The following is a 41,639-nucleotide window of genomic DNA, read 5'->3' on the forward strand; positions in this document are numbered from 1 at the left end:
AGCAGACTGTTCTGTCCTGGCGAACCGAGGTCACCGGCGGGCAGCGCGAGGTGAGTTTCGAGGACCACCACAACAACACCGTCGAGCTAATCAGCTTCGAACGAGAGGCAGAGGAGCTTGTCATCGTCAGCGAGGGCGAGGTCGAAGTGCGGGATAATCACGGCATCGTCGGGCCCCATCGCGGGGCGGCGCCGCTTTGGCTGTTCCAGCAGGCGACGCCCCGCACCGAGTCTGGACCGGGTGTGCGGTCGATCCTGCGCGACACTCCGGACGAGGAGCCGCTTCAACACCTGCACGCCCTGGCCGGGGTCATCCGAAACGCGGTCGCCTTCGAGGTGGGCGCTTCCGATCCCGACTGGAGCGCGGAAGAGGCCATCGCCGCTGGCAAAGGCGTGTGTCAGGATCACACGCATATCTTCCTGAGCTGCGCGCGGGCGCTTGGCTATCCCGCGCGTTACGTCTCGGGCTACCTGATGCTCAACCACCGCACTGCGCAGGATGCCATGCATGCCTGGGCCGAGGCCCATGTCGACGGGCTGGGCTGGGTCGGTTTCGACGTGGCGAACGGGATTTCACCTGATACACGCTATGTGCGCGTCGCGACCGGGCTGGATTATGCCGAGGCGGCCCCGGTCATCGGCACGCGCATCGGCGGCATGGGCGAGACGCTCTCCGTCGCGATAGACGTGGTGCAGCAATAGGACGACCCGAATGACATATTGCGTGGGGATGATGCTCGACCGGGGGCTGGTTTTCATGTCCGACACCCGCACGAATGCCGGACTCGACAATATCTCGACCTTTCGGAAAATGGCGATCTGGGAAGACCCCGGCGAGCGCTCGATCACGCTGATGTCTGCCGGCAACCTGGCCACGACTCAAGCGGTTGTCAGCCTTCTGGACGAGCGCAGCAAATCCCCCGAGGACCGAACGCCATCGCTTCTGGGCGTGCCGTCGATGTTCCAGGCCGCGCGCATGGTCGCGGACACCCTGCGCGAGGTGATCGCCCAACATGCCGATACCGGCCAGCGTGCGGACAGCACGTTCAATGCGACCCTGATCCTGGGGGGACAGATCAAGGGCGGTCCGCACAGGCTGTTCCTGATCTATCCCGAGGGCAATTTCATCGAGGCGGCCAAGGACACGCCATTCTTCCAGATCGGCGAAACCAAGTATGGCCGCCCGATCTTGGTCCGCGCCTATGATCCGCAGATGAGCTTCGAAGCAGCGATGAAACTCTTGCTGGTCAGCTTCGATTCGACGCTGAAGGCGAACCTGACCGTCGGCGCGCCGTTTGACTTCCATTGCTATGAAACCGATAGCCTGAAGACCGGCTGGACAGGCCGCGTTGCGAGCGATGATCCCTATTTCCAGTCCGTGTCCGAGCGGTGGGGCGATGCCCTGCGCGACGCGCTGGACATGCTGCCGGATTTCGCGCTGACATCCAAGCCGGACCCGGATGCCCTCTGAGGAACGTTGTCCAAAGGCTTCCAACCGCCGCTTTCCGAGGCGCGGATTCAGTAAGGGAAAAGTGCATCAAGGTCGACTCTGGCCCGTGCTTCCCTCGCGCCCTGTGACAGGGACCGCATCGATCCCTCGCCGAGGGGGCGGCCTGGCGGTGTGCGGCGGCCCTCGGCCTTCGTTCCGCATCATGCACGTCGACCCAATCTCGGCTTCCGTTCCCACCCGGGCTTCGCCCGCCATGCAGGTTTGCTTTTACAGCGCCAGGCGCCTTTGAGCAGCCACATTACCGCGACGGCCGCCACGGTCGAAAGGCGGCGAGTATGATCCATATCCGATTGGCGTCAGTCATAGACGATCCGAAAACCGGTATGGCTTGCCGCTGTATCAGGGGCGCGGCCTGAGCGTGCGGCGATGCGGTATCGCCAGCAATAGCTTGAATGGCACAGGAACGATCCACCCTTCATCACCCTGTCCCCATCTCGCTTGGCCTGTGCGTTGCGCGCCTTGGCCGCGGATTTAAGGGAGTTGATCCGGTAACGATCGGCAGTCCACTCCCACACATTGCCTGAAGTATTGTGAAGCCCTGCCTCGTTTGGTGCGAACGCATCGACAGGGGCCGTCCCATAGTAGCCGTCGGCGCAGGTGTTCGTGTCGGGAAAACGGCCCTGCCAGATGTTGCAGAGGATCGTGTCGTCGTCGGGCTCCTCATCGCCCCAAGGATAGCGCCGATCCTCCAACCCGTTGCGGGCGGCGTGTTCCCATTCGACCTCGCTGGGTAAACGGCCACCGGCCCATTCCGCAAAGGCCTGCGCGTCGTTCCATGAGATTTGGGTGACGGGATGATCCGGTGCGGCCTCGGGCTCACCCTTGCCGGACGGGTATTTCCAAGAAGCCCCCGAAACGGCCCACCACCACCCGGCCTTGTTGTATCCGCCCACGACGTCGGCGCTGTCAGGGCGCGACAGCAGGCCCCGGAATACGTAGGACCATCCGATCCGTTCTGCCTCGGTCAAATACCCGGTCTCCGCCACGAAGTCGGCGAAGCGGGCGACGGAGACGCAGTGGGCTTCGATGGCGAAGGCCCGCAGCGACGCGCGGCGAATGATGCCTTCTCCGTCATCGGGAATGACCGGAGTCCTGGTGCCGGCCCAGGATTTGACGGCGGAAAAACGTGCAACGGGTGGTTTGGTATCGGCCATGCGCTTTACCTTGGTCAGGTGCCGTGTGCCCTGAAGACCGGGATCGACCGGACAAGGTCCCGGGCATGGCGGACAAGCGCCTCGGCAATTGGATGGTCGCCGTTGGCCTTCAGCATGGCGATCCCTGAATCCAGCTGCCAAAGCGGCTCGCTCGTGGCGTGTAACCGGTAACCACGCTCTTGCAGCCAATCGCGCAACAGGGTCGGCACGGACATCACCATGCCTTCAGACTTCAGCAATTCCAGCCCAAGCTGCAATGAGGAGGTTGTCAGTGCGATCCGTGGCGGTGCAAGGCCAAGCTGGTAGAACGTCTTTTCCATGCTTGTCTTGAGCTGCGGCTCGGTCTGGAACAGGACCCAGGACAGATCTTCCAGCGCTTCCATCGGCATCTTCCGATCCTCGGGCAATTCTGGCAGGACGCCGGGCCAATACGCCACGCCATGCTCGATCCGGCAAAGCCGCGTGACCTCGATCAGCGGATCATCGACCTTTTCGATTGCAGCAGTGATGACGAAATCAAGCTCTCCGTCGCGCAGGGCGCGGGCATGATCGTCTGCGGAGCCGGTCAAGACCTGGAACGAGGATTGCGGAAAGTCGTTCCAAAGCCTACGCAGGATGTCCGGCATGAGAAGCAGTTGATAGGTCAGCCCGCAGCCTATGCTGACCGCATCATGATACCCGGTTTTGACGGCGTTCACATCGCGGCAGGCGCGTTGATAAACGGCCTCCATGTCCTTGAGGTGGCGAAAGAGGACCCGGCCTTCTTCCGTCAGTTCCATTCCGCGCGGCTGCCGGAGGAACAGTTTGGCGCCAAAAGATTGTTCCAGCGAGGCGATCGTGCGCGTCAGACTCGGCTGGGCGATGTTAAGGTCATTCGCCGCCGCCGTCACATTTCCCAGTTCGGCAACCTTCAGAAAGACAATGTGCTTTCGGTCCATGATGTGCCCCGGTTCATTCGGCCTGTGCTGAAACCATACGCTCCAGGCATTGATATGCAAGAACGCGATAGCGCTTCACCGACTTCGGGCTAGCCGTTCGTCGGTTCCACGCTCCGTGCTGCAGGGGTCGCGGGTTGGGACAGTATTTGCGGCCCGGCATCGCGCGGTATGGGCAATCCGAGCCGGGCATAGAGCTCTGCCGGGGCATCGTGCCTGCGCATGTGCGTGCGCATGGTCACGGTAAGCTCCAGCTCGATATCCGCGTCGCGAAACGGGCGCTCCTGTTTCGGGTCGGCGGCAAGATCATAGAGCACCGTTTCCGTGTCGAAGAAGACGGGTGGACCGAAATAGGGGTTAAACGGCGACTTCTCCAATGCCGGTGTGCGCAAGAGCCGGGCGCCCTTGGTGAAGTCAAAGGGGGCTACAAGATCGGCCTGCGCCAATTCATCAACCTCGAACAGGAAATTCAGGGTCGTCGGCATGACGGTGTATTGGAACAGCCCCTCGGTTGTCACGTGTTCGGGGTAGAGCATGAAGACATGCCGCCCGTCGCAGATATTCACCGCGCTTCCGAAGGTTCCGAAGATGACCGCATCGCGAATGGGCTGGTCCCTCGCTAGCAAAGGCAGGATCGAGTGCCCGGTGACTTCGGGCGGCACCCCGCAATCGTGGAGCCCGAGGAAGGTCGGCATCAGGTCGGTCGTCTGGGTCAGGGACTGGCGCCGGCTGCCTCCTTGGTCCGCGTAATCGGGATGATAGGCGAAAAGGGGGATATGGGCGATCTCCTCGTAGATGGGCATCCGGTTCTTTGCCCACCAGTCATGTTCTCCCAGCAGGAACCCGTGATCGGTCGAAACGATCAGGGCGGTGTCCTCCCACAGACCGTGTTCATCGAAATAGTCCAGCAGACGACCGAGTTGTTCGTCGCAGAAGGCAAGGTTGGCGCGGTAATGGGCGCTTAGTTCGCTGCATTCGTCCGGGCTTTCCTGCACCCGGCCATAGGGGGGCCAATCAAGGGTCGGCCCGTTGTAATCCGTCGGGAACTCCTCCTTGAACCGTTCCGGCGCGTTGAAGGGTTCGTGCGGATCGAAGGTCTCGATTTGCAGGAACCAATCGTCCGCGGCCCCGTTCTGGTCGAGGAAAGTGATCGCCGAGTCGAAGCATTGGGTCAGCGGATAGTCGCTTTCCTCGTGCAGGTGTTGGCGGTTGATGATGTGATGATACTGATCGACGCCGCGCGTCTCGCTGTATTGCAGCGGGTGATATTGCTGCTTCAGCTTGGGCCAGTCGGGTGCGACTTCGGCCTGCCATGCGTCGCCATGCTGACCGCGCAGGTATTCCCATGTTGTGTAGCGGGTGTGATAGGTGGCCCCGCCGTCGCGGAAATACTGCAAGTGATCGGTGATCAAATGTGAATAGACGCCCGATGCTTCGAGGATCTCGGGGAACGAATTGTCAAAGGGTTCCATCGGCCCCCAGGATCGGTGCATGAAACTCAGTCTGCCGGTCTGCATGTCGCGACGGGCCGGGATGCAGGGCATGGAGCCGACATAGTGATTGTCAAAGGTGACGGAGCGCGCCGCGAGGCGGTCGAAATTCGGTGTCTTGATGGTTTTCGCGCCATAGGGACCAAGCGAAAGGCGGTTCAGCGAGTCGAATAGAACAAATACGGTGCGCATGAGGCCCTTTCCGTTGAGTGCAGAGCCCACGTCCCGGGCCCATGTCGAGCCTAACAAGCAGGGAAATGCTTCGAAAATATTGTTTTTGAATGAGATGATAGCAAAATGTTATACCGACCGTGGTGCGCGGCTTTCCCCATCCCATGCCTAAAAGCTATCAGTTAAGCGCAAAGTGATATTTGAAATAGAAGATTTCGGCTGCCTATAGTCGATCCATCGGGGCCTGCAAGAGGAGATCGGGCCTGCCGAAATCCGCAACAACGCCCGCTAGGGGCGCCCGAATGGGAGGAACATAATGCCTATCTTCAACCTCAAATCGGCTTTGGCAGGTCTTGCGCTTGCCGCTGCCGCCACCACCGCGCAGGCGGAATTCCCCGAGCGGGACATCGAGGTGATTTTCCCGTGGCCGCCCGGTGTCACCATGACTTCCAGCCAGGTCATGGCGGAAGCCATGAGCGAGGAGCTGGGCGTGAATGTGACCGTGATCTCCACACCAGGTGGGACCGGCGTCAAGGCAATGGAAACCGCGATGAACCGGCCCGCCGATGGCTACACGATTTTCGACGGTTGGGTTGCGCCCATGGTCGTGCAGTCTTTGCTTGGCAACATAGATGCCGACCATACCGCTTTCACGCCGCTCTATGCGTTGGGGGCCGTGCCGAATTCGGTGATCGTGCGGGCCGATGACGACCGCTTCCCGGACTTTGAGTCTCTCGTCCAATACATGAAGGATAACCCTGGCGATCTTCGCTACACCTCCGGCGCCTACGGGAACCTGCCCCATGTTGGCCTGGCCAACATGTTCAAGGCGACGGACACCGTGGCGCAGCATGTGCCCTATGCCGGGCTCGAAGAGGCGCTCAAGGATATGCGTGGCGGTATTCTGGACTTCATGGCCGGCAACCCGGGTTTCGTGCGCGCCAATAGCGAGCATGTCCGGGTCCTGACGGCGCTGAGCGACCTGCAGTCGGTTCAGGACATCTTTGGCGGCGTTCCGTTGATCGCCGAGTCCGAGGCGGTGGATTACCCGCTGACCGGCCTCGCACCGATGGGCTGGAGTTGGTATGTTGTGCCCAATGGGACCCCGGAAGAGCATGTGGAGGTTCTGCGTGAAGCCATGGCCGCAGCGCTGGAGCGTCCCGAGGTCAAGGGATACTTCGAAAGCATCGGCCGTCCGCTACTGGGCTATCCGCCCGAGGACTATATCGAGACCGTGGACGCCGTTCGTGAACAGCTCTCTACCGCGACCGATGCGATCGAGTGGGAAGCAGAGAAGCTGGGCTCGATCCAGTAAGCGCGGCCACCTCTCAGCCGCAAGAAACGTGGCCCGGTCGTCCTCTCGCCCGGGCCACGATCCTATCCAGCACCACCAGAGACAGGAGCAGTGTTGCCATGGCCCGTTCGAAGCCCCCGTCCGACGCAACGCAACTGGGAAGTGGTCTGCCGAAGCATCCAATTTGGCGGCACATGCCCGCGGTCTTGCTGACTGTTCCGTGCGGCCTGGTATTCTACGAAGCGGCAACCACGTTGACCGAACAGGGTTATGCCTCGGGAACCCCGATCAGCAACGCGGCCTTATATCCGCGCCTGCTCGCGGGGGTGTTGCTGGCCCTGTTGGCCCTGCAGGTGGTGTCGGATGTTCGGTCAGGTCCCGAGGCTGCGGGGGCTGAACCCGCGGCTGCGCCGGACAGGCCGGGCCAGATGGCATATGCTGCGCTCGGCATGGTCGCCTATGTCTTGCTGTTGCCCGTTCTGGGGTTCCTCCTGGCGACGCCGGTTTTCGTCCTGGCACTATTGCTGACGCTTGGCGACCGTAATCCGGTAACACTGGCCGCTCTGCCACTTGGGGTCACGCTTGGTTGTCTGGCCGTGTTCCAGGGCCTTTTCAATGTCAACCTTCCCCGGGGCCTCCTGGGGATCGCTGTGAATCTCTGAGCCGGAGGTTGCCATGGGCATCGACGCGCTGATCGCAGGATGGGAGCTGTTCGGGACACCGCTCGCCATTGCGATGACCATTTTCGGATGTTTCCTCGGACTCATCATCGGGGTCATGCCCGGGCTGGGGCCACTGATGGGGATCATATTGCTGCTTCCGGCGGTGTTTCACCTGCCGCCCGTCGCCGCGATGGGCGCACTGATTGCGATCTTTGTCGGGGGGTCCTGTGGCGGTGCCGTTTCGGCCATTGTTCTGCGCATCCCGGGCACCCCCATCGCGGCTGCGACCCTGCTGGACGGCTACCCAATGGCACAGAAGGGCCGGGCGGGCGAAGCCATAGGTCTGGCGATCTCCGCATCTGCTGTCGGTGGCATCATCGGCGGCATCATCCTGATCGCATTGGCGCCCGTGCTGGCGGATTTCGCCCTGCGCTTCGGGCCGCCTGAATATTTCGCGCTGACCCTGCTGGGTCTGATCGCCATCGCGGTGGTCGGCCGCGAGGCGCCGCTCAAGGGATTCATCACCGGCGTCTTGGGCCTGTTGATCGCCACCATCGGCACAGACGCGATTTCCAACGCGCAACGGTTCACTTTCGGCCATTTCGAACTGTCGAGCGGCTTTCACATCGTCGCCATCGTCGTTGGCCTTTTCGCCGTATCCGAAGTGCTTTTCCAGGTTCGTGGCGGAGGCTTGCTGGAGGCGCCAAAGGTGCCGCGTGTGCGCATTTCCCTTTTCTCGCTCGTTCTGCTCTTGAAGCACCCGGTCAACCTCGTGCGCTCCAGCGCCATTGGCACGTTCTTCGGGTCGCTGCCGGGCGCGGGCGGGGTGATCAGCGCCTTCAGCTCCTACGCTGTCGCCAAGGCGCAGGCCCGTCCGGAAGACGGCTATGGAGAGGGCGCCGAAGGTGGTGTGGTGGCGACCGAAGCGGCCAATAACGCATCTGCCGGGGGAACGCTGATCCCCACCATGGCGCTGGGCGTTCCAGGCGACGCCTCGGCGGCAGTTCTGATGAGCGCGCTGATCCTGTTCGGTTATTTCCCCGGCCCCGAACTCTTCGAACAGAACCTCGACGTCGCCGGCGGTATGTTCCTCGCCTACATCTTTGCCAATGTCGCGTTGGCGGGTCTCGGTTTTCTCATGACCCCGGTGTTTCTGTCGGTGCTGCGCCTGCGCAAGGTGCACCTGCTGCCCGTTGTCGTGATGCTGAGCGTGATGGGAACCTTTGCGCTGCAATCTTCGGTCTTCGATTTGTGGAGCATGCTGGGCTTCGGCGCGTTGGGGTATTTCCTGCGCCTCCATGGCTATCCGTTGGCGCCCATCGTAATCGGTGTGGTTTTGGGACCGATTTGCGAGTCCAATTTCCGCCGCTCGCTGCTTATCTCTCGCGATGGGCTATCCATCTTTTGGGAGCGTGAGATCACCTTCACCATACTTCTCGTCACGGTTCTTGTTGTTCTTTGGGGCCTGGTCGGAAAGGGTGTGTCCCGTTGGCTGAAGCGGCAGTTCCAGCGCGCAACCTAGATTGCGCCAGCATCCAGTTTGCCGTCGAGAAGTCAGACGTTCGCACAACTGTGACCCTCGTGGTTCGAGAGAGCCCGGGCTGGCACTTGGAACTGGTGATGGCGTCGCCTGAACCGGTGGAACTGACCAGCCCCCATCCGGCCCCCAACCATTGAGAGCTGCCCGCTTGATATAGATGAATTCTTGTCTGATCAGGGTTGGTTAGGCTTTGACCCAGAGGACTATCATCATGACTCGCAGGCTCTGGAAGGCGATCCTGACTTTCCTGTTCGTAGCGGCGACGGCGGTCGTTTCGGCTGAAACTTGCATCCGCTGAGAGGCGCATGAATATCCGTTAGAGGCCGTTGTACGCTACAGCTTGACCCTCACTTGCGCATGAAATACAGACTTCGAGCAGCGAGCGGGTATGGTGAAATGGTATCACACGAGCCTTCCAAGCTCTTGGTGCGGGTTCGATTCCCGCTACCCGCTCCAAGAAGCCCCATTGCACATCCTGCCTGCCGCGACGGCCGTATGTCTCTCTCCTGGTGCGCTGAAGATTAGTGGCTTTCTCTATCGTCGTGTCTGCTGGTCGGACGATGTGGCTCCCTTCGTCACGAGTGCCCCTGCGAGGGCGACACATCGCCAAGAGACGCGGTGAAATGCAGCGTTGGTCGCGCTGCGGCAGGCAGAGACTTGTGCTTTGCCGGGCCTGTGGCTAAGTCAGCCCGGCAACAGGACGACACCGGGGACCCATGGCACGACCACCGCGCAGCAATGACGAGGACCGCGAAAAGTCCAAGCGCGTTGGCGCCCTGGCCGAGCTCTGGCCATTTCTGCGCCCGTATCGGGTGATGATGGCCGCGGCGATCCTGGCGCTGATCCTGACAGCGGTGATTTCGCTTTTGCTACCCATCGCGGTGCGTCGCGTGGTGGACAATTTCGAAACCTCATCGGCGCAGCTGCTGGATCAGTATTTCGGTGTGGCGCTGGCATTCGCGGGTCTTTTGGCGCTGGGGACCGCGGTTCGATATTACCTCGTTACCCGGCTGGGAGAGCGCGTGGTTGCCGATATCCGCACCGCCGTGTTCGACCGGATGATTTCCATGTCTCCGGCCTTCTACGAGAGGATCATGACCGGCGAGGTTCTCAGCCGGATCACCACGGACACGACCCTTATCCTCAGCGTCATCGGCTCGTCGGTCTCGGTCGCCTTGCGCAACGTGCTGATCTTCCTTGGCGGGCTGGTGCTGATGCTGTTCACCTCGGCCAAGCTGACCGGGCTCGTGCTGCTGATCGTGCCGGCGGTGATCGTGCCGATCGTGGTTCTCGGGCGGCGCTTGCGGTCGCTGAGCCGGGAAAACCAGGACTGGATCGCGGCCTCATCGGGCAATGCCTCAGAGGCGCTCTTGTCCGTCCAGACCGTGCAGGCCTTCACCCATGAGGCGCCCAGCCGGGACCAGTTTCATGACGTGACGGAGAAGAGCTTTGTCGCCGCGCGCCGCCGGATCGGCGTCCGCGCCTCGATGACCGCGATCGTGATCTTCCTGATCTTCGCCGGGGTCGTGGGCGTCTTGTGGATCGGTGCGCGGGACGTGCGCGCGGCGGACATGTCCATCGGTGAGCTGGTCCAGTTCGTGATCTATTCCGTCATGGTCGCCGGGGCCGTCGGTGCCCTGACCGAGATCTGGGGTGAATTGCAGCGGGCCGCCGGGGCAACGGAACGTCTGGTCGAGTTGCTCAATTCCGCGGACGCGGTGCACGATCCGGCCGAGCCGCTGCCCGCGCCGGGGACCCGTCAGGGCGAAATCGCCTTCGAGAATGTCACGTTCAGCTACCCGTCGCGGCCGGATCAACAGGCGCTGCACGGCATCGACCTGCATGTGCAGCCCGGCGAGACCGTGGCACTTGTCGGGCCGTCCGGGGCCGGCAAGACGACGATCATCCAGCTTCTTTTGCGGTTCTACGACCCGGCCAGCGGCACCGTCAGGTTCGACGGAGTGGACCTGCGCGACATGGCCCGTGCCGATTTCCGCCGCCATATCGCGCTGGTGCCGCAGGACCCGGTGATCTTTGCCGATACCGCGCGCGAAAACATTCGCTTCGGCCGGCCGGACGCCACCGATGAAGAGGTCGAGGCCGCGGCCCGCGCGGCCGCCGCCGACGATTTTCTGCGCGCGCTGCCTCAAGGCTATGACAGCTATGTGGGCGAACGCGGCGTGATGCTGTCGGGTGGCCAGAAGCAGCGTATTGCCATTGCCCGCGCCATCCTGCGCGACGCCCCGGTGCTGCTGCTGGACGAGGCGACGAGCGCGCTGGATGCGGAAAGCGAACGCGCGGTGCAACATGCGGTCGATACCCTCTCGCAGGACCGCACCACGCTGATCGTGGCGCACCGGCTGGCGACGGTGAAGAAGGCCGACCGTATCGTGGTCTTCGAAGATGGCCGCATCGTCGCTCAGGGCACGCATGACGCGCTGGTGGCCGAGGGCGGGCTCTATGCAAGGCTGGCCCGGCTGCAATTCACCGAAGGGCTGGCCGCCGAATAGTCCGATGCGTGAAGTGACGGCGCGTCGTGTCGGCCGATAACGCTTGTCTTGAGCGGTGCGAATCCGCATCTTTCCCTGCAAGGAGAGGCCCGGCCATGATGGAACGGGCCGCGGGAACAGGGAGGAGACGACCATGAGCTTTGCCTCGATGGCCGATCGCAATGCAATCGAACAGGAAATGCCGTGGGAAGAGCGGGATATGCCCACGACGCTCTTTCAGCTTTTGTCGCAGACCGAGGCAGAACATGGCCGGCGCAATGCGTTCACCTTCCAGATGTTTTCCGATCCCAAGGCCCCGGCCGAAACGCTGACCTGGACGGGCCTCAAGGACAAGGTCAGCCAGGCGGCCAACATGTTCCGCGGACTGGGCATCGGCGAGGAAGACGTCGTCGCCTTCCTGCTGCCCAATTGCACGGAAACCGCGCTGACCTATCTGGGAGGCGCCGTTGCGGGGATCGTCAACCCGATCAATCCGCTGCTGGAGGCCGAACAGATCGCCGGTATCCTGCGAGAGACCAACGCCAAGGTTCTGGTCACGCTCAAGGCCTTTCCCAAGACCGACGTGGCCCAGAAGGCGGCCGAGGCGGTGGCGCTGGCCCCCAACGTGGAAACCGTGATCGAGGTGGACCTTCTGCGCTACCTGACCGGGCTGAAGAAATTCATCGTGCCCATGATCCGGCCGAAAAATCCGGTCAGCCACAAGGCCAAGGTGATCGACTTCAACCAGGAACTGGACCGCCACGCGCCCGTCCTCGCCTTCGAGGACAGCAAGGCCGACCGTGTCGCGGCCTATTTCCATACCGGTGGCACCACGGGCATGCCGAAGGTCGCCCAGCACCGATATTCCGGCATCATCTACAATGCCTGGCTGGGCAAACGGTTGCTGTTCACCGAACAGGACGTGCAGATGACGCCGCTGCCCATGTTCCACGTCTTCGCGACCATCGTGTCGTTGGGGGCCTCTTTGGCCTCGGGGGCGCATATCGTCTTTCCGACGCCGCAGGGCTATCGCGGGGATGGCGTTTTCGACAATCTGTGGAAGCTGATCGAACGCTACAACGCGACTTTCCTGATCGGCGTGCCCACGGCCCTGTCGGCCATGATGCAGCGCAAGGTGAATGCGGACATCTCGTCGTTGCAACTGGTGTTCTGTGGATCGTCGCCGCTTCCGGTCGAGCTATACAAGCGGTTCGAGAAGGCTGCCGACGTGACCATCTGCGAGGGCTACGGCCTGACCGAGGCGACCTGCCTTGTGTCGATCAACCCGCCGGACGGTGAAAAGAAGGTCGGCTCCATCGGTATTCCGTTTCCCTATTCGGATGTCAAGATCCTCGACCACACCGCCGATGGCCCGGCCGAGGCGCCGATCAACCAGATCGGCGAGATCTGCGTCGACAGCCCAGGTGTCTTCGAGGGCAAGACCTATACCCAGACCGAGAAGAATACCGGGCTGTTCCACCACGATCGCTACCTGCGCACCGGCGACCTGGGCCGGATCGACGAAGATGGCTACCTGTGGATCACGGGCCGCGCCAAGGACCTGATCATTCGCGGCGGCCACAATATCGACCCCGCCGAGATCGAAGAGGCGCTTGCCGGTCATGATGCCGTGGCCTTCGCCGCCGCCATCGGCCAGCCCGACGCCCATGCCGGGGAACTGCCCTGCGCCTATGTTGAACTGGTGGATGGCGCCAAGGTGAGCGAGGATGAGCTCATGCTGTTCGCCAACGAACGAATCCACGAGCGCGCAGCCCATATCAAGCACCTCGATATCCTGCCCGAGTTGCCCAAGACGGCGGTGGGCAAGACGCTCAAGAACGAGCTGCGCAAGCTGGCCATCGCCCGTGTCTATGGCGCGGCGCTGTCGGCGGCCGATGTCGCCGCCGAGGTGGCCGAGGTGGAAGAGGACAAAAAGAAGGGTCTGGTCTGCTACCTGCGCAAGACCGGCACCGTGACCGACGCGGACGTGCAAAAGGCGCTGGGCACATTCACCCGCCCCTGGGAGTGGGCTGCGTAGTCCCCGATCCACACCGGGACGTGACGACGGGAAAAGGGCGCCATCCGGCGCTCTTTTTCTTTTCCGACACGGGCAAGGCCCATCGCAGGGGAGGTGCCGGTTCGTTCGCCGCGTCGATACATGTGGGGAAGATGGTGCTGCTGGGGAGGATTGAACTCCCGACCTCACCCTTACCAAGGGTGCGCTCTACCACTGAGCTACAGCAGCGCCGTGAGCCGGGGGATTAGACGTATTCTTGCCGCCTTGCAAGCCCTCTCTGGACGGTTTTTGCGCAGCAATGTAGACGGTGGGTCATGAGCGGAAAAACCGACCCCAAATCGCCGAAGAAGCCGGATCAGGACCGGGATGCGCGGCTGAAGGCGGCGTTGAAGGCGAACCTTCAGCGGCGCAAGCAGCAGGCGCGGGTGCGTGGTGGAGCGGACAAGGGCACGGCCCAAGAGAAAGAGTAGACAGGCATGGATTCCATTATCGTACGCGGCGGCAACCCTCTTTCCGGCGAGATCGAGATCGCCGGGGCCAAGAACGCCGCCCTGACCCTGATGCCGGCGGCGCTGCTGAGCGAAGAGCCCCTGACGCTCACCAACACGCCGCGTCTTTCGGATATCCAGACAATGACGACGCTGCTGCAATCGCTTGGCACCGAGGTGTCGGCCTTGCAGGGCGGCAGGGTGCAGGCCATGGCCTGTCACGGCGAGGTCAATCACGTGGCCGAGTATGACATCGTGCGCAAGATGCGCGCATCGAATCTGGTCCTTGGCCCGCTGCTGGCGCGCGAGGGGCGGGCGGTGGTCTCGTTGCCGGGGGGCTGCGCCATCGGCGCGCGGCCCATGGACATTCACATTCACGGGCTGGAGGCGCTGGGCGCCGAGATCGAATTGAAGGATGGCTACCTGCATGCCACCACGCGCGGTGGTCTCAAAGGAGCGGTGGTCGATTTCCCCTTCGCGTCTGTCGGGGCAACGGAAAACGTGCTGATGGCGGCGACCCTGGCCAAGGGCACCACGGTGATAAAGAACGCCGCGCGCGAGCCGGAGATCGTCGACCTGGCGACCTGCCTGCGCAAGATGGGGGCCCAGATCGAGGGCGCCGGCACGTCGGAGATCACGGTGCAGGGGGTCGATCGCCTGCATGGCGCGACCCATCCGGTCGTGGCCGACCGGATCGAGCTGGGCACCTACATGCTGGCCCCGGTGATCGCAGGGGGCGAAGTGACCTGTATCGGCGGGCGCATGGACCTCGTGTCCGCCTTCGTGGAGAAGCTGGAGGCGGCAGGCGTGCATGTGCACGAAACCGAGCTGGGCCTGCACGTCGCGCGCAAGAACGGTCGCCCCAAGGCCGTGGACGTGACCACCGAGCCGTTCCCGGGGTTTCCGACCGACCTGCAGGCGCAGATGATGGCCATGCTGTGCTTCGCCGAGGGCACGAGCGTGCTGGAGGAAAAGATCTTCGAGAACCGGTTCATGCATGCCCCGGAGCTTATGCGGATGGGCGCCGAGATCGAGGTGCATGGCGGCACCGCCACGGTACACGGGGTCGAGGGCCTGAAGGGGGCGCCGGTCATGGCCACGGATTTGCGGGCCTCGGTATCTCTGATCCTGGCCGGGCTGGCGGCCGAGGGCGAGACGCAGGTGAACCGTGTCTATCACCTCGACCGCGGCTATGAACATGTCGAGGAAAAACTGGGCCGGGTCGGCGCGGATATCGAAAGGGTGCCGGGACAGTGACGGACGACGCCACATTCGAAGAGGGCGCCGAGCGCCCGCTGCGCCTGCGGGCGCTGGATGCCGATGACCTCGCGGTGATCTCGGGCCTTGTTCAGGATGCCGTCTTTCCGGGCACGGAAATGCGTTGGGACCGCAAGGCGCGGCGGTTCGGGCTATTGGTGAATCGATTCCGCTGGGAAGACGCGGATCGCGCCGAGGCGCGGGGCCGACCCTATGAGCGTGTGCAATCGGTGCTGGCCTTCGAAGATGTGCTTGCCGTCCAGAGCCAGGGGGTCACGCCGGGGGATGCCGACACGATCCTCTCAATTCTGTCCGTGGTCTTCGAGCCAGGCGAGGACGGAGAGGGTCAAGTCCTGCTGACCCTTGCCGGCGATGGGGCCATCCGGCTGCGGGTCGAGGCGCTGGAGGCGGTGCTGCGGGACGTGACACGGCCCTATCTCGCGCCCTCAGGTGACAAGCCGCGGCATCCCGAGGGCTGAACCGCCGCCAAAATGCGTGCCTGCGGCACACAGGTTTGGTTTGCAGGGGGCGCTGCCCCCGTCGCGCATGGCGCGACTCCCCCGGGATATTTTCGGTCCAAAGAAGAGCGGGTTCGGATTGCGGGGGCGGGCCGGGCTTTGTATGTCGGCAGGCAAAGGAGAGACCTCATGCCTGCCTTCCTGTCGACGACCGAGGATGATTTCGAAAGCCGTTTCGCCGCGCTGCTGGAGATGAAGCGCGAGGACAGCCCGGATGTGGATGCGGTGGTTGCGGAGATCATCGCCGATGTGTGGGCTCGGGGGGATGCGGCCGTGCTGGAGTTGACGGCGAAGTTCGACCGGCTGGACCTGGCGCCCGATGGCCTGCGAGTAACGGAGGTGGAAATCGACCGTTGCATGGCGGAGGTGCCCGGGGCCGAGCGCGCGGCGCTGGAGCAGGCGGCGGAACGCATCCGGGCCTACCACGAGCGGCAGGTTCCCGAGGATGCCTGGTGGGAGGATGAGACCGGGGCCGGGCTGGGCTGGCGCTGGACTCCTGTTGCGGCGGCGGGGCTTTACGTGCCGGGGGGGCTGGCCAGCTATCCGTCCTCGGTGCTGATGAATGCCATTCCGGCGAAAGTGGCAGGGGTTGGGCGCCTGGCCATGGTGGTGCCGACGCCGGATGGGGTCGTCAATCCCCTCGTGATGCTGGCTGCACGGCTCTCCGGGGTAGACGAGATCTATCGCATCGGCGGCGCGCAGGCCGTGGCCGCGCTGGCCTATGGCACGGAAACCATCGCGCCGGTGGACAAGATCACCGGGCCGGGCAATGCCTTTGTCGCCGCGGCCAAGCGGCGGGTTTTCGGCAAGGTCGGGATCGACATGATCGCGGGGCCGTCGGAGATCCTGGTGATCGCCGATGGCGACAATGATCCGGACTGGATCGCGCTGGATCTGCTGAGCCAGGCGGAGCATGACGAGAGTGCCCAGTCGATCCTGATCACCACGGACGAGGGCTTTGGCCGGGCCGTTGCCGCGGCCGTGGACAAGCGGCTGGAGACGCTGGACCGCCGCGCCATCGCCGGGGCCAGCTGGCGCGATTTCGGGGCGGTGATCGTGGTGCGCGACCTCGACGAGGCGGTGGCGCTGTCCGATCGGATCGCGCCGGAGCACCTGGAATTGTGCGTGGCAGGGGCCGAGGCGCTGGCCGAACGTGTCACCCATGCCGGTGCGGTCTTCATCGGGGGCTGGACGCCGGAGGCGATTGGCGATTACGTGGGAGGACCGAACCATGTTCTGCCTACCGCCCGGTCGGCGCGCTTTTCGTCTGGATTGTCCGTGATGGATTTCGTCAAACGCACCACGCTGTCGCGTATGACCCCCGCCGCGTTGGGTCGGATCGGGCCGGCGGCCGAAATCCTGGCGCAATCCGAAAGTCTGGAGGCGCACGGGCTGTCGGTGCGCGCGCGTCTGAACAAGCTCAACGAGGGCGGGGCATGAGCCGGATCATCGACATTCAGCTGGATGACAGCGGCCTGCCGCCGCCGACGCCCGAGATCGAGCAGGAGCGCAAGGTCGCGATGTTCGACCTGATGGAAGAGAATTCCTTTGCCTTGCCCGAGCGCGAGGGCCGCGATGTGCCGCAGGGGCCCTTCAAGCTGGCCCTTTCCATCCGCGAAAAGCGCCTGGTGTTCGACGTGGCCAGTGAAGACGATACGCAGGTGGCAGAATTCCAGTTGTCGCTGGGGCCGTTCCGGCAGGTGGTGAAGGACTATTTCCAGATTTGTGCCAGCTATTTCGATGCGGTCAAGAACTCCACCCCCGGCCAGATCGAGACCATCGACATGGCCCGCCGTGGCATCCACAACGAAGGCGCCCGGGTTTTGCAGGAGCGGTTGGAAGGCAAGGTTGTGGTGGACAACGACACGGCTCGGCGGCTTTTCACGCTGATTTGCGTGCTGCATTTCGGGGGCTGAGCGATGGACGCAGGAAAACAGCCCCTTCCGCAATCGGTGCTGTTCTGCTGTGATCACAACTCTGTCCGTTCGCCCATGGCCGAGGGCATCATGAAGAAGTTCTATGGCACCGAGACCTATGTGCAATCGGCCGGCGTCAAGGGTGAGCTGGAGGTGGACGGTTTTGCCATCGCCGTCTGCCAGGAGATCGGCGTCGAGCTGTCGCGCCATCGGACCCGGTCCTTCGACCAGATGGAGGAATGGGGCGATGACCTGTCCTCTTTCGACCTCGTGGTGGCGCTCTCGCCGGCCAGCCAGCGCCGGGCGCTGGAACTGACCCGGCATGCGCATCTGGAGATCGAGTATTGGCCCATCCTTGATCCGACAGGGTTGGGCGAAACCCGCGAGGCCAAGCTGGACAGCTACCGGCAGGCCCGCGACCAGATCATCGACAGGCTGCGGGCCCGCTGGGGCCCGGAAAGAGAGGCATGATGGTGGATGCAAAGGCTGTTCTGGGCCGCTATTTCGAGGCGTTCAACGCGGGCGATATAGACGGGATGCTGGCCGAACTGGCCCCGGACGTGGCCCATCACGTCAACGAGGGACAGGTGCGGGTGGGGCGCGATGAATTCCGCGCCTTCTGCGAGCATATGGCGCGCTGCTATGAAGAGACCCTGACAGAGATGGTGATCTTCGCCAACGAGGACGGCACCCGCGCGGCAGCGGAATTCATGGTCAACGGAACCTATCTTGAAACTGACGAAGGGTTGCCCGAGGCGCGCGGCCAGACTTACCGCCTTCCGGCCGGGTCTTTCATGTCGCTGGAGGCGGGCAAGATCACCCGAGTGACCACTTATTATAACCTGGCCGATTGGCTGCATCAGGTCCGATGATCGACGTGCGGCCATTAACCGGGGCCGACCTGGAACGAGCCCTTCCGGATGTGGCGCGGCTGCGCATGGCCGTGTTTCGCGACTGGCCCTACCTGTATGATGGCTCCTTCGACTACGAACACCGCTACCTGCAAAGCTATCGCGACAGCGCCGGGGCGATCCTTGTCGGGGCCTTCGATGGCAACCGGCTGGTTGGCGCGGCCACGGGCACCCCGATGGAAGACCATGCCGAGGATTTCGCCCGTGCCTTCGAGGGGCAGGGCGTGCCCCTGAAAGACATCTTCTATTGTGCGGAGTCGGTGTTGTTGCCCGAGTATCGCGGGCAGGGGATTGGCCATGCCTTCTTCGATGCGCGCGAGGATCATGCGCGTCGCCTTGGGCGGGCCTATAGCGCATTTTGCGGCGTGATCCGCCCCGAGGATCATCCGATGAGGCCTGATGGGTATCGTCCGCTTGACGATTTCTGGCGCAGGCGGGGCTACGAGAAATTGCCGGGTGTTATCGCCCAATTCGACTGGACCGATATCGGCGATGCGGAGCAGACGCCCAAGCCGCTGCAATTCTGGATGCGTGCGCTATGAAGATCGCGGCCTGTGCCTATCATTGCGGGGGCGTGCCGGACCGGGCCGCACTTAGGGCGAAGCTGGATGCGCTTGTGGCCGACTGTGATGCCGACCTTGTGGTTCTGCCTGAATATGCGGCGATGGATGCCGCCTTGGCGGGTGCCCGGATTGATTTCGGCGACATCGGCTGGCGTGACCGGGCGGCGGATCGGGCCGAGGACTGGGTGGACCTCTTCCGTCAGTTGGCGACGCGGCATGATTGCCATATCTTGGCGGGGTCGGGGCCGGCCCGCGCCGAAGGCTGCATCGTCAATCGCAGCTGGCTGGTGGCGCCTTCCGGGGCGGTTGTCCACCAGGACAAGCTGATCCTGACCCCCTATGAGCGGGACACGCTTGCAATGGTGGGGGGTGGCGATTTGCGCCTCTTTGCCACCGCGCTGGGAAAGATCGGGATTCTCGTTTGCTATGACAGCGAATTTCCCATCCTGGCCAGGCGTTTGGCACAGGCCGGGGCGGATATGATCCTGGTGCCATCCTGCACGGATTTTCCCGCCGGACAGACCCGTGTGCGGCAATCGGCGCGGGCGCGGGCGATCGAGAACCAGTGCCTCGTGGTGCAGGCGCCGCTTGTCGGGCGGGTCGAGGGCTGCGGGATCGTCGATGAAAGCACCGGCCGGGCGGGGCTTTTCTGCCCGCCCGATCATGGCCTGCCGTCCGATGGTATCCTGGCCCAGGGCGACACCGACAGCACCCGACCGGTCATCGCCGAGGTCGATCCCGCCGCCATCGCTGCGCCGCGCCAGGCTGGCCAGGTCGGCAATTTCGCCCATTGGGGTGAACAGGAAAGACACGATCGCGACGTCAAAACCATGGTCCTTGCGTGATTAACCCTTGAAAATCGGGCGTCTTGCGCTCATTTAGTGCCGTCCGCGCTGATGCGGAGAACAAATACGGAGTGAACATGGCCAAGGAAGAACTGCTCGAATTCCCCGGTGTCGTGAAGGAACTCCTGCCGAACGCGACATTCCTGGTCGAGCTGGAAAACGGCCATACGATCATCGCGCATACGGCAGGCAAGATGCGCAAGAACCGCATCCGTGTTCTGGCCGGCGACAAGGTGCAGGTCGAAATGACCCCCTATGACCTGACCAAGGGCCGGATCAATTACCGGTTCAAGTAACGCGAAGCCAACGGATTCGCGTCAGTGCGGGTGACCGTTTTGCGCAGCAGAATTAGACCGGCACCCGGCTGCAAGACTGGGCGCTGAAATGATCGACACCCCCAAACTCATCCTCGGCTCGGGCAGCCCGCGCAGGCTCGACCTGCTGGCGCAAATGGGCCTGACCCCGCATGCGGTGCGCGCCCCAGACATCGACGAAACCCCGGCGACGGGTGAAAAGCCGCGCGATTATGTCCGCCGCATGGCCCGTGAAAAGGCCGAGGCCAGCACCTGCGCCGCTGATGAAGTCGTGCTTTGTGCCGATACCACCGTGTGCATGGGCCGCCGTATCCTTGGCAAGCCGGAAGATGCGGGCGAGGCGGCGACCTTCCTGCACGCCCTGTCGGGCCGGAGGCACAAGGTCATCACAGCGATTGCCGTGCGAGCCGGTGACGTGATCCGCGTCAAGGACGTGGTCACGCAGGTCAGGATGAAACAACTCTCGAATATCGAGGTGAACGGCTATCTCGCCACCGGCGATTGGCAAGGGAAGGCGGGCGGCTATGCCATTCAGGGGCCGGCCGGGGCCTTCGTGCCGTGGATTTCCGGCTCTTACAGCGCCGTCATGGGCCTGCCGGTGGCCGAAACCGCCAACCTGCTGCGCTCCGTCGGAATCGAGGTCTGGGCATGAAGGGACGGCGGATCGTTCTCGACACGGTCGGCGGGCGCGAGGCCGCGGCCTTGCTCGTCGATGGCAAGCTCGATGACCTGTTGATCGACGATCCGGATCAGATCCGCCCCGGCGCGATCTTCCGCGCCATCTGCGACCGCCCGTTGAAAGGGCAGGGCGGCATGATCCTGCGCCTGCCCGATGGTGAAACAGCCTTCCTGCGGCAGGCGAGGGGATTGGCCCCGGGACAGCCCTTGCTGGTGCAGGTGACGGGCTATGCCGACGAGGGCAAGGCCGTGCCGGTCACCGCCAAGGTCCTGTTCAAGAGCCGCTATGCCATCGTCACCCCCGATGCGCCGGGCCGGAACGTGTCGCGCCGGATCAAGGATGATGAGGAACGCGAGCGCCTTCTCGAGGTCGCGCACGAGGTCGAGCTGCCAGGGGGGGCCGGCCTGATCCTGCGCTCCTCCTGCGCCGGGGCCGACCCGGAAGAGATCGCCACGGATATCGCCGACATGGCCGCACTGGCCACGGCTGTGATGGGCGACGGGGCTGGCCGTGAGCCCGAAGCGCTGGTCGAGGGTGACGGACCGCATGCGCTGGCCTGGCGCGAATGGACCGAGCCGGCGGATGTCGTCACAAAGCCCGGCAGCTTTATGGACGAAGGCGTCCTGGACCAGGCCGAGGCACTGGCCAGCGGGCGAGTGCCGCTTGGCGGTGGCGCCTTCATGTATGTCGAACCCACCCGCGCGTTGGTCGCGGTGGACGTGAACACTGGTGGCGATACCTCGCCGTCGGCGGGCCTCAAGGCCAACCTCGCGGCCGCCAAGGCCTTGCCCCGCGCGCTGCGCGTGCTGGGGCTGGGCGGGCAGGTGGTGGTGGATTGCGCGCCGATGACCAAGGCCCATCGCAAACAGGTCGACAGCGCCCTGCGCGCCGCCTTTCGCGCCGATCCGCTGGAGACCGCACTGGTGGGGTGGACGCCATTGGGCCATGTCGAATTGCAGCGCAAGAGGGAACGCTTGCCGATCGCGCCGATGCTTGGCAGCGTGCCGTCATGACCTGCCCGATTTGCGCCAAGCCCACCGCACCTGACTACCGTCCGTTTTGCAGCAGGCGCTGCGCTGATCTTGACCTCGCGCGCTGGCTGGGCGGACACTACGCCGTCCCGTCGCAGGACCCCGAGGAGGCGCTTGAGGCGCAAGAGGAAATGGACCGCCTGGAGGCCGGCCAAAAGACGCGCCCACATTGAGGCAAATAGGGTCTGGACACCCCACCAACCATCCCCTAGAACGCGCGCACCCGAACGCAAGACGTTCACCCGTGCCCGGGTAGCTCAGGGGTAGAGCAGTGGATTGAAAATCCTCGTGTCGGTGGTTCGATTCCGCCCCCGGGCACCATTTTACCAATAAAATCAATGACTTAGGCGCCGTTTGATATGCCTCCGCAAGGTGGCGTATACTTACATAGAGTTACGTAGAACACTAGGGGGTTGTTCCATGCCTGAGTCTCGAAGTGCAAACACTGGTTTCAAAGATATCAAGCGTGGTCTGGCAATATTTAAGAATGGGCACTCCCGATACTGGCACTTGCGCCTATGGGACCCTCTTGCCAAGAAATATGTTAGACGCTCCACGAAGGAGACGAACAGACTTGATGCTATCAGCGTAGCAGTCGAGTATGCCCAGAATTTCAAAAGTCCTGTGGACACGATACACGCAACGCAAAAGTCTACGAGTTTTGAATATTTTGCGAAAAAAATGAATGATATCGACCGCATGAGTGGCAAACGTTCTGCGGACGATGAAGCAAAACTACTCAACCGCTCAAAAGATGGGTTGTTACAGTATTTCGGGCCTTGGGATGTTTCAAAGATCAATACTGCGGCAGTTCGAGATTATCTTTACGAACTTGATAAGAACCGTGGAAAGGCGTTGGCAGAGAGCACAAAAGCAAAACATGTGATCATCATTCGCAAAACGCTTAGTCGTGCACTTGAAGAGGGGGTGCTAAGCACACTTCCAGTGATGCCAAAGACAAAGACCGAGGATAAACCTCGTATTGCGTTCACTGATGAGGGATGGAAACGTTTTGATGAGGCAGCAAAGCATGTGATTGATAATCAGGAGGTGGCCAGAGGCGTGAAAGTAACTCGGCGCCATGTCAGCCTGTTTCGATTTATTATTTACACATTTTTACGACCGACAGAAAAGGAATTATTTGGTATTAAGCATAAGGATGTGAAGGTTAAAGGTGATCCTGCGCACCTAGAAATAGTCTTACATAGTAAGACTGGGAAGCGAACCACCGTTACAATGCCAATAGCGGTGCCGATGTATACTGGAACCATAATGCCGGGAACCTCACCCGACCCGGATGAATATGTTTGGATGCCAGAGTATGAGAATAGAACAACAGCAATCAATACTGCGAGACGTATCTTCAACCACATCCTTCATGCTGCCAATATGTATGATGAAAACCAAAAACTGACACCATATTCACTTCGGCATTATGCGCTACAAAAACGGATGATCGAAAGTGGTGGTCAAGTAAACATCTATAACCTTGCGAAAAATGCAGGCACAAGTGTAGATCAGCTCCAGAGATTTTATCTCAAGTCAATGCCACTCACTGGAGAGTTGATCCAAAATCTGCAGTTCGAAAATAAGTAGTTTTGACCCAAGTGTTTATTTCAGACGCCTTCAACGGTCCCAAAGTGAGCTTTTTTGAAAATGCGGTTCAGTGTTGAAATTTTCCACAAAGGTATTGCAAATTTTTTTGCCAAACACGTCAAGATTTTGGGATTCGTCGTATAAATAATAACGTGACGGTGCGCCTCACGTGACAACTAAAATGAGACGATGATTTTTAGTCTAATTTTATGCTTTATAAATCATGGGTGAACGCAGGTTCGGCCCAAATGTTAAATAATGGTATATATATTTATATAAGGAAAGGGTAATGAAAGTTTTAAATGAAAAGAATTTGTTAACAGCAGATGCACATTTCAATATGGCAAGATTAGTTACAGGCAAGAGTTTGAAGAACGATCTAAAAAATCAAGCACTAATTATTACGATACGAGTAACAGATTTCAGACAAGTAGAGCGATTACAGAAAGCAGTTTATAACAAACTATGTAAATTGTTTTATGGAAGAGTTGCTACCAGTTGCGATGATGTTTTTGGATTTTTGATTTCTGCAGATGTTGAGGCATCAAGAACTGGAAGGGTATCTAGTCGCACACTTTCCGCCCCATATGATCCACATTTGCACTGCCTAATGCTGTTTTCAAAAAGTGATTGGTTGAGAGTTGAGGGCAATATAGAGGAATGGTCATCAATGATCAAAAAGGCATTAGATGAACTTGATGAAGTTGAGCGTTCTGGTGTTCACGTTGACCGTTTCGATCCAAGCAAAACGCCGTTAGAGTATCGTGATTGCCCTCTTAATTATTATGCTTCGTATTGTAACAAGTCAAAAAAACATGCTAACCGTTATGGTTTTGACGGTTACGGCGCATCAGTATTTCCTTATGATATTTGTGCAACTGATAAGGAAAAAAGGCAGCAAGTTTATTTAAGAAGGAAATTTGAACAAGGGTTTAAAATATAGGAGATCAAAATGAAATCATATAAACCAATATATATACTGCTTGATCCAAGCCTAGTTAGTGAGATTGATAGTTTTCAGGAGCATGATAAAACCAGATCAACTCTCATCAGAGAGGCGGTTGAAAGACATGTTGACTATTTAAAAGGTAATAGCGGGCGTCCCTCTCGTTGGTCTGTCTAGTGAATTTACTTTTGAAGTAGGTGTTCATTATGAAGTTAATCAATCACAACAGTTCAGAAGTGGTTGCCACGTTTTTCGAACAGTTGTGTAGATTATATGTGAGCACTTGACCTATCTTCAGAATGAGAAAAGGGAGGCGGATCGCCTCCCTTTTTTTATCTGATCAATAAACCTTCAAGATTGCCGCCCTTATCAAGATAATCAATGAGCCAGCGTGGTTTTCGACCCCTTCCACTCCATGTGAGTGCATCATTTTCAGGATGGCGATATTTAGGGATAGCAGGCTTTTTAGATTTCTTTGGATTATCAGTTATAAGTTCTTCAAGCGGATAACCAAGCTGCTGTGAATAAGCCTGCAATTTTTTCATCGCTTCAGCTTTTTGCCGTTTCTCAAAATTTGCTATGGCTTTTTCAACATCTTTTCTGAGCTGCTTGAGATCATCAAGGCTCATATCGTCAAGGTTAATGGTCATGGCGTCATTCTTTCATAGATTGCGTAACAAGTTCAGTTGCCTGTCTAAAACCTGACCGATGGTATATCAGTTCACTGGTTGCAAGGGCAATGTTATTCACATCAATCAGATAGGATGACATTTTCCAAGGTTTTCGTATTGGATACTTGTGGGCACGTAGAAAAATCTTGCCATCCTTCCTTATGATTGCATCAACATTTCCATGTGCGACTTGGTTTCGAAAATCCCATATACCTTTGAAGTCGATCATCCATTGGTCAACATCGATCAAACCATTTTTATCCTCAAGAGACTGCAAAACATCAATGCTTTGGTGAAAGTGTTTTATTAAAGCGATTTTGCCATTGATTGAGGTGGCAGGTTTTTGAGCAAATTTGTGACCATTGTAGTCTGCGGTTTCTAAATGATCTGGAAACAGGTTTGAGGTTGTCCAGAGGAACTTGTCCATAGCAAATTCCGTCTTTGCCATGGAGAGTATGAATTCACCCACAACACGGTGTGCTTTTGCTGTGAAGTCCTCTTGCGCCATTTACTGTGCTCTTGCTGTGCCGTCAGACGTCATAGGGTCACCTGTGACGGCGTTTGTCCACCTTTTGCGGGACATACGCCATCGTGCCGCCTAACATGCCTCTGTGAACGCCTCAGCGCCTCCTATGCTCCGTTACTCCGTTGCGTTCCCCGCCATGATCTTGCATGTTGCTGCTGTATCCATGGGTAGGTGAAGAGCAGATGACAGAAGATCAGAAAAAATCCCTTGAATCAAAACTTTGGGATATCGCCAACACGTTGCGTGGCAAGATGAACGCCGACGAGTTCCGTGACTACGCCTTGGGGTTCATCTTCTACAAATATCTGTCCGAGCGGATGCACATCTATGCCAACAACATCCTGAGCGAGGACGGTATCGAATACCTGTCACTGGATGAAAGCACCTCTGAGGGGCAAGAAATCCTTGAAGCGGTCAAGGTTGAGGCAGTGGAGGCACTTGGTTACTTCCTGAAACCGTCTGAACTGTTCCACCAGATCGCCATGCGTGGTTCCAAGGGTGAATTCATCCTCGAAGAACTCACCAGTGTCTTGAATGCTATTGAACGCTCTACGATGGGCACCGAGTCCGAGGATGATTTTGACAATCTGTTCGAAGACCTCGATCTGACATCAACCAAGTTGGGGCGCACTGAGAACGCCAAGAACGAGATCATTTCAAAGGTTCTGGTTCATCTGGATGCCATCGACTTCAAGTTGGATGATGCCAATGCTGACGTCCTTGGTGACGCATATGAATACTTGATCGGTCAATTCGCATCAGGTGCAGGCAAGAAGGCAGGTGAATTTTACACCCCACAAGAGGTTTCCACGATCCTTGCCCGTATCGTGACCACGGGTAAAACCCGCCTGAAATCTGTCTATGATCCTACCTGTGGTTCTGGTTCCTTGCTTCTGCGAGTTGCCCGTGAAGTCAAAGAAGTTGGTGACTTCTACGGTCAAGAAATGAACCGCACCACCTACAACCTCGCTCGCATGAACATGATCTTGCACGGGGTTCATTATCGCAATTTTGACCTCAAGCAGGACGATACCCTTGAAACCCCCATGCACGAGGGGATGCGATTTGAGGCAATCGTTGCCAATCCACCGTTTTCTGCAAAATGGTCAGCGAAGGATTTGTTTCAGGCAGATGATCGGTTTGCCCCTTATGGTCGCCTCGCACCATCGTCTAAGGCAGATTATGCCTTTGTAACCCACATGCTGCATCATTTGGATGATAACGGTGCCATGGCGGTTGTGTTGCCCCATGGTGCCCTGTTCCGTGGCGGTGCAGAGGGGCATATCCGAGAGTTCATTATCAAGGAAAAGAACTGGTTGGATGCGGTGATCGGGCTGCCTGCCAACATCTTCTATGGCACCAGCATTCCCACTTGCATCATGGTGTTCAAGAAGTGCCGTGAAACCGATGAAGTTCTGTTCATTGATGCGTCCAAGAACTTCGAGAAGGGCAAGAACGAAAACTATCTACGCCCTTCAGATGTCGACAAGATCGTTGAGACCTTCCAGAACCGCACTGAGGAAGACAAGTTCAGTCATCTGGCGCATCTGGATGAGATCGCTGGGAATGACTACAACCTGAACATCCCCCGTTATGTCGACACGTTTGAGAAGGAACCCGATGTCGATTTGGCTGCTGTGACCGCCAATCTGAAACAGATCGAACAGGACATGGTTGAGGTGGATGAAACCATCAAAGCATTCTGTGCAGAACTTGGTTTGGAGGCACCAGTATGAGTGCGGTTCCGAAGTTGAGGTTTCCTGAGTTCGAAGGGGATTGGGACGAAAACTCTTTAGGAGAGATATGCAAGTTTTCCCAAGGCGTCCAAGTAGGAATAGAGCATCAAGGTTTTGTTGATGATGCCAATGCCGTAAGATTCATAAGAATTGTTGATTATATGCGTTCTTCAGAAGTCCCACGCTTTATCAATATTTCTTATGCAAAGAAGGGACGTGTTTCTTTAAGTGATATAGTAATGGTTCGTTATGGTGAGCCAGGCATGTTGTGTCGAGGTATTGAAGGAGTCATTGCGAACAATCTTTTTAAGATCACTCCGAAACCTTCTTTGTTAGATGATTTTTTGTTCCATGGGTTATCGAGGGAGAGGATTAAGAATGAAATTCGTGCTCGCTCAGCAAGCACCTCCATGGCTGCTATTAATTTTTCCTCGTTAAGCTCTCTTCTTTTGATGAATCCCTCCCTCCCCGAGCAACAAAAAATCGCATCATTCCTGTCTTCTGTAGACAAGAAAATCGACTTACTGCGCCAAAAGAAGGATGCACTTGAACTCTATAAAAAGGGTTTGATGCAGAAAATCTTTTCGCAGGAAATCCGCTTCAAGCAAGATGACGGAAGTGATTTTCCTGATTGGGAAGAAGTGGCGTTGGGGGAAGCTTGTTTCATCAAGGCTGGCGATTATTTAGCAAAAAATGATTACAAAAATGGTGAGTTTTCAGTTGAGGGTGCTGGTTCGACAATGGGCCGCCACTCAAAAGGGAATTTCAAGGGTCCAACTACCGTCATTGGTAAGGTTGGGACTGTCGGCAAGCCACGGTTCTTTCCACGTGGATGTTGGGTAAACAACAACGCCGCCGCAGTGCTTCCCAAAGAAGGTTTCAAGGCAGATTTCTTATTTATTGTGTTTACTTTTCTTGATTGGTCTTCTGTTACAGCACAAACAGCTCAACCATTTTTGCTAAATGATGATTTGTTGGGGAAAAAATTTAGATTTCCCGCCGAGCCTGAACAAGAAAGGATCGCTTCTGCGTTCTTGGCTGTAAGTTCAAAATTAGCGTTGCTCCAAAAAACTATTAATACTTTTGAAACCTACAAGAAGGGTCTCCTTCAACAGATGTTTGTGTAAGGCGGTGTGTGATGAGTTCTTACCAGAGTGAAAGTCAGCTTGAAGACGCCCTGATCCAACGACTGCAAGGCAAGGGATGGGAAAAGGTTCATCTGGCATCAGAAGATGCCCTCTGGAAGAACGTGCAGTCGCAACTTGGCAAGCACAACAAGACCACGTTCAGTGACACTGAGTTCAAACGCATCCGCAATCACCTTGAAAAGGGATCACCTTTCGAGAAAGCGCACACATTACGAGATCGGTTCCACCTGACCCGTGATGATGACACGTCGTTCTATGTTGAGTTCTTCGACACCGAACATTGGTGTCGTAACGAATACCAAGTGGCGACACAGATTGGCATCAAGGGCCGTCGAAAGAACCGCTATGACGTCACCTTGCTGGTCAACGGTATCCCCCTCTGCCAAATCGAACTGAAGCGCCGTGGGATCGAACTGAAGGCGGCATTTGACCAGATCAACCGTTACCAGAAGGACAGTTTCACAGCGGCGGGTGGGCTGTTCCAGTATGTGCAGATTTTCGTCATCTCGAACGGTGTGAACACCCGTTACTACGCCAACAACAGGCACCAGAGCTTTGCCCAGACCTTCACTTGGGCAGATGTCGATAACAAGGCCATCAACCGCCTTGACGCCTTCACAGACTTGTTCTTGGAAAAGTGTCATCTATCAAAGATGATAGCCAAATACATCGTTCTGCACCAGAGCGACCGCATTCTGATGGTGCTGCGCAGTTACCAATACTATGCCGCCGAAAAGATCAAAGAACGTGTCCAACTTGGCAGGCAGAATGGATACATCTGGCACGCCACGGGTTCAGGCAAGACGCTGACCAGTTTCAAAGCGGCGCAGAACCTCATGGAAATCCCCAAGGTCAAGAAGACCTTGTTCGTGGTCGACCGGGCGGATTTGGATCACCAGACGGTCAAGGAATACAATCATTTCCAACCGGGTTCCGTTGATGGAACAGATGACACCAAATCACTGGTGAAGCAGTTCACAGACCCCAATGTGAAACTGATCATCACCACGATCCAGAAACTGAACAACGCCATCAGCAGCAGTCGCCATCATGAGGCGATGGATGCCCTGCGCAAGGAACGTGTCGTCTTCATCTTTGACGAATGCCACCGCAGTCAGTTCGGGGATGCCCATAAGAGGATCGTGGACTTCTTCCCCGCCGCTCAGATGTTCGGGTTCACTGGCACCCCGATCTTTGCCGATAACGCCATCAAGCGCAGGACCACCAAAGACCTCTTCAATGAATGCCTGCACAAATACGTGGTGACCGATGCCATCCGTGATGAGAACGTTTTGCGGTTTGCCTTGGAATACGTCCAACACATGGATGAGGAGGCGAAAGAGCACCGCTCAAAGGAGTTTTTCGAACATCCTGACCGCATTGCCACGATCACCGATTGGGTGATCCAGAACCACCACAAGAAGTCCCGTGGCAAGCAATTTGGTGCCATCATGTGCGTGGGGTCTGTGGACGCCTTGCTGCAATACTATGAATGCTTTGATGCCAAGCGCAAAGCGGGTGAACATGATCTGAAAATCGCTTCCATCTTCACCTATGCCGCCAATGAAGACGATCCTGATGCCGACGGTCTGATCCCTGAAACACACTTCCCTTCAGACAGCACGTCAAGCGTATCAACGCCAAAGCGGGATCGTCTGGTTGAGATCGTGAACGACTACAACGCTATGTATGGTGTTCAAGAAAGTGTGTTGGATGGTAAGGGGTTTTACAACTACTACAGAGCGGTTGCGAACCGTGTGAAATCCCGTGACTACAAACCATTCGATCCAGAACAGGGTGTCGACATCTTACTGGTCGTCAACATGTTCTTGACGGGATTTGACGCAAAGACGGTGAACACCCTCTACGTCGACAAGAACCTGAAATACCACGGATTGATCCAAGCGTTTTCCAGAACGAACCGCATCCTGAACCTTGAAAAATCCCAAGGCAACATCGTCTGCTTCCGTGATCTGAAAGAAGCAACAGATGATGCCGTTGCCCTTTTCGCCAATAAGAATGCCCGTGAAGAGATCATCATTGGCAGTTACGATGAACACCTTGCCAAGTTCGAAGCAGCAGCAGCGGACCTCTTTGCCATCGTGCAAACGCCTGATGCCGTGGATGATCTGCCTGATGAGAACGCCCAAGCAGCATTCGTGAAAGCGTTCCGTGATCTGATCCGTATCCGCAATGTGCTGGCAACATTCAGTGAGTTTGACGAAACCACCCTGCCTGTCGACCCACAGGATTTTGAAGACTTCAAGAGCAAGTATGTCGATCTGGCACACCGGTTGTCACAGACTGAGGAAGAAGAGGTTCCACCCGCTTTTGACGGGATCGACTTTGAACTTGAACTGATCCGCCGTGATGACATCAACGTGTCTTACATCATTGCCTTGCTGACTTCGATGAACTTGATGGATGCTGAAGGTGAGGACGGGAAGAAAAAGGCAAAGCAATACAGAAAACGCATCTTCGAACTCTTGCAGTCCGAGGTCTCGTTGCGTGGCAAACGACCCTACATCGAAAAATTCATTGATCAGAAACTGCCGATGCTTGGACCAGAGGATGACATCCGCCAAGCGTTTGCGGATTTTTGGTCAGACGAACGGTCCAATGCATTCAAGACCTTTGAAGATGAACACGGATTGAAAGATCAGGAGTTCCAAGCACTCGTGTCGCAGATGATGTTTTCGGGTAAGCAACCACTGGCAGATGACGTCATGAAAGCACTCAAAGAAAAACCGTCCATCCTGCAACGGCGTAAGAAGGTTGAAACCGTCTTGGAAGGGGTCAATGAGTTGGTCGAAATCTTCGATGAAAACGTGGGTGATTTTGAAGATGCAGGTCAGGAAATTGCATAAACACCGATGCCCGTTAATTCTGCTTTCGCAAGATCAGGGATCGTCACAACCAATGACTGTGAGGACGCCAATGAAGGTGGGTTATAAAGTCTGTGACCACCCATCCCGCTGGCAACACTAGCAACTGATCTTGACTGCCTTTACTGAAGATGAACTCGAAGCACTTGAGGCGGCGCTGGATGCCTTGCCACAAGATGGTCTTCCTATGGGGGTGAGTGAACTAAACGGTTTTCTGACGGGTGTTCTTCTAAACCCAGATCAAATCATGCCATCACAATGGATTCCCGTCATCTGGGGCGACAATCCAAGGCAAGCATTTGCATCGCTGGAAGATGCCGACACGACAATCAACCTAATCATGGACCACTATAACACCATCGCAAAAATGCTGTCTTATGGTCCACAATATGAAGCAGTTCTCGCATTTGAGGTTAACCATCCAGATGAAACGCTGTGGGAACCGTGGGTAGATGGGTTCATGAAAAGTATCGACCTGTCACCGGGATCGTGGGAGGTTTTAACACCTGAAATTGATGAAGAGGCACATGCCTCACTGGACTTCATATTCACGCTTGATGAAGTTGCTCGAAATACATCTGTGTTCCCCGATCGTCAGGTTGATGAGATTGATGAAAGAGCACCAGACCTGATCCCCAACTGCGTTGCTGAACTCAACAGATTTTCAAAACATCTGCGAATGATGTCAGCGCCCATGGCAGAAGATTTAAGTTTGGATGGAACGGATAACGTGATTCCGTTCTTGGGTAAGAAACAAGGGCGGAACGATCTGTGCAAATGCGGATCGGGGCGCAAATATAAGCATTGCTGTGGTTCAAATTGAAAAGTTTGAATAAGGCATTTCTGGTTACAACATTTTTCTTGGTGGGCGTCGGAATTGCCAGCGCCACACCGGAATATGATCGTGATACTTTTGGTGGTTGGTCAGACAGTAACAATGATTGCCTCAACACTCGACATGAATTCCTAGCAGAATTGTCCACTGGTCCAGTTCAATTCAGCGCCAATGGATGCCGTGTTGTCCGTGGGCGATGGTTGGACCCATACACGGATCAAATCTTTACAGAGAGCAGCGATTTAGATGTCGATCATCTGGTCCCCTTGTATTGGGCATGGCAACGTGGCGCATGGGCATGGTCGGATGCAAAGAAACAAGAATTTGGCAACGATCCACGAAACCTTTTTGCAGTCGATAACGGGACAAATCGTTCAAAAAGCGCAAAGGGACCATTGGAATGGTTGCCGCCTAACCAATCTTTCCACTGCCAATATGTATCCCGCTTCTACAGGATCGTGCTGATATACGACTTGGACATTTCACCTGATGAGGCATCCGCACTTAAGCAGCAGCGAGAGCAAATTTGTGGTGAATGATAGATGACCCAACTTGCCAGCATCACAAACAACCATCTGGCATTGAAATGCGAGATGTGCGGGCATCAATCCATGATTGCTGTTCAGCACCTGATTGCTAGGTTGGGGCGTGATATCAGCGTCCATCAGGTTGTTCCAAAACTACGCTGTGCAGGGTGCGGGGCGAAGGGCAAGGCAACCTTTGTGATCACCTATGTAGGAGCGTCAGGAACAGCGATGCTGGGCGCAAGGCAAAGCGGTAGTGGCGACTAAGATGTTCGGACTTGGCAAAAAGGACAAAGATGGAAAGCAGGTCCGCATTGAGCACCGGGGCAGATATACCCGTGCCTCAAGAACTGGTGGGGTCTCTGTTCGTGCTGAAAAGAAGGTTGGTCCCGTCAATGCGACTGGTAACACGTCCAAGGGCCTGCGCCTGTCATCACGTGTCGCCAATGGAACCCGTGTAGCCCTCCAAAACGGCAAATTCCGCTCATAGGGCGCTGGAAGTCAGGTCCGATGGGATTCAATCTGTCAAAGTCAGGTGCCAGTGCATCTGTGAAAAACAAGGCAGGCACGTTCAACTTCATCAAACCGCAGTATTCATCCTTCAAGATCGCTGGGGTTCAGATGAGGGGGAAGAAGGCAGCACAACTTCAACTGATTTATATGGCAATTATGGGCACTGTGTTCGTGATGATCTTTGCCTTCAAACTTCTAGTATTCCTTTTGTGGGTGTTCTGGTTGCCGATTGCCTTACTGTTTGACCTCACCACGGGATTTGTTCGAGGTCTGCTTGGTCAACACGATGCTGAAATGAAAAACATGGAGAACAGATAAGATGCAACTCGGGCGCTTAACTAAGGTTGATCCACGAACAATATGGGTCACCGAAGACATGGATTTCACCCCTTGGCTGGCGCAAGAGCACAATATCAGTTTGCTCAGTGAAACGCTTGGACTGGAACTCGAAGTCGAAGCGCAGGAAAAGCAGGTAGGACCATTTCGTGCGGACATCCTCTGCAAGGATGTTGGAAGTGACTCGTGGGTATTGATTGAAAACCAATTAGAGCGGACAGATCACAGGCACTTAGGGCAACTTTTAACCTATTCTGCCGGATTGAAGGCGGTCACGATTATCTGGATTGCTTCACAATTCAATGACGAGCATCGTGCAACACTGGATTGGTTGAATCAGATCACGGATGAAGATTTTAGATTTTTCGGATTAGAGGTTGAACTTTGGCGCATTGGCGACAGCGAACCTGCACCAAAATTCAATATCATTTCAAAACCCAACTCATGGTCACGGCAGGCAGGGCAAGCAGCAAAGCGACTTGAAACAGAACCAACCACGGATATCAAAAAGCTTCAGTTGGAATTCTGGAACTTATTTGAAGAAAAATTGCGCCCTCATCCAATTCTGCGAACTCAGAAACCAAGACCGCAACACTGGATCAATATTGCTATTGGACGTGCAGGGATACGCCTTGGAGGTCTTATCAACTCCAGAGAATCCACCTTTGGCGTTGAACTGTATATGAACGATGAAAATGCCAAAGCTTATTTTCAGGAACTTCAACAGGACGCTGAACGGATTCACAACGAACTTGGCTTTGAACTTGTATGGCAAGAGCTTCCAGAACGCACATCGTGCAGGATCATGCATTCCCTGAAATCTGCACCATTGTCTCAGAAGGATAGATGGCCTGAATATCTTGAATGGATGACCAATACCGTAACTGCATTCGATACCGTATTCAGGCAGCGGGTGAGGAACCTGTCTGGCACTACAGAACCCTTGGATAACGACCACCCATAGCTTCCCATTCACTTGTTGATGTGTTATACACAACCGCATCAACACACAGGTGAATATGAAAGAGCGGTTCTCGCACGACGGGCGTCAATTTGTGGTGGCGTTTCGACAAAACCAGTTCGTTGTTTATGAATTATTCCACCATGACCCCTTATACTCATGGTGGGACGAAACCTCAGAACCCAAGATAAAGAACCCAACAAAACTGGTTCGCAAAATCTGGAATACTGTTCGACAGTATATTTACCGCAACAAGATTTCATATTTTGAAATTCTTGTATCTGATCCCAAGCGGTCCCGTATCTATGAAAAATTTCTGAAAACCCTGAGCGGATACCAATATTTTGAATATGGGTATTCTTTTGCCGTGGTCAAAATGAAAGGAGACCAATGAATAAAATCCGTGAGAAGATCAAAAATAATTTTGATGCCCTAGAGGATGCAGTCAAAGCTCAATCCCATCTAGAAGAGGATGGCATCATTGAAGTGCTGATGTTGATCGAAGCGTGCTCTAAGTATTGGCGAGTTTTGGATGACGAACACAGGGATTTTCTAAATGCTGTCAGGTTTGCAGTTGAGGAACAAAAACGCTGGGAGTAAATATGCAGATTTCTCACTGTAAAGGATGTCGTTACTTGATTTGGAACCTTGGCCTCGGTCAGGGTATCAGGTGCGGCAATCGAAAAAACTGGTCATGTGATCGTCCGCCACAAATTGGCGAAATTCACGATTGCACCCATTATGAAATCAGTCGGGGGTAAGATGCTTGGGCATCATAAAGCGAACTACATTGAGTTTGATTATGTCGATCGCTTTATTAACAATATCGTTGCGCTTGCGGAGGACAATCAGGATTATACCCGCCATCGCCTGTTAACATAAAGTAAGCTAGTTCTAAAATTGAGATTGGTGCCCAAATAGATGACGAAAGATACGCTATACCAGTCAACAATTTTGCTAGCTTCGGACGACTATCAGTTACGACAGAAAGACCTATGGCGGCATAGAATAACCCAAGCGTGGTTGCCGTGAAGACGAGGTAACTAATTAAGTCTGGAAAAATTAACATTTTTTTTACCTGTGCAGGCATGTCATTGTTCTGGAGATAGGTGATAGACACTAACTGTGATGACAGGGGGTCGCAATCGACTCGGTAACGATAGGGTGATTTATTGGGCAAGTTGTTCCTCTCATCCACCTGCATCGCTGCAACGGTCATGTTTTGCTGCAAGTCTTGACCCCATGGGAGCCCAGTCAACGCTTTCAGGTTCAACGTCCAGCACGATCTGTGTTGCATAAGGTTAAGATGAAACAGGTCTCCCCAAACCGCTTCTGGAAATGTTGCACATGGCTAGATTTTCTTCTTATGCAATGATATAAATGCAACGAATCCTTATGCAACAAAATGGAGCAGAACCATAGCGACGATATTATACGCCCGGGTTTCGACATCTGATCAGACCGTTTCACATCAAAAGACCCAAGCGGAACAGGCAGGGTTTAAACTTGATTGGGTGATAGATGATGAAGGGGTGTCGGGTGTATCCGTGCCCTTGAAAGATCGTCCGGGTGGAAAACGGTTGTTCGACAAGTTGAGGGCGGGCGACACCTTGGTTGTCCGCTGGGTAGACCGTCTTGGTCGCAACTATGAAGACGTCACCGCCAATATTCGAGAATTTATGAATATGGGGGTCACGATCAAAACCGTGATCAACAACATGACCTTTGATGGTGCAACAGATGATCCCATGCAGAAGGCAATACGTGACGCCATGATTGCGTTCATGGCAGCAAATGCACAAGCACAAGCAGAGGCTCAGAAGTTAGCGGCGAAAGCAGGTCATGAACACCGTAAGGCAATGGGAGATGATGCTTATAAAGGGCGGAAACCTTCGTTCACCACTCCACAGATTGATCAGATCGTTGCCAAGGTTGGTGAAGGCGTTGGAGTGAACGAAATCGCCCGTCAGGTTGGTCTAAGCAAGTTCGCTGTGTCTCGGGTCAAGTCAGACACAGCAGGTGCGTATGCGAAAGCACAGCGATGGGGAATCTGACCCCAAACTCCAGATTCAGTCCGGGACGCAACCGCAGCAGGAGAGCCAATAATGACAGAGGACAACAAGGACGCATCAAGGAAGTGGGGTGATCCCACAAGTTCCTATGAGGATGCCATGGCGATCAAGCGATTGGTTGAGAAGTTAAAGGATCAGAAAGCACAGGATCAGAGGGAAGGTGACAAAGAGTCATCGTGACCCCCTTAGGCAGGGGTATCATGCGTTTGCTATGGCAATGGTGCCGAGTTAGGTTCTTGGGGGGCATCAAATAATGTTGAAATATCTGCTGCTACGTCCTAAACCTTTCTAAGGTTTTATGCGCCAAAAGTTACATAGATAGTTGCGTAGTTTGCTTGTAAGTGATTGATTTAAATGGTTTTCATGGGATTGAAAATCCTCGTGTCGGTGGTTCGATTCCGCCCCCGGGCACCACTTTTACCAACAAAAACAAATACTTAAGCATCGCACATTTTTACGATATGTGTTGCACACTCATCGCACAGTTTTTTCATGCGTTGGCGCGGGTGATTTGCTGTGTTGAACACAGTGTTTGCGGTTGCTGTGTTGAACACAGTGTTTGGACACAGTTGTTGTGATATAGTGTTTAACCATAGCTGCGTGAAACAGGTGATTTGCACAACTTGCAGTCAAAGATTTATGTGGTTTGCTGCCCCAGCTTGGTCAGTTGGCAGTCACTTGTTCCCACTGCGCATGACACGGCTATAGATGTTCAAAGCGCGAGCAGGACCATCACCGCCATCACTATCATGGCAATGATCTGGAAAAAGTAGAAGGCGAAGCGAACCAATATGACCCGGTCTGTCTGCGTGAGTGTGATGTGAACCAAGCTTTGAATGACCCTTGCCGCTAGAACAGTGATCGCCAGAGTATTCACAAGGGCATTGTCCAAGCCAACATGGTCTATGGCAAAAACGATTGCGCCGAACACAGGAAGGTTTTCAATGCAGTTCATGTGGGCCCGCATTGCGCGAGGGTAGATGCCCGTTCCCACATCTGGATCAGCGGTCCAATGGCTGATCCGTGTGCGACCAGATAAAATGCGGCTCCAGCGGTAAATCCCGACCGTGCCGAACAGGATCAACAGTGTCCAAAGGGCAAAGCCCAACAGCGTTAAAACGGGAATAGTCATGTTGTGTAGCCTTTGTTTTGGTCAGGTCCTGGTTTTTGAGATTTCTTCGAGACTGATCGCGTGTTTGTCAAGCTGATAGCGGCGTGTTGCAATCGCGTCAGACGTCGCTTTTCAGGCTGACAGCGCCAACACAAAACCGTACTGTGCGATGACGCTTGGGGAAACACAGTATGGTCGCACTCAGCCCAAACACACACGTGCTGCTGGACGGCGCTGTAAAGGTCTACCTGCGCGGCAACAGCAAGCGCTGGCAGGCCACGTTCAAGATTGACCAGCACTGGGTGAGGGTCAGCACGGGCAAGACGGTGTTGGAGGAAGCCAAAACTGTGGCCCGTGACCAATACCTTGAATACAAGTTCCGCGCCAAGCACGAGCTGCCTGTTGTGACCAAACGTTTTGAAGACGTGGCCAAGCTGGCGATTGCGGATATGCAAAAGCAGCTGGACGCGGAGGCGGGGCGCAAGGTCTACAAAGATTACATCAAGGCGCTGAACCTCTATTTCATCCCCTTCTTTGGGAAGACCTTCATCACCAGCATCGACCACCAAAAAATTCAGGACTTTAATGCGTGGCGCAAGCGGGTGATCGGGCGCGATCCCAAAGCCAGCACGCTGAACACGCACAATTCCGCTATGAACCGTGTGTACGACGAGGCTGTGGCACGCGGGTTCATCACGCAAGCCAAGGTGCCCATACTCACAAACAAAGGCGAAGGCGCAAAACGGCGGCCTGATTTCAGCCGGGAAGATTATCGCAAGATGATCCGCAAGCTCCCGCACTGGATCGAACAGGGCAAAGGCGGCAAGTCACGCGATATGCGCCACCTGCTGCGCGACTATGTTTTGATTGTCGCCAACACCGGAATGCGACCCGGCACCGAAGCGGAAAACCTGCGTTGGAAGCACGTGACCGTGTTCGAAGACAACGGCTTGGAATATGTGGAATTCTACCTGCACGGCAAGACCAAGCCGCACGAAGCGATTGGGCGGGCTGGCACGATTGACTATCTCAAGCGCCTGCACTCGCGCACGGAAGCGATCAAGCACATCCCATTTTATGATATGCTCAAGCAGAAACTGGACCTGCCCGTGTTCTGCCTGCCTGATGGAACAGTCACAGATAACCTGCGCCAAACCTTCAAAGCGTTTTTGACCAAGCACGATCTTTTGATCTGTCCCAAGACAGGCGACAATCGCGTGCTGTACAGCCTGCGGCACACCTATGCCACGTTTGCTTTGGTGAATGACGGCATGGATATCCACGCACTGGCTCAGCAGATGGGCACCTCGATTGGCATGATCGAACGCCATTACAGCCACCTTACCCCGCGTATGAAAAAGGATATGTTCACGGGCAAGCGCTACGAGCTGTCAGCGGAAGCGTATGCAGCGCAGAAAGCAGAGGGTGGTGCGGGTGTGGGCGACGAAGAATAGGGGAAAACAGTTGTTCAACCCAGTTTACCAAACACAGTTGGCGCGCCACGCAAACGCAACACAGTTTGGCAAACCTGTGTTGTTCCACAGCGATTGGCTGGAAGGCTGGTGTGCCATGGTGTGGCTTGGCGCGCCTGCGAAGGACGCGGGTGGTGAACTTAGCTAGCCGAGGCTGTTTGCAGCTGTGGGGAGGTTCACGCATGAGCAGGCTAAGAATGGAAGCGCTGTGTCGGACGAAAAATACTTGCACAGCAAGTTTGGTCGGGTAGCTTGTCCGCCAAGCGGCGCTCTACTGGGCGGTGTCGAGTGCAAAATATCCGATAAGAATTGGGTTGCAGGGGACGTAATATGGAAGATCAAACAGCCCAGATAATTGGTGCTATTGTAGTTATTGCAATTATTATTGGGCTTATAAAAGGAGCTATAAAAACATTTCAGAGAAATTGGATTGCAGCTCTAATTTTGCTGATATTGCTAACTCCGATATGGGTTATTTGGGCGTTCATTGAATTGTTTACTGGAGAGATTGTTGCGTCTGCGGCACAGCCGAATGCCAACACCCAAAGTGTGAATGTCACACTTGTAAATCAAGCGGATGGTACGACGAGGCAGTTAAAAGACTTGTCGAGTGACCAACTGACCGAGACTGTTGAAGCAAGGCAGATTAAAGAGCCTCCTTTGACTTCTTCTTATGTCTCGGATGCGCAGGTGGAAGATGAAGCAAAAGAGTGCCCTTTTTGTGCCGAAAAAATAAGGAAAAACGCGGTTATTTGTCGGTACTGCAATCGCGATCTATGAGGTCTAGGCATGCAAAGTAAGCTGGAGAGTTTCTTTTTAGGAAAGGTTCAGGCTCTTAAAGATAGCATTCAAAATCGTGATCGTGCAGTTTTTATTGCCGCGCTGCTATCTTTTACGCCTATCTTTCCCGCGTGTATGATTGGCGCCGTTATATCGATTGTAAATCTTTACCTTGTCAAAATCGGAACCTTAAAGCGCTCTGAGCTTAGGCTATCTCTTTTCAGCCTAGCGGCTGGTATGGTGTACACCATTATATGGGTTGTTATTTTATCAAGCCTCAGCGCTACGTTTGGAGCCTTTTTTTCAGGTCTGTTAGATATAATTACAGCCCCAGTCGATTTATTCTTCAGTCCGCCGGGCAGTAATGGCAAGCTAGATGAATACAGCGTGTAATCGCGCTTATACGTCGAAGATGTGCTGCGGTCAGAATGGCGTGCATCGCATTGCGTGGTTTTCCAACCTGTGTGACGCTGCCCTTGCAGCAGACCAGTGGCACGCGAGAGCTTGTGCCAAGGGCTATCAACTTACTGACAGGGTGGTAGCTGGGGCGGCTTGACGCTGATAGGCTATCACAGCAGCTCAACGGCCTCGCTCAGCTGCTCTGCGTTTACGTCAATGTATCTTTGTGTGGTTGAGATGTGGCTGTGCCCCGCCAACTCAGCCAGCAAGCGTACACCCACACCCTTGTTTGCCAATCTGGTGATATAGGTACGTCGACCTGAATGGCTGGATGCGTCTTTCAACCCAACCGCCTTGTATATGTCGAGGAACAGCTGGCACATGGTGTTGGCTGAGAAATGCCCGCCTTTTTGGCTCTCAAACAGGGCACGATTTGGATCGCTCAAGTTCAAGCCAGCAGCATAATCCGCCAATGCCCTGCGCAAGCGCTGGTTCACATATACAGTGCGTGTTTTGCCACCCTTGCTCTGTTCGGGGCTGAGGGTGAATTGTGTGCGTACAGCGCCCGTGTCGTCAAATACGTCCCCACGTGTCAGCGCGGCGATTTCCTTTGCCCGTAGCCCAGCATAGAAGCTGAACAGGATGATGGTTTCGTCGCGTGTTGGATGACGGCGGCTGCGGCAATACTGTATAACCCTGCGCAGTTGAGCTTCGTTCAATGTTTGTGCTTGGCGCATGCTGTAACCCCCAAAAACCTAATCATTTTCTATAAACGACTGTAAAGTCTGAGGTTTTGGTCGGTCGACCGGAAATGGCGGAAGTTTGTCACTCAATGATTTCAACGACTTAGGCGAAAATCTCACAGAATGCTGTTTGTATGAGATTTTCAGCTGTGTCGCGCAGCTTGCTGAAAACCACGCAGCTTGGCCTGTTTTGAGCCGGTTTTTCTGCTTCAGTGATAAATAAACGAGTAAGGCAAAACACGACGAGGCATTTGAACAGGCTACAAACGAGATCAAGGTTGGCACGCCGACGACAATTGTGCTGCAAATCCGTCCTGATGTGAGGGGGTAAGCAAATCCGAACTGCTCGTTGTTCGTCTTCTTCGCACTACCCTGTGCTCAGCGCAGGATGCCTGAAACGCAATCCCACTGGAGAGACATCCTTTTATCCTGAAAGATTGGAAGTGATATGACGTTTGCGAAGTCGTAATGGTTGGTAATCACCCGGTTGGCACCGCCTGCCCATTCCTGACCTGAATGGCTAAGACACGTGCATAGCGACGTCGCTAGGGACGTGTCTGAGACGGAGGGTGTATGCGGGGCGAGGTTCTTGGGGTCGAGCG

At 56.0% G+C, this 41,639-nt stretch carries 44 protein-coding genes and 3 tRNA genes (1 of these 47 only partly in view); 38 read left to right on the top strand and 9 right to left on the bottom strand.

Features of this window, described 5'->3' with window-relative positions; translation table 11 throughout:
- Window positions 1-701, top strand: the 3' portion of a protein-coding gene (locus tag DFK10_RS10330; RefSeq protein ID WP_109388951.1) for a transglutaminase family protein. It extends 97 nt beyond the left edge of the window; 701 of the gene's 798 nt are visible here — the last part of the coding sequence; its start codon lies off the left edge, out of view; it ends in the stop codon at window positions 699-701.
- A gap of 10 nt (window positions 702-711) precedes the next feature.
- A complete protein-coding gene (locus DFK10_RS10335) occupies window positions 712-1,470 on the top strand; it encodes a proteasome-type protease (protein WP_217810127.1) in 759 nt (252 codons plus the stop codon).
- Between the two features lie 335 nt (window positions 1,471-1,805).
- Here the strand turns inward: DFK10_RS10335 and DFK10_RS10340 are convergent, their stop codons facing one another.
- The 3 genes from DFK10_RS10340 to DFK10_RS10350 form a co-directional block, all read right to left on the bottom strand.
- Window positions 1,806-2,663, bottom strand: coding sequence for an SUMF1/EgtB/PvdO family nonheme iron enzyme (locus tag DFK10_RS10340; RefSeq protein WP_109388953.1), 858 nt, complete (start codon window positions 2,661-2,663; stop codon window positions 1,806-1,808).
- 14 nt (window positions 2,664-2,677) lie between these two features.
- Window positions 2,678-3,601 carry a LysR family transcriptional regulator gene (locus DFK10_RS10345; protein WP_109388954.1) on the bottom strand — a complete coding sequence of 308 codons (924 nt, stop codon included), beginning with the start codon at window positions 3,599-3,601 and terminating at the stop codon, window positions 2,678-2,680.
- Between the two features lie 89 nt (window positions 3,602-3,690).
- Window positions 3,691-5,280: a sulfatase gene (locus tag DFK10_RS10350; RefSeq protein ID WP_109388955.1), complete on the bottom strand. Its 1,590-nt coding sequence runs from the start codon at window positions 5,278-5,280 to the stop codon at window positions 3,691-3,693.
- 295 nt (window positions 5,281-5,575) lie between these two features.
- On the opposite strand from DFK10_RS10350, the gene DFK10_RS10355 reads away from it, so the two are divergent.
- From DFK10_RS10355 to DFK10_RS10380, 6 genes are all read left to right on the top strand, one after another.
- Window positions 5,576-6,574 (top strand): tripartite tricarboxylate transporter substrate binding protein, encoded by a 999-nt coding sequence (locus tag DFK10_RS10355; protein WP_109388956.1) that lies wholly within the window; start codon window positions 5,576-5,578, stop codon window positions 6,572-6,574.
- 185 nt (window positions 6,575-6,759) lie between these two features.
- Window positions 6,760-7,215, top strand: coding sequence for a tripartite tricarboxylate transporter TctB family protein (locus tag DFK10_RS10360; protein WP_217810128.1), 456 nt, complete (start codon window positions 6,760-6,762; stop codon window positions 7,213-7,215).
- A 13-nt stretch (window positions 7,216-7,228) separates the two neighbouring features.
- Entirely contained in the window at window positions 7,229-8,737 is a 1,509-nt protein-coding gene (locus DFK10_RS10365; protein ID WP_109388958.1) for a tripartite tricarboxylate transporter permease, read from the top strand.
- A gap of 400 nt (window positions 8,738-9,137) precedes the next feature.
- Window positions 9,138-9,211, top strand: a tRNA-Gly gene (locus tag DFK10_RS10370).
- Window positions 9,212-9,471: 260 nt separating this feature from the next.
- Window positions 9,472-11,265, top strand: coding sequence for an ABC transporter transmembrane domain-containing protein (locus tag DFK10_RS10375; RefSeq protein ID WP_109388959.1), 1,794 nt, complete (start codon window positions 9,472-9,474; stop codon window positions 11,263-11,265).
- A gap of 133 nt (window positions 11,266-11,398) precedes the next feature.
- Complete coding sequence (locus DFK10_RS10380) at window positions 11,399-13,282, top strand: acyl-CoA synthetase (RefSeq protein ID WP_109388960.1); 1,884 nt, start codon at window positions 11,399-11,401, stop codon at window positions 13,280-13,282.
- 132 nt (window positions 13,283-13,414) lie between these two features.
- On the opposite strand, the gene DFK10_RS10385 is transcribed toward DFK10_RS10380, so the two are convergent.
- Window positions 13,415-13,489: transfer RNA gene (locus DFK10_RS10385), tRNA-Thr, on the bottom strand.
- Window positions 13,490-13,575: 86 nt separating this feature from the next.
- Between DFK10_RS10385 and DFK10_RS16485 the strand changes: the two genes are divergently transcribed.
- From DFK10_RS16485 to DFK10_RS16245, 16 genes are all read left to right on the top strand, one after another.
- Complete coding sequence (locus DFK10_RS16485) at window positions 13,576-13,731, top strand: hypothetical protein (RefSeq protein ID WP_217810129.1); 156 nt, start codon at window positions 13,576-13,578, stop codon at window positions 13,729-13,731.
- Between the two features lie 6 nt (window positions 13,732-13,737).
- Window positions 13,738-15,006 (top strand): UDP-N-acetylglucosamine 1-carboxyvinyltransferase, encoded by a 1,269-nt coding sequence (gene murA, locus DFK10_RS10390; protein WP_109388961.1) that lies wholly within the window; start codon window positions 13,738-13,740, stop codon window positions 15,004-15,006.
- Window positions 15,003-15,485: a DUF2948 family protein gene (locus tag DFK10_RS10395; protein WP_109388962.1), complete on the top strand. Its 483-nt coding sequence runs from the start codon at window positions 15,003-15,005 to the stop codon at window positions 15,483-15,485. Before murA ends, DFK10_RS10395 begins: the two co-directional genes overlap by 4 nt.
- A gap of 168 nt (window positions 15,486-15,653) precedes the next feature.
- Window positions 15,654-16,964 (top strand): histidinol dehydrogenase, encoded by a 1,311-nt coding sequence (gene hisD / locus DFK10_RS10400; RefSeq protein ID WP_109388963.1) that lies wholly within the window; start codon window positions 15,654-15,656, stop codon window positions 16,962-16,964.
- Window positions 16,961-17,440 carry a UPF0262 family protein gene (locus DFK10_RS10405; protein WP_109388964.1) on the top strand — a complete coding sequence of 160 codons (480 nt, stop codon included), beginning with the start codon at window positions 16,961-16,963 and terminating at the stop codon, window positions 17,438-17,440. The genes hisD and DFK10_RS10405 overlap by 4 nt, the downstream gene beginning before the upstream one ends.
- A gap of 3 nt (window positions 17,441-17,443) precedes the next feature.
- On the top strand, window positions 17,444-17,911 hold the full coding sequence (locus tag DFK10_RS10410) for an arsenate-mycothiol transferase ArsC (protein ID WP_109388965.1): 468 nt from the start codon (window positions 17,444-17,446) through the stop codon (window positions 17,909-17,911).
- Window positions 17,911-18,312 (top strand): ketosteroid isomerase-related protein, encoded by a 402-nt coding sequence (locus DFK10_RS10415; protein ID WP_109388966.1) that lies wholly within the window; start codon window positions 17,911-17,913, stop codon window positions 18,310-18,312. The genes DFK10_RS10410 and DFK10_RS10415 overlap by 1 nt, the downstream gene beginning before the upstream one ends.
- A complete protein-coding gene (locus DFK10_RS10420; RefSeq protein ID WP_109388967.1) occupies window positions 18,309-18,893 on the top strand; it encodes a GNAT family N-acetyltransferase in 585 nt (194 codons plus the stop codon). The genes DFK10_RS10415 and DFK10_RS10420 overlap by 4 nt, the downstream gene beginning before the upstream one ends.
- Complete coding sequence (locus DFK10_RS10425) at window positions 18,890-19,759, top strand: carbon-nitrogen hydrolase family protein (protein ID WP_109388968.1); 870 nt, start codon at window positions 18,890-18,892, stop codon at window positions 19,757-19,759. Before DFK10_RS10420 ends, DFK10_RS10425 begins: the two co-directional genes overlap by 4 nt.
- A gap of 77 nt (window positions 19,760-19,836) precedes the next feature.
- Window positions 19,837-20,055 carry a translation initiation factor IF-1 gene (gene infA / locus DFK10_RS10430; protein ID WP_008186030.1) on the top strand — a complete coding sequence of 73 codons (219 nt, stop codon included), beginning with the start codon at window positions 19,837-19,839 and terminating at the stop codon, window positions 20,053-20,055.
- 88 nt (window positions 20,056-20,143) lie between these two features.
- Window positions 20,144-20,725 (top strand): Maf family protein, encoded by a 582-nt coding sequence (locus tag DFK10_RS10435; RefSeq protein ID WP_109388969.1) that lies wholly within the window; start codon window positions 20,144-20,146, stop codon window positions 20,723-20,725.
- Entirely contained in the window at window positions 20,722-21,765 is a 1,044-nt protein-coding gene (locus DFK10_RS10440) for a ribonuclease E/G (protein WP_109388970.1), read from the top strand. The genes DFK10_RS10435 and DFK10_RS10440 overlap by 4 nt, the downstream gene beginning before the upstream one ends.
- Window positions 21,762-21,956: a DNA gyrase inhibitor YacG gene (locus DFK10_RS10445; RefSeq protein WP_109388971.1), complete on the top strand. Its 195-nt coding sequence runs from the start codon at window positions 21,762-21,764 to the stop codon at window positions 21,954-21,956. Before DFK10_RS10440 ends, DFK10_RS10445 begins: the two co-directional genes overlap by 4 nt.
- A gap of 73 nt (window positions 21,957-22,029) precedes the next feature.
- A tRNA-Phe gene (locus DFK10_RS10450) sits at window positions 22,030-22,104 on the top strand.
- 99 nt (window positions 22,105-22,203) lie between these two features.
- Complete coding sequence (locus tag DFK10_RS10455) at window positions 22,204-23,379, top strand: tyrosine-type recombinase/integrase (protein WP_109388972.1); 1,176 nt, start codon at window positions 22,204-22,206, stop codon at window positions 23,377-23,379.
- Between the two features lie 289 nt (window positions 23,380-23,668).
- Window positions 23,669-24,322, top strand: a complete 654-nt coding sequence (locus DFK10_RS16245) for a hypothetical protein (protein ID WP_146193255.1) — start codon at window positions 23,669-23,671, stop codon at window positions 24,320-24,322.
- A 335-nt stretch (window positions 24,323-24,657) separates the two neighbouring features.
- Here the strand turns inward: DFK10_RS16245 and DFK10_RS10460 are convergent, their stop codons facing one another.
- Complete coding sequence (locus DFK10_RS10460; protein WP_109388973.1) at window positions 24,658-24,975, bottom strand: H-NS histone family protein; 318 nt, start codon at window positions 24,973-24,975, stop codon at window positions 24,658-24,660.
- Window positions 24,976-24,979: 4 nt separating this feature from the next.
- Complete coding sequence (locus DFK10_RS10465; RefSeq protein WP_109388974.1) at window positions 24,980-25,504, bottom strand: hypothetical protein; 525 nt, start codon at window positions 25,502-25,504, stop codon at window positions 24,980-24,982.
- A 164-nt stretch (window positions 25,505-25,668) separates the two neighbouring features.
- Here DFK10_RS10465 and DFK10_RS10470 point away from each other — a divergent pair, with 164 nt between their 5' ends.
- The 9 genes from DFK10_RS10470 (at window position 25,669) to DFK10_RS10505 (ending at window position 35,060) form a co-directional block, all read left to right on the top strand.
- A complete protein-coding gene (locus DFK10_RS10470) occupies window positions 25,669-27,258 on the top strand; it encodes a type I restriction-modification system subunit M (RefSeq protein ID WP_235866820.1) in 1,590 nt (529 codons plus the stop codon).
- Window positions 27,255-28,385 carry a restriction endonuclease subunit S gene (locus DFK10_RS10475; RefSeq protein ID WP_109388975.1) on the top strand — a complete coding sequence of 377 codons (1,131 nt, stop codon included), beginning with the start codon at window positions 27,255-27,257 and terminating at the stop codon, window positions 28,383-28,385. Before DFK10_RS10470 ends, DFK10_RS10475 begins: the two co-directional genes overlap by 4 nt.
- An 11-nt stretch (window positions 28,386-28,396) precedes the next feature.
- Window positions 28,397-31,273, top strand: coding sequence for a type I restriction endonuclease subunit R (locus DFK10_RS10480; RefSeq protein ID WP_109388976.1), 2,877 nt, complete (start codon window positions 28,397-28,399; stop codon window positions 31,271-31,273).
- Window positions 31,274-31,403: 130 nt separating this feature from the next.
- Window positions 31,404-32,114: a UPF0149 family protein gene (locus tag DFK10_RS10485; protein WP_217810130.1), complete on the top strand. Its 711-nt coding sequence runs from the start codon at window positions 31,404-31,406 to the stop codon at window positions 32,112-32,114.
- On the top strand, window positions 32,111-32,665 hold the full coding sequence (locus DFK10_RS10490; RefSeq protein WP_217810131.1) for an HNH endonuclease family protein: 555 nt from the start codon (window positions 32,111-32,113) through the stop codon (window positions 32,663-32,665). Before DFK10_RS10485 ends, DFK10_RS10490 begins: the two co-directional genes overlap by 4 nt.
- A 3-nt stretch (window positions 32,666-32,668) precedes the next feature.
- The gene (locus DFK10_RS16250; protein WP_146193256.1) at window positions 32,669-32,917 is read left to right on the top strand and encodes a hypothetical protein; all 249 of its coding nucleotides are present in this window, start codon (window positions 32,669-32,671) and stop codon (window positions 32,915-32,917) included.
- Window positions 32,918-33,160: 243 nt separating this feature from the next.
- Window positions 33,161-33,481 carry a hypothetical protein gene (locus DFK10_RS16610; protein WP_235866821.1) on the top strand — a complete coding sequence of 107 codons (321 nt, stop codon included), beginning with the start codon at window positions 33,161-33,163 and terminating at the stop codon, window positions 33,479-33,481.
- Between the two features lies 1 nt (window position 33,482).
- Window positions 33,483-34,463, top strand: coding sequence for a DUF4268 domain-containing protein (locus tag DFK10_RS10500; protein WP_109388979.1), 981 nt, complete (start codon window positions 33,483-33,485; stop codon window positions 34,461-34,463).
- Between the two features lie 387 nt (window positions 34,464-34,850).
- Window positions 34,851-35,060: a hypothetical protein gene (locus DFK10_RS10505; RefSeq protein WP_109388980.1), complete on the top strand. Its 210-nt coding sequence runs from the start codon at window positions 34,851-34,853 to the stop codon at window positions 35,058-35,060.
- A 217-nt stretch (window positions 35,061-35,277) separates the two neighbouring features.
- On the opposite strand, the gene DFK10_RS16260 is transcribed toward DFK10_RS10505, so the two are convergent.
- Window positions 35,278-35,679 (bottom strand): hypothetical protein, encoded by a 402-nt coding sequence (locus DFK10_RS16260; protein WP_146193258.1) that lies wholly within the window; start codon window positions 35,677-35,679, stop codon window positions 35,278-35,280.
- Between the two features lie 208 nt (window positions 35,680-35,887).
- Here DFK10_RS16260 and DFK10_RS10515 point away from each other — a divergent pair, with 208 nt between their 5' ends.
- Both DFK10_RS10515 and DFK10_RS16490 read left to right on the top strand, forming a co-directional pair.
- Window positions 35,888-36,514, top strand: coding sequence for a recombinase family protein (locus DFK10_RS10515; protein ID WP_328589370.1), 627 nt, complete (start codon window positions 35,888-35,890; stop codon window positions 36,512-36,514).
- Window positions 36,515-36,565: 51 nt separating this feature from the next.
- Window positions 36,566-36,712 (top strand): hypothetical protein, encoded by a 147-nt coding sequence (locus DFK10_RS16490; RefSeq protein ID WP_217810132.1) that lies wholly within the window; start codon window positions 36,566-36,568, stop codon window positions 36,710-36,712.
- 532 nt (window positions 36,713-37,244) lie between these two features.
- Here the strand turns inward: DFK10_RS16490 and DFK10_RS10520 are convergent.
- Window positions 37,245-37,664: an MAPEG family protein gene (locus DFK10_RS10520; RefSeq protein WP_109388983.1), complete on the bottom strand. Its 420-nt coding sequence runs from the start codon at window positions 37,662-37,664 to the stop codon at window positions 37,245-37,247.
- 170 nt (window positions 37,665-37,834) lie between these two features.
- On the opposite strand from DFK10_RS10520, the gene DFK10_RS10525 reads away from it, so the two are divergent.
- The 3 genes from DFK10_RS10525 to DFK10_RS16270 all read left to right on the top strand — a co-directional run bounded on the left by DFK10_RS10525 (window position 37,835) and on the right by DFK10_RS16270 (window position 40,288).
- Complete coding sequence (locus DFK10_RS10525; RefSeq protein WP_109388984.1) at window positions 37,835-39,097, top strand: tyrosine-type recombinase/integrase; 1,263 nt, start codon at window positions 37,835-37,837, stop codon at window positions 39,095-39,097.
- A 348-nt stretch (window positions 39,098-39,445) separates the two neighbouring features.
- Entirely contained in the window at window positions 39,446-39,895 is a 450-nt protein-coding gene (locus DFK10_RS16265; RefSeq protein ID WP_146193259.1) for a hypothetical protein, read from the top strand.
- Between the two features lie 9 nt (window positions 39,896-39,904).
- Window positions 39,905-40,288 (top strand): hypothetical protein, encoded by a 384-nt coding sequence (locus DFK10_RS16270; protein ID WP_146193260.1) that lies wholly within the window; start codon window positions 39,905-39,907, stop codon window positions 40,286-40,288.
- 176 nt (window positions 40,289-40,464) lie between these two features.
- On the opposite strand, the gene DFK10_RS10530 is transcribed toward DFK10_RS16270, so the two are convergent.
- Complete coding sequence (locus DFK10_RS10530) at window positions 40,465-41,031, bottom strand: tyrosine-type recombinase/integrase (protein ID WP_109388985.1); 567 nt, start codon at window positions 41,029-41,031, stop codon at window positions 40,465-40,467.
- Between the last annotated feature and the right edge of the window lie 608 nt (window positions 41,032-41,639).

The sequence above is a fragment of the Salibaculum griseiflavum genome, assembly GCF_003129565.1.
Classification (GTDB): Bacteria; Pseudomonadota; Alphaproteobacteria; order Rhodobacterales; family Rhodobacteraceae; genus Salibaculum; species Salibaculum griseiflavum.

Excerpts from the sequence above, each read along its gene's own strand:
- DFK10_RS10335 (WP_217810127.1), top strand. The coding sequence starts at position 712 with ATGACATATTGCGTGGGGATGATGCTCGACCGGGGGCTGGTTTTCATG.
- DFK10_RS10340 (WP_109388953.1), bottom strand. The coding sequence starts at position 2,663 with ATGGCCGATACCAAACCACCCGTTGCACGTTTTTCCGCCGTCAAATCC.
- DFK10_RS10345 (WP_109388954.1), bottom strand. The coding sequence starts at position 3,601 with ATGGACCGAAAGCACATTGTCTTTCTGAAGGTTGCCGAACTGGGAAAT.
- DFK10_RS10350 (WP_109388955.1), bottom strand. The coding sequence starts at position 5,280 with ATGCGCACCGTATTTGTTCTATTCGACTCGCTGAACCGCCTTTCGCTT.
- DFK10_RS10355 (WP_109388956.1), top strand. The coding sequence starts at position 5,576 with ATGCCTATCTTCAACCTCAAATCGGCTTTGGCAGGTCTTGCGCTTGCC.
- DFK10_RS10365 (WP_109388958.1), top strand. The coding sequence starts at position 7,229 with ATGGGCATCGACGCGCTGATCGCAGGATGGGAGCTGTTCGGGACACCG.
- DFK10_RS10375 (WP_109388959.1), top strand. The coding sequence starts at position 9,472 with ATGGCACGACCACCGCGCAGCAATGACGAGGACCGCGAAAAGTCCAAG.
- DFK10_RS10380 (WP_109388960.1), top strand. The coding sequence starts at position 11,399 with ATGAGCTTTGCCTCGATGGCCGATCGCAATGCAATCGAACAGGAAATG.
- DFK10_RS16485 (WP_217810129.1), top strand. The coding sequence starts at position 13,576 with ATGAGCGGAAAAACCGACCCCAAATCGCCGAAGAAGCCGGATCAGGAC.
- murA (WP_109388961.1), top strand. The coding sequence starts at position 13,738 with ATGGATTCCATTATCGTACGCGGCGGCAACCCTCTTTCCGGCGAGATC.
- hisD (WP_109388963.1), top strand. The coding sequence starts at position 15,654 with ATGCCTGCCTTCCTGTCGACGACCGAGGATGATTTCGAAAGCCGTTTC.
- DFK10_RS10405 (WP_109388964.1), top strand. The coding sequence starts at position 16,961 with ATGAGCCGGATCATCGACATTCAGCTGGATGACAGCGGCCTGCCGCCG.
- DFK10_RS10410 (WP_109388965.1), top strand. The coding sequence starts at position 17,444 with ATGGACGCAGGAAAACAGCCCCTTCCGCAATCGGTGCTGTTCTGCTGT.
- DFK10_RS10415 (WP_109388966.1), top strand. The coding sequence starts at position 17,911 with ATGGTGGATGCAAAGGCTGTTCTGGGCCGCTATTTCGAGGCGTTCAAC.
- DFK10_RS10420 (WP_109388967.1), top strand. The coding sequence starts at position 18,309 with ATGATCGACGTGCGGCCATTAACCGGGGCCGACCTGGAACGAGCCCTT.
- DFK10_RS10425 (WP_109388968.1), top strand. The coding sequence starts at position 18,890 with ATGAAGATCGCGGCCTGTGCCTATCATTGCGGGGGCGTGCCGGACCGG.
- infA (WP_008186030.1), top strand. The coding sequence starts at position 19,837 with ATGGCCAAGGAAGAACTGCTCGAATTCCCCGGTGTCGTGAAGGAACTC.
- DFK10_RS10435 (WP_109388969.1), top strand. The coding sequence starts at position 20,144 with ATGATCGACACCCCCAAACTCATCCTCGGCTCGGGCAGCCCGCGCAGG.
- DFK10_RS10440 (WP_109388970.1), top strand. The coding sequence starts at position 20,722 with ATGAAGGGACGGCGGATCGTTCTCGACACGGTCGGCGGGCGCGAGGCC.
- DFK10_RS10445 (WP_109388971.1), top strand. The coding sequence starts at position 21,762 with ATGACCTGCCCGATTTGCGCCAAGCCCACCGCACCTGACTACCGTCCG.
- DFK10_RS10455 (WP_109388972.1), top strand. The coding sequence starts at position 22,204 with ATGCCTGAGTCTCGAAGTGCAAACACTGGTTTCAAAGATATCAAGCGT.
- DFK10_RS16245 (WP_146193255.1), top strand. The coding sequence starts at position 23,669 with ATGAAAGTTTTAAATGAAAAGAATTTGTTAACAGCAGATGCACATTTC.
- DFK10_RS10460 (WP_109388973.1), bottom strand. The coding sequence starts at position 24,975 with ATGACCATTAACCTTGACGATATGAGCCTTGATGATCTCAAGCAGCTC.
- DFK10_RS10465 (WP_109388974.1), bottom strand. The coding sequence starts at position 25,504 with ATGGCGCAAGAGGACTTCACAGCAAAAGCACACCGTGTTGTGGGTGAA.
- DFK10_RS10470 (WP_235866820.1), top strand. The coding sequence starts at position 25,669 with ATGTTGCTGCTGTATCCATGGGTAGGTGAAGAGCAGATGACAGAAGAT.
- DFK10_RS10475 (WP_109388975.1), top strand. The coding sequence starts at position 27,255 with ATGAGTGCGGTTCCGAAGTTGAGGTTTCCTGAGTTCGAAGGGGATTGG.
- DFK10_RS10480 (WP_109388976.1), top strand. The coding sequence starts at position 28,397 with ATGAGTTCTTACCAGAGTGAAAGTCAGCTTGAAGACGCCCTGATCCAA.
- DFK10_RS16250 (WP_146193256.1), top strand. The coding sequence starts at position 32,669 with ATGACCCAACTTGCCAGCATCACAAACAACCATCTGGCATTGAAATGC.
- DFK10_RS16610 (WP_235866821.1), top strand. The coding sequence starts at position 33,161 with ATGGGATTCAATCTGTCAAAGTCAGGTGCCAGTGCATCTGTGAAAAAC.
- DFK10_RS10500 (WP_109388979.1), top strand. The coding sequence starts at position 33,483 with ATGCAACTCGGGCGCTTAACTAAGGTTGATCCACGAACAATATGGGTC.
- DFK10_RS10505 (WP_109388980.1), top strand. The coding sequence starts at position 34,851 with ATGAATAAAATCCGTGAGAAGATCAAAAATAATTTTGATGCCCTAGAG.
- DFK10_RS16260 (WP_146193258.1), bottom strand. The coding sequence starts at position 35,679 with ATGACCGTTGCAGCGATGCAGGTGGATGAGAGGAACAACTTGCCCAAT.
- DFK10_RS16490 (WP_217810132.1), top strand. The coding sequence starts at position 36,566 with ATGACAGAGGACAACAAGGACGCATCAAGGAAGTGGGGTGATCCCACA.
- DFK10_RS10520 (WP_109388983.1), bottom strand. The coding sequence starts at position 37,664 with ATGACTATTCCCGTTTTAACGCTGTTGGGCTTTGCCCTTTGGACACTG.
- DFK10_RS10525 (WP_109388984.1), top strand. The coding sequence starts at position 37,835 with ATGGTCGCACTCAGCCCAAACACACACGTGCTGCTGGACGGCGCTGTA.
- DFK10_RS16265 (WP_146193259.1), top strand. The coding sequence starts at position 39,446 with ATGGAAGATCAAACAGCCCAGATAATTGGTGCTATTGTAGTTATTGCA.
- DFK10_RS16270 (WP_146193260.1), top strand. The coding sequence starts at position 39,905 with ATGCAAAGTAAGCTGGAGAGTTTCTTTTTAGGAAAGGTTCAGGCTCTT.
- DFK10_RS10530 (WP_109388985.1), bottom strand. The coding sequence starts at position 41,031 with ATGCGCCAAGCACAAACATTGAACGAAGCTCAACTGCGCAGGGTTATA.